A 57,671-nucleotide genomic window follows, 5' to 3' on the forward strand; every position below is an offset into this window, starting at 1 on the left:
CAAAGACTCAAAAGGACTCTCTATCCCTTACAACTTTTACAACGGAGCTTTAAAGACGGATGATCATACATCACCAGAAGCCGTAGATTCTAATGCGAAGCTGAAGAAGTTTGCAGATCATCTATCTGTACTTTCTCAGTCTGAAGATGTATCTGTGCATTTTGATATGGAGCGACTTTCTCAAGATCTAGAAAAAGGAATGTACTTTGATTCTAGTATTCCTCAAGGATACGGAGTGGGAAGTAGTGGCGCATTAGTAGCCGCAATCTATGATAAGTATGCGACCGAGAAAATCACGGTACTAGAAAACTTAACAAGAGAAAAATTATTAAAGCTTAAAACTATTTTTGGCGCGATGGAATCTTTTTTCCACGGCAAATCTTCTGGGCTTGATCCTTTAAATAGTTATTTGAGTTTACCTATCCTTATTAACAGTAAGGATCATATTGAGCCTGCGGGAATTCCATCACAAGAGCAACAAGGCAAAGGCGCGGTGTTTCTTTTAGATAGTGGGATTGTTGGAGAAACAGCACCTATGGTCAATATCTTCATGGAAAGTATGAAGCAAGAAGGATTTAGAAATATGCTTAAAGATCAGTTTGTAAAGCATACAGATGCGTGTGTAGACGATTTCTTAAAAGGCGATGTAAAATCATTGTTTGGCAACGTAAAGCAGCTTTCTAAAGTAGTGTTAAGCAACTTCAAACCTATGATTCCAAAAGCGTTTCATACTCTTTGGAAGCAAGGGATAGAAAGTAATGATTATTACCTTAAGCTTTGTGGTTCAGGTGGCGGCGGTTATATCTTAGGATTTACTGAAGATATTGATAAAGCAAAAAAGGCTTTAGTTGGACACAAACTAGAAGTAGTCTATAACTTTTAGATTTTCAATTACATTTTATGGGTACGCTTTCGCGAAAAAATAAACATCTAATTCTTAAGATGTTTAGCTTGTTCTCAGTCGTGAGGGGATACAATATACTCGTGATTTTATTGGCACAATATCTAACGGCTATTTTTATTATCGCACCCGACACCTCTCTTAGAGGTATTTTATTTGATGTTAGTTTGTTAATGTTGGTACTCGCTTCTGCAGCAACCATTGCAGGTGGATATATCATTAATAATTTCTATGACTCCGAAAAAGACCTCATCAATAGACCTCGAAAAACACAATTAGACAGGCTTGTAAGTCAAAACACAAAACTGTCATTTTACTTTATCCTCAACTTTCTAGCAGTCATTTTTGCGAGTTATGTGTCTTTTAGAGCCGTGGTCTTTTTTGCGGGGTATATATTTGGAATTTGGATTTATTCTCACAAGCTTAAAAAATACCCTTTTATAGGAAATTTGACAGCGGCACTTCTAGCGATTACTCCTTTCTTTGCGATCTTTCTATATTATAAAAACCTTGATACTGTCATCTTCGTACACGCGAGTTTTTTGTTTTTAGTCATTGCTATGCGAGAGCTTACCAAAGACTTAGAAAATCTAAAAGGAGATTTAGTACAAGGATATCATACCATCCCAGTTGTGTTTGGCGAACGCACTTCAAAATGGATGCTTACAGCACTTGCAGGTTTTACGATTATACCTATATATTATTTAATCAATCATTTTGAAATAGGATATATGTATGTGTACTTCTATGCGAGTGTAGTTGCCTTACTCTTTTTCTTAGGAGCTTTATGGAAATCGCAAGAAAAGCTTCATTATTTATTACTCCATAATATCTTAAAGTTTATTATTGTAGCAGGCGTATTTTGTATTGTTTTGATAGAGCCTAGTGAGTGGCTTCGGTTTGTGCCTTTTAGAATGTAATTCAGATCAACTCAAGAAGGCTTTTTTTCACTTAAATACTTCCAATAGCGTTTCGGAACGTGTTGTACGTGTAATCTCATATTTTTTCTTGAAGCAATGTTGGTACTATTAAAATAGTTTTGCCATAATTCTTCATATTGTAATTCTTCTTGAGTGAAGTATAAGGATGCTTGAGAAGTGGTGTTGATATCTGAAGATAGTTGTAATTCGATAGTTTCTACCGTATGGAGGTCATAGTAGATGCCATACTTCCGCTTGAGGTCATAAATCAGCCATTTTTGATCTGCGTATCGTTTTTTAAAATGGGTTGAATTTAGTGGTAATACATTAAAATCAGGAGCGATAGTTGCAAAGTAGATGCCATCCTTCGTTTCGCGAAAGCGCACAAAAGCATCCATCCGATGTTTTTCTCTCCCTACCATTTTGACCACTTTACTGATGCGTAACACATCAGAATCTGCATAATTTTTTATTGACAACCCTTCCTTAAAGCATTTTATGATGTATGATAACAATATGTCTTCAATCCCTTCTATTTCACTCAGGAACGCACGATGAATAGCGGTTGTCGTTTCGCTACCTCCTTTTTGTTTTAATCCTTTCCAAACCCGTTGTGCTTTTTCAGGATCAGTGATCACATCTTCTGAGGTATCAAAAAAAGATAAAGCGTTATGATGTTGAGGCACAATAGAAAGCGTGTTGGGCTTTTGCTCATAAAAGTCAAAAATACAGCTAAGAAATCCTTCAAAACTACTATCATATCTATAGATTGCCATCGCTTATAGGGTCGGTAAAGCATTGGAATCAAAAAGGTTGAGTTGCGAACTATATGCCTTCCTGAATTTACTAGCGCTCTCTTGCATAATCATACTTTTAAGTTGACCAGGTGTTCTGTCTTTTGTTTCAAAATCTTTAGAGTCACACGTAATAAAATACTTAGCTCTATTCATAGCAATACCAATATTTTTAAGATGTTCCCAGTTGAGATTTCGGTATCTTCTCGCATGTATGATTTTGTGTACAGACCGCATCCCTACACCAGGAATACGTGCTAGTGTATTACGATCTGCGGTATTGATGTTGACAGGAAATTTGTCGAGATTTCGGAGCGCCCAACCTAATTTTGGATCTACATCTGCATCAAGATTGGGATGTTCTTTAGTAAGTAATTCGCGCACATCAAACCCATAAAATCGAAGCAACCAATCGGCTTGATATAATCTATTCTCACGTAACATAGGGACTTCAGTACCAATAGAAGGCAAACGCTTATCGTAACTAATCGGGATATAACCAGAATAATACACCCGTTTCATTTGAAACTCTTTGTAAAAATAAGCACTGGTGTACATAATTTGCGCGTCAGTTTCTCCAGTAGCGCCAATAATCATTTGCGTGCTTTGACCTGCAGGCGCATAGATAGGTGTGCTTTTAATGATCTTCTTTTCGCTTTTGTACTGAATGATTTCATTTTTCACCTTACGCATAGGTTTTAAGAAATCTTCACGATTTTTATCAGGCGCCAAGAGTTTAAGCCCGGAAGCTGAGGGAATCTCAATATTGACGGAAAGTCTATCGGCATAGAGTCCTGCTTCTCGCATTAACTCATCACTCGCGCCTGGAATTGATTTAAGATGAATATAACCATTAAAATTTTCTTCCTCTCGCAGTTTTTTGGCGACAGCAATGAGTCGTTCCATGGTGTAATCGGCATTTTTAAAAATCCCACTGCTCAAGAAGAGCCCTTCAATATAATTTCTACGATAAAAATTAATAGTTAAATCCACTACTTCCTGCACTTTAAAAGCAGCTCTTTTAATGTCGTTACTTTTGCGCGTCACGCAATACGCACAGTCAAATATGCAATGATTGGTCAGTAATATTTTTAACAAAGAGACACATCGACCATCTTCTGTATAGCTATGACAAATGCCCATCCCGCTACTATCGCCCAATCCCTTGTTTTTATTGGCACGTTTGCTTCCGCTGGAGGAGCAGGAAACATCATATTTGGCAGCATCAGCAAGGATGTTGAGCTTTTCTTTGATTCGGTCGAAATTCATAAATAGGATTTAATCCAAAAATATGGAATATTTCTAATTATTAGAGGTGGATTGAAAAGTTTAACGTTTTTCGCGCAAGCGAACATTCCCTACACCGAGGATCAATTTTGTATTTTTAAACCAAATTCATATCAATGACGCTACCCGAAAATCATCTTAAGATTGCCATGGCACAGATTGCGCCCGTTTGGCTTAATAAAGAAGCAACACTCACAAAGATTAAACAAGCGATTACCGAAGCTGCTCAAGAAGGTGCGGAGTTGATTGTATTTGGCGAAGGACTATTGCCTGGATATCCCTATTGGTTAGCGCTGACAGGCGGTGCGGAGTGGAATAAAACGGTTGTCAAAGAATTGCACGCACATTACGCTCGTAATTGTGTTGATATTGATGCAGGAGATTTAGAGGAGGTGTGTACGCTTTCGCGAAAGCATAACATCGCCATTTATCTAGGGATTATTGAGCGTCCACAAGATAGAGGTGGTCATAGTTTGTATGCCTCTCTCGTGTACATCAATCAAGAGGGATCGATACAATCCGTACACCGAAAGCTACAACCTACCTACGATGAGCGATTGACATGGTCGCCTGGCGACGGACATGGATTGCAAGTACATTCCTTGAAACAGTTTACCATCGGCGGACTAAATTGTTGGGAAAACTGGATGCCTTTGCCTCGCGCTGCGTTGTACGGACAGGGCGAAAATTTACACGTTGCTGTTTGGCCAGGAAGTGATCATAACACCAAAGATATCACCCGATTTATTGCTAGAGAATCCCGTTCTTTTGTAATTTCAGTATCTAGTCGGATGAAGGTGTCAGATTTTCCAAAAGACACCCCACATTACGACGAGTTGGTAAAAAATGCTCCAGAATTATTATCAAATGGTGGCTCTTGCATCGCAGGACCTGATGGAGAATTTATTGTGCATCCAGATATTGAAACCGAAGGAAATATCTACCATACCATTGATTTTAATCGAGTGTATGAAGAACGACAAAATTTTGATGTGGTAGGGCATTATTCACGTCCAGATGTGACGCAATTGAGTGTGAATAGGGAACGGCAGCGTACGGTTAAGTTGAGTCCCTCATCCTAACCTTCTCCCAAAGAAAGAAGCAACTGTTATGGATAAAGTTCTTGAGGCTTGGATAGGTTCAAAATAGAGTAGTACTCTAAAATAGAGCAATACTCTATTTTGAAACTGAAAACAAACTCAAAGCAATAAATTGAGTTAAAATTAAAAGCTCCTCACCTCTCCGAGACCTCTGCTGAGCTTGCCGAAGTAGGAGGTAGCTATATCGAGGAAAGAGATATAGACGGAGGAGAGATTTTCGCTAAAATTATATACAAACTAGCTACGGTCTAAAAGTTAACGACTACCGACTAATGGCTAAAATTTTTGATTTTTCGTCTCAGCATCTGTAATCAGGAGCGGATATAATTCTCTGATTTGTTTTAATTGTGCTTTTACCTTTTCAACGTCTCCTTTATAACGTCCTTCTTGGACTTCTTGGTTAATGGTTGTAAAGGAATATCCAAATAAACGTTGTGACTCACGATTGCGTAAAGTGTTATAGGCTTTGGCTAACTCATTTTGTAGTGCTACGTAATTTTTATACGCAGATTTTCTGTGTGCATGAATAGCAATCACAGCTTTTTCTGGATGATCTGAAGATGCGGGGTTTCGATCTCCTTGACAATAACTACAATAAAGTTCGCTAGTGGTAGCGCCTCCGTTATCTATAAAGTCAAGTGCTATGGCTGAGATTTCTTGGATGGGCGTTACTTTTTCTTTGACAAAAAAGGCACCTTGCTCATTGATGATAATAGGTAAGATGTTTTTTTCTTTAATAGGTAGCGGTTCTGGATTTTTTTCTATTGGAAGAAATCTAGCAATTCCTTTATCCTTATCAATGGTGGTAGTCACTAAGAAAAAAATAAGCAGTAAAAAGGCAATATCTGCCATAGATCCTGCATTAACTTCGGGTGCTGTTCGTTTTGACATAACTGATGGTTTTAAAATTAATTATTTGAATAAAAATCTACATTTGGTTGGTAGCTATTTATTGTAAATAATAAGATGTGGCTAGTATGTCTGTATTAAACTCGTATACCGTGAGGTAAGTTTTTCCGTTTAATTTCTACATAGCATCAAGAGATATGCCATAGAATAGGATCGCAGGTTTTTATTTGTTTGTATTTCGTAGTTTAAACCTACCTTTGTACCCAAATATGAAGACCATGAGTAAAGATGCACCTAGAAGAGGGAAAGGAAAACCGAAACCAAAACCAAAGAGTAGAGCAGAGGTAGGAAAGAAAGACATGCGATCTAATGCAAAAAGTAAGCAGGAAAAAGATCCAAAGGTAAAAGCAAAACCAAATCCTCCAAGAAAGGATGATGGTACGATACGCTTAAATAAATACATCGCAAATTCAGGGATATGCTCGCGTCGAGAAGCAGATATGTATATTTCTATAGGAAATGTTACGGTGAATGGCAAGGTGGTCAATGAGATGGGTCATAAAGTACAGCTTGGAGATGATGTACGCTTTGATGGTCGTCGGATTAATCCAGAGGCAAAGGCGTATGTATTATTGAATAAACCTAAAGGATTTGCAACCACGACGAGTAATGAGAAAGGAAACACGGTAATGGATCTTGTTGCAAACGCAACATCATCTCATATTAAGCCTATAGGAAGACTAGGTCGTAATGCTACAGGATTACTTTTATTTACAAATGACGATGAGGTACATCAGCGTTTTACAAATTCAAAAGCTGGGGTTACCAAACTATATCATGTCGAGTTGTCTAAAAATATAAAGGCAGCAGATATGGAACGTATCAATGAAGGACTTACTATAGAAGGTAAAAATATAAGTATAGAAGAGATCAGCTTTGTAGATGGAGCTCCTAAAAAAGAAGTAGGAATCAAAATAAAGCATACAGGTAATAGTGTGATCCGTACTATTTTTGAACACTTAAATTATGAAGTAGTTCGAATAGATTGCGTTATGATTGCAGGTCTTACCAAAAAAGATTTACCTCGAGGTAACTGGCGTCACCTTACAAAGCAAGAAGTCATTAATCTAAAAATGGTTTAGAACCCATCTAAGTTTTTTAGAAAAAAGTATCTTGCGAGTATCTAACCGTATTTTATGTCGTATCGACTTACTATTGTAGTTCCCGTTTATAACGAAGAAGATAACCTTCAGCGTGTAGAGAAAGAATTTCTTACGTATTTTGAAATGGCTACGGTATCGTGCAAGGTATTATTTGTAAATGATGGTTCCAAAGACAATAGTCAAGAACTCATAGAAGAAATTTGTTCTCGAGACAACCGTTTTACATATATCTCTTTTGCAAAAAATGCAGGACTAAGTGCTGCGATCAAAGCAGGATTTGATTACACCGATACAGAACTTGTCGGATACATAGATGCCGATCTCCAGACTACGCCAGAAGATTTTAATAAATTATTGGGTGAGATGGATGACTGCGCCTTAGTGACTGGCGTACGAGCCGATCGTAAAGATAGTTTTGTAAAAAACATGTCTTCTAAAATCGCCAACGGCATTCGTCGTGCGTTTACCCACGATGGGATGGATGACACGGGATGCCCTCTCAAAATAATAAAGGCAGACTATGCAAAACGCATTCCTATGTTTAGAGGATTACATCGTTTTTTACCTGCGATGATTTTACTTCAAAACGGAAAAATAAAACAAGTGCCTGTGCGTCATTTTCCGCGTATTGCGGGAGAGGCAAAATTTGGTTTATGGAATCGGTTACTAGGACCTTTGATGGACTGTTTTGCCTATCTCTGGATGAAGAAAAAGTATATCAATTACATTGTAGAGAAAACAAGCCGTGGATAAGTTTTCCTTCCTTGCTATTATTGCCCAACTCCTTTTTGGAGGTAGGATGTATACGCAATGGATTCTTTCTGAAAAACAAAAAAAATCAGTTACGCCACTTTTCTTTTGGTGGTTGAGTCTTTCAGGTTCTTTTTTATTATTTATTTATGGGTATTTGCGACTTGACTTTCCACTAATGCTAGGACAGGTATTGACGTATTTTATCTACATACGTAATCTGCAAATACAAGATCAATGGTCTAAAATTCCTAAATGGAGTAGACTGTTATTTTTCTTAATCCCGATTTTCATTATTGTGTATGGATATAATAATGGGGATTATGATATCAAAAATTTATTCAATAATCCTGATATCGCACAGTGGTTATTGATCTTAGGAATTATTGCACAAGTTACCTTTACCTTGCGCTTTGTGTACCAATGGCTCTATGCTGAAAAAAAGAAAGAAGCCATCCTTCCTTTAGGTTTTTGGATTATTAGTCTTATAGGGGGTCTCATGACACTTACTTATTTTATCTTTAGACAAGATATTGTATTAATTATCTCCAATGTGATGGGTGCGATTATTTATACACGTAACATTATGTTATACAGAAAAAAACGTGATAACGCTAGTTAAAAAACGACCTATTCTTACCATCATCCTTTTGGTGGTGGTCTTACTATTACCATTTTTAGGGGTAATGGAAGTCACGATCATGGAAGCTCGTAATTTTATTACTGCCCGTGAAATGCTCACCGACGGTAATTGGATCCTCACGACCATGAATGGAGAAGCACGGTATCAAAAACCACCTTTGCCTACTTGGTTAACAGCGCTTTCGGCGATGGTGTTTGGGATTAAAAGTGTTTGGGGATTACGATTCCCTGCCGTACTCATGATTATGTTATTGGGAAGTATGTTGTATACGCTTTCGCGAAAGCTTACGCTAGATAAATCCCACAGTTTTTACAATGGTTTGATCGGGATCACTTCGCTATACGTTATTCTTATCATTTTTGAAGCCCCTTGGGATATGTATGCCCATACGTTTATGCTCGTAGGGATTTATGGGATTGTACAGGTTTTTAGAACAGCAGAAACTGATTGGAAATATATACTATTAGCTGTTTTAGGAATAAGTTGTTCCGTGCTCAGTAAAGGTCCTGTGTCTGTATATGCACTGCTCTTACCGTTTTTAATTTCGTATGGAATCATATTTCGGAAATCAAATACGACCAAAAAATGGATTCAGCTCTCAGGAATTCTGGTGTTGGGGCTTGTACTAGGATTTAGTTGGTATCTCTATGTCCGCTATGCGGATCCAGAGGCATTTGCAACCATTACGTCCAAAGAAACAGGAAATTGGACCAGTTATAATGTACGTCCTATTTACTATTACTGGAGTTTCTTTACTCAAAGTGGCTTGTGGACGATTCCTGCTTTTATAGGCTTATTGTACCCGTATTTAAAAACACGTGTTTCTAACCTGAAAGTATATCAGTTTACACTGTTATGGACGCTATTGGTGGTGGTATTACTTTCCGTAATTCCAGAGAAAAAATCTAGGTATCTAATGCCAGTGTTAATTCCGCTAGCGATGAATACAGGATTTTATATAGAGTATTTGGTACGGCGGTTTAAGGAGTTAAAAGATAAACGAGAAACCATTCCTGTGTATATTGCTTTTGGGGTGATAGGACTTGCTTTTATAGGCGCTGCAGCTTCTGCTATCTATCTTTTAGTCATAGAAACATCTATCGAAGTTCCTATGGTTAGTTATGTGTTTGCAGGGTTACTTACTGTGATAGGAATCTTATTACTCAAGAAATTATATCAGAAATCAATAGAGGGTGTTATAGTGTTGCTTATGGTTGGGCTTGTCGCTCTTGTTTTTGGATTAGGACCGTTACATATTAAAAATAAGGAAGTAAGTAAAGATCATTTTGGTTTTGATGGTTTTTTTAAAGAGGTAGGTATTGATAAAACAACACCTATCTATGCGTATAAAAATACATCACCAGAAATGGTCTGGGCTAGAGGTGAAAAGATTCTTGTTATTGAAGATTTAAGCGATTTAAAAGAAGGGGATATATTTTATATTATTGATTGTCAGGAATGTGAAGAAAGTATAGAAAATGATGAGCAGATGTCTAAATTTAAATATAACGAGCCTTATTTTATCAATTTGAACTATGAAGGATTAGAGTATAAAGATCGGAAGGCGGGGTATGTGTATAAGTTGACTAAACGAGAATAGCCTTCTCACTCTTCCTAAAAACCTCCCAAAGAAATACGCTCAAAACAATCAAGTATTCTACGGCAACCAATCCTAAGTTTTCTTTAAAACCATCTGGACCGTAGGCTGAGTAGCTTAATATAATCGTAAAACTCCATACCAATGGAAATCGGTACTTTGTAAACACACATAGAATAAGCGGAGTGGCAACATACCAAGGATGTACCGTGGTAGATAATAAAAAGTAAAACGAAATCCCCAGCAATATCGCCGTGATCGTCGCTTTCAACGTTTTGTTTTTCCGAAAGAACGCTAAGAGCAACAAGAATCCCACAACATAACGAGGTAATAGAGGCCCCACATCACCTATAATATTCCAACCTATAGTTTGATATCCATACCACCTGATGATGTAATAGATGCTTGCATTAAACTCAAAGGTTTTAAACCAAAGCGCAATAGACGCGCCGAAGTTTTCAGCGAAAGCACCATTGAGAAATGGAGCAAATGTGAGGGCTACTGTTCCTAAAACAACGAGATAATATAAGGCAGCGTTTTTCCATCCTTTCCATGAAAGAAATAGGTTTTGATTCGGAGGGTTATTTCGCGAAAGCAAAAATTGAAAAAGTAGCGGCAAGAATAATAAGGGTAACAATTTTATAGATATAGAAAGTGCCAATAGAACAGCGCTCCAAACCCATTTGCCTTGATGAAGCAAGTAGAGTGACCACACGACAAAAAAGAGCATCACCGATTCAAAATGAAGATTACCCGTCATCTCTATGATAATAAACGGGTTGAGCGCATACCAAAAAATAGCGTGGATAGGCATTCCCATTCTTTCGAGCAATTTTTTACCTAGGATAATTATTCCCATATCTGCCATCAGAATGAGAATTCTAAGTATCATTGTCGCATCTGAAATGCTATCATTAGAAAAGAATCCTGCAATAGCAAAACACAGTTGATTGATAGGTGGGTAGTTGGTATAATGACTCCCGTTGAGTGCTCCCATCCCTGCATAGAGTTGGTCTGCTTGTGCAATCACATCCATCGCGCCACTTTCTACATAACTTAAAGGCGTGGTTAAGTAGGGATTGAATCCTTCTAAAAGCAGTCTTCCATCCCATATAAAGCGGTAAAAATCCTGCGATAGATTGGGAATGGCAGGAATAAAAACGAGCCTGAATACAAATGCTATAAACGCGAGTAGCCAGAAGTCAGTTTTGCCTAATTGGACTATTTTATAGAAAAAGAAAAAAAGCGCTGTGTAAAGGGTCAGTAATTTTGTAAAATCAGATCGAACGAGATCATACGCAAATGCCCAGTAAAAAGCGAGCGAGAATAAAGCAAAAAGTAGGGGCAGTTTATGATATTTCCAAATCTGGGTGATCACACTTTGGAAGTTAATGATTTAAAGAAAACAAAGCCAAAACCTATAAAAAGCATCAAGTGAAATGGGAACAGCCCAAAATCACCACCTTGATCTCCTACAACAAAGGCGCTATACATTCCAAAAGCAAAATACAGCATCAAGATTCCTTCCAAGATCACGTGAAGAGAGATGTTTTTTTTGAGGTATTTGTTGCCTTTCCAACTATCTTTTAGTGTGTTGATATTAAATTTTGGAGTACGTACAAAATCACTTCGTTTTCCTATATGTCCCTCGATCACAGCAATAGAGTTATGTAATGAGAAGCCCATCGCAATACTGAAAAAGGTAAAAAACATCCCGATATAACGTATAAACTGTTTTAAGCCTCCGCCGTATATATTTTTAAACATAAACCAGTAACAAACAAAAAAGATCAAGGTGCTTGCAACAAAGAAACTCATGACAATAAAATACGTTTTAAGATGCGCATATTCGTTTTTAATGTAGAGCATCGGGATGCTGAGTAACCCTACAATAAGTACATTTAAAAACATGGTACTATTTAACAAATGCAAGATGCCATGAAACTTTGTTTTCGTAGACATATTCTTGCTCTTTAAAACTCGAGAAGCCATCTTCTGGAAGTTTTCTGCACCTCCTTTATTCCATCTAAATTGTTGTGAGCGAGCGGCACTAATCACTACCGGTAACTCAGCGGGAGTTTCTACATCTTCAAGATATTTGAATTTCCAGTTTTTAAGTTGGGCTCTATAACTTAAATCCAGATCCTCGGTGAGTGTGTCGCCTTCCCAATTACCTGCATCTAGAATACATTGCTTGCGCCATACACCTGCGGTACCATTAAAATTGATAAAATGACCTTTGCTATTTCTACCTACTTGCTCTAAGGTAAAATGCGCATCAAGAGCAAAAGCCTGTACCTTGGTCAGTAAAGAATAATCTCTGTTAATATGTCCCCATCGGGTTTGTACCACGCCAATATTGCGATCTATAAAATAGGGAACGGTGCGTTGCAACCAGTTAGGTTCCGGAAGAAAATCAGCATCAAAAATTGCTATAAACTCTCCTTTTGCATTTACAAGTCCTTCTTTAAGAGCACCTGCTTTAAATCCAGAACGATCGGTGCGTGTTACGTGCTTGATGTCAAGTCCTGTCTTTTGTAATCGTTCTATATGTTCTTTTGTGGTTTGCAAAGACTCATCAGTGCTATCATCTAGTACTTGAATCTCTAACTTATGAGCGGGATACTCAAGAAGTGCAATATTATCTAACAGGCGTTCCATGACGTACATTTCATTGTACACAGGAAGTTGTATAGTAATATAGGGTACTTGTGCAGGATCTGACAGGTCAAATTTTGGAGCATCATCCTTTTTATGTTGTGCACGCAAATAATTAAATAACAAATTAAGTTGCGATAGGCTATATGCAAAAATAACAAGCAATGAAATGGTGTAAATCGTGATGATTATGAATTCTATGACCATTATTTAAAACTATATTTAAATATCCAACTTAAAATTTTAATGCCTGCAAAGATAGCACCTTTTACAGTTCCAGATACTTTAGAAACCCCAATACGATTACGGTATTTTACAGGAATTTCTGTGTATTTCATTTTCTTTTTTAACACCTTCAGTTGCATTTCTACTGTCCAACCATAGGTTTTATCTTCCATTTCTAGTGCGAGTAAACTAGCGTACTTTATAGCTCTGAAAGGGCCTAAATCTGTAAATCGAGCATTAAAAAATAGACGCATTAACGAGGTTGCTAGCCAATTTCCAAATATTTGTGGAACGGTCATGGAACCGCTTTCGCGAAAGCGTTTATCTCTCGCCCCAATCACCAGATCACAATCATCTTCAATAATGGGTATTATAAGCAATGATAACTGCTCTGGATAATCACTATAATCACCATCTAAAAAAACAACAATATCAGTAGTGTCTGAAGCATTTGCTATATACTCCATTCCTTTTAAACAGGCATTTCCGTAGCCAGGTGTGTTTTCTCTTAATACAGTGGCGCCAGCATTTTTTGCAACCGTATCTGTTTGGTCGGTAGAGGCGTTACTTACCACAATCACCTCGTGTACGCTATCAGGAATATCTTTAATAACCAGACCTATAGAATCTTGCTCATTGTAAGCAGGAATAATAACTTTGATAATAGGATTCATAATAGGTAGCAGATCTAATATAGCTTTACATCAGGATTGTCATGTCTAAAACTGCGAATACTAGTCCACATTCCTTTATAAACATCTTGTATGTATTTCTCGACTCTAACCAATTTATTTTTTTGGTATACGAGGCTAAATCCGTTTTTCTTGTTGTTTTGGTATTGTGTTTTACGTTTTTCTTGGGTTGCAAGATCGTAAAAAATCCACCAATTCTCGGCGATTCCTTTGTTATAATGACCTTCTCTTTTTAAAGAACCATTTTTAGTATAGTAATACCAATATTTTGATTTTTGATTTCCTTTGTAATGCCCTTTGGAAGCCAGTTGTCCGTTTTCGTAATACTGATACCAGTAGTTGGCTTTTTCTCCAGAAATAATCCATCCTTCTGCTTTAAGTGTCCCATTGGGATGGTATTCCTTATTATACATTTTTACAGAACCCTTATCGGAAGGTGGCGTTAGGCATAAAAATAAAATAAGTAATTGTGAAAGCATAAATCTATATTAAAGTCGCTTAGACGAAAGTGAAGTGTATTGCTAACAGACAACACGCGTTTTTGTTAGCGAGTGGGTAAAAGAAAAGACAGATATATCCAAGAAAGTATATTTAAAATCGATGCTGATGCTTATTTTTACGTAAATCCAAAGCAATATGAGTTTAAGTTATTGGGAACATCAAACATGGCTATCTGCGATTGATTACACGATTGTAGGAAGTGGTATTGTAGGATTGAATGCTGCATTACGCTTACGCGAAAAATTTCCCAAGGCGCGTATTCTCATCCTAGAAAAAGGCATGTTACCACAAGGGGCTAGTACGAAAAATGCAGGATTTGCTTGCTTTGGAAGCCTCTCAGAAATTCTAGATGATTTGACATCTCATTCTGAAGAAGAGGTAGTGGCTCTTATAAAACAGCGTATCAATGGCTTGAAATTACTCAGAGAAACCTTAGGAGATGGTACATTGGATTATCAAGAATTAGGCGGGTATGAACTTTTTACAGATCAAGATGAAGCATTGTATGAACACTGTTTGCAGCACATAGAAAAAATAAATGCATTGTTACATCCCATTTTTGGAGCCCCAGTGTATAGTACCAAAGAAAATACGTTTGGCTTTCAGCAGATTCAAAAGAAATATATTTATAATGCGTTTGAAGGGCAAATAGATACTGGAAAAATGATAGATGGTTTATTGCAGCTTGCCCTCAGTAAAGGAATTAAAATTATGAATGGTGTGCGTGTGATTCGTTTTGAAGATCAAGAATCTCACGTAGAAGTGATTACCGATACATTTTCTTTACAAACCCATCAATTATTGATTGCCACTAATGGGTTTGCTTCTCAACTTGGTTTTCCAGAAGTAAAACCCGCAAGAGCACAAGTCTTGATCACAAAACCGATCCCTGATTTAAAAATTGAAGGAACGTTTCATTTGGATAAAGGATACTACTATTTTAGAAATATTAACAACCGAATTCTTTTTGGCGGCGGACGAAATCTAGACTTCAAAACCGAAGAAACTACAGATTTAGGACAAACCGAGATAGTTCAAAGAGAACTAGAACGATTATTAAAGGAGGTGATTTTACCCAACACTTTTTTTGAAATTGATAGACGATGGAGTGGCATTATGGGTGTTGGCTCTCAAAAGAAACCCATCCTAAAATCTATTTCTATCCGAATACATGCCGGCGTCCGCTTAGGAGGCATGGGAGTCGCTATTGGCAGTCAGGTGGGCAGGGATTTGGCAGATTTGGCAAACAGATGATTTTAGTTTGCTTTTATCCCATTACGGGAGTGGTTGTAATTTTAAAAAAGTAGCTTTTTGCACTTTTTTATAAATTACTTTCCGTCATAGTGTTATGGTCAGGTGGGTAAGGATTTAGCCGATTTAGTGAATGATTGATTGTTGTTTTTAAATAACCCATTATTGGGGGTAGTTATTCTTTTGTTTTTGTAATTTTTGGGACAAAAAGAAAAGAATTTTCTGTTACTTGGTTTCAAAGTCAGGTGGGGAAGGACTTGGCGGATTTGGTAGAAGGATGATTCGATAATTAAGAAATTTATTTGTGATAGATAAACAAAAATTAAAAATACATTTACTTGAGAGATGCGTTGTGCAACTTTCAACGCGCCGCGCCGCGGTAGATAACATACTCGCTAATGTAGCGATATCACTAAAGGAAGAGACCAAAAGTTCGGCTGGGGATAAACATGAAACGGGGAGAGCCATGCTTCAGTTAGAACGAGAAAATGCAGGAAAACAACTCGCCGAAATAGAAAAACTAGAGGCAATTCTTCAACGTATTTCTTCAGACATATCTCCAGACCCTGTTCATTTAGGGAGTGTTGTGATGACAAGTCAGGCAAATTATTTTATCAGCATCCCTGTTGGAGAGATCAAAACAGAAGCGGGAGTTTTTTATGCAATTGGCATAGGATCTCCCATTGGACAATTGTTATTGGGAAAACGGGAAGGAGATGAGGTACGCTTTCGCGAAAGCGTACTTAACATTACCAACATTTATTAAGGAATCTGTAAATACAAATCCGCATCATGTCCTCCTAAAAACATAGATGCGGATTTTCCAACAAACCAACCAAACTATTTTGTAACCTATTTTTCTATTTTAATTTGTATGCTTTCTATGATGAATCTACGTACTAATTGCTTGTTTACTTTTACCAAAGTTAGATGAGTCTTAAAGAAATTAAAACATACAATGAGCCAAGTATCCATTTGAATGAGTGAAGTGTTTTTTAGGGTCTTATTTGAAAATGAATAGACACTAAATTATGCGTATTTTATATTTTAAAGTATTTTCGTGTCAACTAACTAACGAAATAAATGACCATCAACACCTTTTTAATAGGTTTAGGAATCGCTGTGTTCTTGGGCTTCTTTATTCACTACTTCATTAAATTTATAAAACATAAATCTTTATACCCTTTTATGCCGTTTAAGTATAATTTTAGACGTCGTAGAGTCACCTTTGCAAAAACGCTCCAGTTATTATCGGATCGTAATGCAAAGACTATTATAGAAACAGGAACCTCTAGAAAGGGACTAACTGCAACACGAGGAGATGGCGCAGGTACATTTGTTTTTGGTAAATGGGCGATTCAGAACAATGCAAAACTGTCTTCTGTAGATATCAATGAAGATGCGGTAAAAGAGTGTAGAGTAGAGGTAAAAAATCAAAATCTTGAAGAGGTTGTTACTGTTATCCTAGATGATTCGTTACATTTTCTAGCTAATTACAAGGATAAAGTCGATTTTTTATACCTAGATAGTTACGACTATTCTAGAACAGACACTGCTATACAAGTCGCAAGTCAAGAACATCACTTAAAAGAATTTCAAGCCATTGAGTCTAGGCTGCATAAAGATAGCATTGTCCTTATTGATGATTGTGGATTGCCTGGTGGCGGGAAAGGAAAAACAGTAGTTTCTTACATGGAGCAGAAAGGCTGGAACGTCTTGATAGATGCCTATCAAATATTATTGGTTCATCAAGATAGTCTTTAAATCGATTTGTACACGGGTGTCAGGAAGCAGTTCTCTTGAGGATTGAAAGAAAATAACCGTGTCTTTATAGGTGCTTTCTACCAAATAATAACCGCCTCTAAAATAACTGTTTATCACAGTCACACAAATTCCTTGATCTACAACTGCTAATTGATGGGGATATATCAAAGTAGTCATTTTTTTGTCTGTAACTGTGTGATCAAACCAATATGCTGGAACTTCATTTACTTCTCCAAAAAGAGAGGCAATGTAATGTGTTTGCGGGTTTTTATAAAGGTTTATAGTCGTATCATTTGCAATCACTTTCCCTTCTTTAATGACAATGGTTTGATCCATGTAGGATAGGATGTCAGTACTATCGTGCGTAGCCACAATACAGGTAATATGTTGTTTTTTTAAATATGAAAAGAGTTTTCTGCGAAGTTTATTTTTTCTAAAATTATCGATATGAGAAAAAGGCTCGTCGAGTAATAAGATTTCGGGTTCGTTGGCAAGAGACTGTGCTAATGCGACTCGTTGTTTTTGACCTCCAGAGAGTGTTTTTACATGCGCTTTCGCGAAAGCGGTCATTTCCACAACCTCCAATAATTCTTGGGTGCGTTGCTCACTTTCTTCTGGATATAAACGAGACAGGAATTTTTTGATATTTTCTTCTACCGAAATATAAGGCATTAAATCAAAGTCCTGCGAGAGATACTTTATGAAAGACATCCCTGGAACGAGATGATCTTTTGGCCCTGTGATTGGAGTGTTATTCCAGAAAATAGTCCCTGCATCTGTATCATAAAGTCCATAAATGAGCTTAAGCAAAGTCGTTTTGCCACAGCCACTCTCCCCTATAATAGCGACGTGTTTTCCTTGATCAATCTCAATGTTGAGGTTTCTTAAGGAGAAACGATCAGAAATAGCATAAGATACATTTGAAATAGTAAGCATGTGATGACAAAGGTACTATTTGTACGATTAAAAAGAGGCGCAAATTTTAAGAATACCTACTGTTTTGGTTAAATAAAAGTAAAAAGATAGCAAGCTCTTTATAGACGCCTTATTTTTGTTAAAATTTCTATAATGATTCGTTTCATTTTATTTATAGCAATAGTCATTGCTCTTGATATTTACGCCTACCAAGCATTCCGATTTCTAGTCAGAGGACGAGTAGGAATTATATTGTATTTTCTTATTACAGCATTAGTTATAGGAGGGTTGTTTTGGCAATTTTCAACAGGTGACAGACGCCAGTGGTCTGCTACGACACAGTTTTTTATAGTGACTTTTATTATTATGATTGTCTCTAAGATTGTGCTCATAGCAGTTATGTTTGGAGAAGATGGTTTTCGTTCTTTAGAAGGATTGTATTATAAACTATCAGGTAAAAACACTTCGTATACATTACCATCACGGCGTAAATTTATAAGTCAGATTGCATTGGGGCTAGCTGCGATACCATTTGCCTCTATTCTTTATGGAGTGGTCAAAGGACGTTATAACTTTAAAGTATTAAAGTACACCTTGCATTTTGAAGATTTGCCAGATGCTTTTGATAGCTATCGTATTACTCAGATAAGTGATATTCATAGTGGGAGTTTTGACAATAAAGAGAAGGTAGCCTATGCAATTGATCTTATCAACGAACAAGCAAGTGATACCATTTTATTTACAGGGGATATGGTCAATAATGAGGCAAAAGAGATGGAGCCTTATATGGATATGTTCAGTAAACTAAGAGCGAGAGATGGTAAGTATTCTGTGCTGGGAAATCATGATTACGGGGATTATGTGTCTTGGGAAACCGAAGAACTCAAAGAAGCCAATCTAGATCGGCTTAAAGAAATACAAAAAGAAATAGGATTTGATTTAATTCTTAATGACAGTCGTTTCATAGAAAAAGAAGGACAACGTATTGCATTAGTGGGTGTCGAAAATTGGGGAGCTGGAGGATTTAAAAAAGCAGGAGATCTTAACAAGGCAATGACAGCTATTTCATCTGAAGATTTTAAGATCTTACTAAGCCATGACCCCTCGCATTGGGCAAATGAAGTAATTGAGCACAAAGACCATTTTCATTTGACGTTGAGTGGTCATACACATGGAATGCAATTTGGAATAGAGATTCCAGGGTGGATTAAATGGAGTCCTGTAAAATGGAGATACAAACATTGGGCAGGGATTTACAAAGAAAAGGGGCAATATATAAATGTAAATAGAGGCTTCGGGTATTTGGCATTTCCAGGAAGAGTTGGGATATGGCCAGAAATTACGGTAATAGAGCTTAAAAAAGGCTCAGCAACAGCATAGTGAAGATAAAATAGTATATTTGATAAGGATATTCCCCCATTCATTACGCATTAAATCGTAAAGGTTATGTCAAAATTTGGTGAATTAATAGACTTAAACGTTCCCGTTTTATTGGATTTTTATACCGAGTGGAATGAAGACTCTGTATCTATGCATCCAGTGCTCAGAGATGTGGCAGCCGCCATAGGAGACAAAGGAAAAGTAATCAAAATTGATGTCGATAAGAATAACAAGCTTGCAGAGGCTCTACGCATCAAATCATTACCTACACTTATTATCTATAAAAACGGCGAAATGAAATGGCGCCAGAGTGGAGAGCAGGATGCCAATACCTTAATAGGCATTATGCAGGAATATACTACCTAAATAAGGATAGTTACAATATCTTAAATAGAAACTCTTTTTCTAAAAAGTAATCGATCACTTTAGGTAACGCATACTTCATATTTTTTGAAGCTTTTACACTGTCGTGAAAAACGATTAAGTCACCACTTCTTGTATTTTTTATCACATTATTTAAACACTGTTCTGGTGTAACTGAAGCTTCCCAATCATACGCAACTGTACGATACATAATAATCTCATATCCTTTTTTGCGTAACCGTTTTGCCTGTTTTCTTTTTATCTTTCCATACGGAGGTCTAAAAAGCGGAAAATTTGGAATATCCCCTGATGTCTTTTTTAGAACATCGGTCATCGTTTTTTCAGCGAGTTCTGTGCTGGAGATATACGTTTTTGTAGGACATTCCCATCCTTTTAGGTGATGCTGTGTGTGGTTTCCTATACGATGTCCGTCACGTGTAATTTGCTCAAAAATATGTGGATGCTTTTGGACATTATCGCCAATACAAAAAAAGGTGGCTTTAATATGTTTTTCTTTAAGAATATCTAAAACCCATTCTGTTACTTCTGGAATGGGACCGTCATCAAAAGTAAGATAGATCACTTTTTCCTCAGAAGGTTTATCCCATACATACCAGTACGGGTGCATCCATTTTATAAACGAAGGCACCCGCACAGGAAGTGGGATAAAAAGACCCATATTATTTATTGTATAGTATCACTTTCTGTAGAATCTGTTGGAATAGGAATAGATTCGCTATTCAATAGGTTTTCACCATTTAATAAAGTTTCTATACTTTCAGTATCTTCTGCTTCATCGTCATCATAGAAGAAATCAAATCTGCGTAAGAAATTATTGAACTCCTTTGCTTTTTCTTCTACCATTTCTTCATCTTGATTTATGATGAGTAAATCAATAAGACTTCTATACTTCTCTATATTAGTAATAATAGATTCTGCATATTCATACTGTTGGTTTTCAGAAAGACCGCTAAAATACGTTAGTTGTTCTTGGTACTTTGTGGCCAATTGCTCCCAAAGATCTCGTGCTTTTTGAGTTTCTCCGATCTCATAATATCCGCTAACATAAGGTTCTAGTAAAGTGTAAAACTCAAAAATATCTACAGGCATTTTTTCCATCGCCAGATCCATAAGCTCTTTTGCTTTTTCTGGCTGATTCTCTATGATAAGTTGTTCTACAACACGAGCTATATTGCCTCTGTACGTAATGGCGTTAGAACGTGTCTCACGATCGTGATACATATCTGGATCACCACTATTACCCCAGTACCAATTTTTGATAATGTCATAGGACTTATCTGTATCTATACGTCCCATATCATACGGATTACGTGGGTCTACAGGCGTATTAATAGGAATCAATTTGAAACAAACTCCATCCAATTGTAAATAATCCTTCATCCACAAATAATCATCATCTCCAAAACTACCTCCTGTAAAATAAATAGGACGCTCCCAATTGTTAGAGGCGAGAATATCCATCATGAGAAGTCTGTTTTTATACAAAATATCTCCAGAGAGTTCAATATCAATATATGGCACGACTTGATCTGCGTCTTTTGCAGGGATGATATTATTTTTGAGAACTGTTTCTTTGTTTATAGGAATTCTTATTTTTTTACTAGGAAATGTATTTACAAGTTTTCCGTTTTTAAGTTGTTCTTGTGTTCTTGGATCATCACTTGCAATCCAATTTAACCAAGTAGCTATAGGCATGATATCATCATCTTCTTTAATTGGAGCATAAAAGATGGCGTCACGACTACCATAACGGTATTTTTCATGCGTAAGTGTGCTAGGCACAGGATCGCTTTGATACGCTTTACGTTTCATTTGATCCATATACCAGTCTGTATTAATAAGACTTGTGTTAACGACGCGTACATCTGTGCGATAGCCTTCAATTTCTTGGACGTACCAAAGCGCAAATGTATCGTTATCACCGATGGTAAATAAAATAGCATTTTCATCTACCGAGTCTAGATATTTTCGAGCCATAGCAAGGGCTGTTTTACGTCCAGAACGGTCATGGTCATCCCAGTTTTCTTTCGCTAGTAAAACAGGAGCTGCAAATAAGCAAATCACCAGAGCAACAGGGAGTGCTACTTTAGGTTTGATAAAATCTTTAAGCATATCAAATAATGCATACGCTCCAAAACCAATCCATATCGCAAAGACATAAAAAGAACCTACAAGGGCATAGTCACGCTCTCTTGGCTCAAAAGGACGTTCATTAAGGTATACTTTGAGTGCAAGACCTGTGAATAAGAAAAAAACAAGGAGCACGACAAAGTTTTTCCAATCTTTACTTACGTGAAATAATAACCCCAACAACCCTAATAATAAAGGTAGGAAGTAATAGGTGTTGCGAGCTTTGTTTTTTAAGACGTCTGAAGGTAAATTATCCTGAGGTGCTAAAACAAGACTATCTATCCAATCTACACCACTAATCCAGTTTCCGTTAAAGTCATCTCCTTGTCCTTGGATATCATTTTGACGCCCTGTAAAATTCCACATGAAGTAACGCCAATACATATACCCAAATTGATAGCTAAACATATAGGAGATATTATCAAAAAAAGATGGTTTTTCTACGTCAAGATAGTATTGCCCAATTTCACTTTTTAAGAAGGCATTGTATCCATCATAATCTACTTTTCCTTGTGCGTAATCTAGTTTAAACTGTGTGACAATTTCTTGTAGTTCTGGATTTCCAGCATAGTCTGCTTTGATACCAAATTTAAGAGGTCCCGTATATTGCATATAATTGGCATTGTGCTCAGGACTCCACATACGTGGTAAGAATGCTTTGTGAGCATCGTCAAGATTTTGTCCTGCATTACGCCATTCATTTACGACAATATACTTTCCTGATTTCTCATCTTTTTCATATTTTTTCTTTTCGTCTACATACGGATTGTCTGGATCTAGTCCTGAATAATCTGATGTAAATTGAGGTCCATAAAAAAGATGCGTTTCTGGATATTGCTCACGATTGTAATAAGCTAATAATTCACGCGCATTATTCGGATTGTTTTCATTAATGGTCGTTCCGGCATTTGCTCTTATAGGTAGCATTAACCAACTTGAAAACCCAATAAATATAAATAGGACACAAAGTAAAATAGTATTTAAAGCAGGTTTGTTATGCTTTCGCGAAAGCGTAAACCCATAGTAAAAAAGTCCTGCGAGTAATAGGGCTGCGATGACAGTACCACTATTAAAAGGAAGTCCTATCGTATTCACGAAGAATACTTCTAAGTGTCCGAAGATTGCTAATGTGTAAGGTAATAGGAATTTAAAAATAAATAAGAGTACAGCAACCACTACAACAAGGGCAACAATAAAATTTTTGGCTGTAACCTTTTCTGTATTTTTAAAATAATATAAAAGTCCGATGGCAGGAATAGTAAGCAATCCCATAAAGTGAATACCAAAAGATTGCCCTACAATAAAGGCGATAAGAATCAACCATCTGTTGCCACGTGGTTTGTGCATATCACGCTCCCACAGAAGTCCTAAATAAAAGAGAACAGAAAGAATAAAAGCAGCTGGGGCATATACTTCAGCCTCTACGGCATTAAACCAAAAACTATCTGTAAAACTAAAAGCAAGAGCACCAATGGCTGCACTTCCAAGAACAGCATATTGTTTTGTTGTTGTGATTATTTCGTCATTAATCTGTAATAGTTTACGGATTAATAATGTTATGGACCAAAACATAAAAAGGATGGTAAAGGCACTTGTCAAGCAAGAAAGGTAGTTTACAGCCAGTGCGATGTAGGTGCTATCTGGCGCAAAAATAGAAACAAACGCTCCTAAAATTTGATAAAGAGGAGCTCCAGGTGGATGTCCGATCTCTAATTTTGATGAAGTAGAGATGTATTCTCCAGCATCCCAAAAACTAGCTGTAGGCTCCACAGTGAGTGAATATACAAGTAATGCGATGGCAAAAACGCTCCATCCTATTATTTTATTCCACTTCTCAAAGTTGAATTCTGTCATGTTTTTATTTTTTGCAATGTCGCGAAGTTAAGAATATCAGGCAACTTCAGCGTTAATTTTTTCTAAACGTAAAGAAATATTATAATATTTTTAAAAATAAGTTTGCATACCCAAAAGTTTGGTTTAAATTTGCACCCGCTATTAAGATAGTGGCCCATGGTGTAACTGGCAACACGTCTGGTTTTGGTCCAGAAGAGTCTAGGTTCGAGCCCTAGTGGGCCAACTATAATTAAAAAATCCTAATCTGTATGATTAGGATTTTTTTGTTTTATACAAAAAGGGTGTCAGTTAAGTTATGGTATGCTTTCGCGAAAGCATACAAAGAAACACTTGTTTTTAAATCTTAAAAGTAATGACAGGACGTTGTGCATGATTGACAAGCCCTTCACTTAGGGAGCCATTTAAAAAATGAGCAAGACCACTCCTGCCGTGAGTTCCTATCCCGACAAGCCCTGACTCAATAGTGTCTGCAAAATGAAGAATCCCTTTTTCGACAGACTCATCATTATATATATTGAGTGTGTAATCTGTGCATTCAGGTTCTTTAGCCATAAAGGCTTTCATCTTTTCTTCTATCTCATGAGTTGTATGGAAATTGTTTGGGGTATTTATATACAGCATGTGTAGTTTTACCTGATTGTTTTTTGCAAATTCAAAAGCTTGTTTAAAGGAGGTGTGATTTTCTTCTTTAAAATTAGTAGCATATACAAACTTTTTGACAACAAAGTTTTCGTGACGTCTTTTAATAACAAGCACAGGCACCTTAGAGTTTCGGACTACTTTTTCTGTATTGGATCCAATAAGTAATTCTTGAAGGCCCGTAGCTCCATGTGACCCCATGACAACTAAATCAGTTTGATATTTTTCAGTATACTCCATGATACCCTCAAAAGCTCCATCAAACTCTGCGGTTTCATATACATTAATACCGTCTAAAAAAGGAGCATTCATCATATTTTCAAACTTCTGATGTGCTAATTTCATAAAAAATATAGCTTCAGGGAGATCGCTTTTTGAACCCCCAGTAGCTCCATCTACAAGCTGCATAGGAAGCTCGAGCATGTGTAATAGATTAATTTCACTACCATACTTTCTAGCAAGGTCGGCAGCAACGCGTAATGCATTTTCTGCTTGCTCTGAAAAATCTGTTGGAACGAGTATTTTTTTGATCATAGGGATGGGGTTTTAATGAGTAACTCTGCCAGAAATAGTAATAGTTTTCAATTTACAAAATAATATGCAGTTTGATAGGCTTTTATAAATGGATAATTTGTCTTACATTTGCACTATTGAAAGAAACGAGTATAGAGGGGACAGCGGTCCCCTCTTTTTATAGGCAAAGATGTTGAGAGAAAAAGTAACCCAACTTATTCAAGAAGCAATGGAAGAAAATCCATCTCTTTTCTTAATAAGTTTAGATATACAAGGTAATAACGAAATCAAAGTTACAATAGACGGTGATGAAGGTGTTACTGTTCAAGATTGTATCGCTGTAAGTAGAAAAGTAGAGCACAATCTAGATAGAGAAGAAGATTTTTCTTTGGAAGTGATGTCTGTAGGAGCTACAACACCTTTACAACAAATTAGGCAGTATAAAAAAAATATAGGACGTTCTCTTGAAATAAAAACAACAACAGGTTTAAAAATAGAAGGAATTCTTGAAGAGGCTACAGATGAAACTGTAACTTTAACTTGGAAAGCAAGAGAGCCAAAACCTGTTGGTAAAGGAAAAGTAACTGTTCAAAAAACAGAAGCGATCCCCTATGGAAATATAGTGGAAGCAAAAGTGATGATTAAATTTTAACAATATGTTGATATGGAGAATTTAGCGTTAATCGATTCTTTTTCGGAATTTAAGGACGATAAATTAATAGATCGTGTAACCCTTATGGCTATCTTAGAAGATGTCTTTAGGAGTACATTAAAAAGACGTTTTGGAAGTGATGATAATTTTGATATTATTATAAATCCTGATAAAGGAGATCTTGAAATCTGGCGTAACCGTGTTGTGGTAGCAGATGGAGAGGTAGAAGATGATAATGCAGAAATATCACTTACAAATGCTCGTAAAATCGAAGAAGATTTTGAAGTAGGTGAAGATGTATCTGAAGAAGTAAAGCTTATTGATTTAGGACGTCGTTCTATTTTGGCATTACGCCAGAACTTGATAAGTAAAATTCATGAACATGACAATACAAACATTTACAAGCAATTTAAAGAGCTTGAAGGTGAGTTGTATACGGCAGAGGTGCATCATATAAGACATAGAGCTATTATCTTGCTTGACGATGAAGGAAACGAAATTATCCTCCCTAAGGATCGTCAGATTCCATCAGACTTCTTTAGAAAAGGAGAAAATGTGAGAGGTGTTATTGAAAGCGTAGAGCTAAAAGGTAATAAGCCTTCAATTATTATGTCACGTACGTCACCTATATTTTTGGAGAAATTATTTGAATCAGAGATACCAGAAGTATTTGATGGTTTGATTACGATAAAAAAAGTAGTCCGAATTCCAGGTGAAAAAGCAAAAGTAGCCGTAGATTCGTATGACGATCGTATAGATCCTGTTGGAGCTTGTGTTGGAATGAAAGGATCTCGTATTCACGGGATTGTGAGAGAACTCGGTAATGAAAATATAGATGTGATTAATTACACAAGTAATATAAACCTCTATATAAGTCGTGCACTAAGTCCAGCAAGAATTACTAGTTTAAAGCTAGATGATGAGAATAAAACGGCTCAAGTATATCTTAAGCCAGAAGAAGTGAGTAAAGCAATTGGTCGTGGAGGACATAATATTCGTCTAGCAGGTCAATTGACAGGATATGAGATTGATGTATATCGTGAAGGTGTAGAAGAAGATGTAGAGCTTACAGAATTTTCTGATGAGATCGAGGGATGGATTATTGAGGCATTTGCAAAAATTGGATTTGATACTGCTAGAAGTATTTTAGAACAAGATGTAGATGATTTGGTAAGACGTACAGACTTAGAAGAAGAAACTGTTCTTGACGTGATGCGCATTCTCAAAGAAGAATTTGAAGAATAATAAAGCTTACCTCGCAACAACAATAATGAGGTAAGGAAAGAATAAATTAAAGTAGTTTATGGCAGCAGCAACAATGCGATTAAATAAGGTGTTAAGAGAACTCAATATTTCTCTAGATCGTGCCGTGGAGTATCTAAATTCTAAGGATATCGATATAGAGGCACGTCCGACTACAAAGATCTCACTTGAGGTTTATAATGTACTTTCGGATGAGTTTCAAACAGACGCTAATAAAAAAGTGGCTTCTAAGGAAGTTGCTGTAGAAAAACTTAAGGAAAAGGAGGCACTTCGTGTTGCTCGTGAAGTAGAGATTGAAGCAAAACAAGAAGCTAAGAAACCTGAAGTTGTAAAAGCGAAAGCAAACCTTAGTGGTCCGAAGCAAGTAGGAAAAATAGATCTTGATAAGCCTAAACAAGCACAACCAGAAGTTAAAAAAGAAGAGCCTAAAAAAGAGGAAGTTGTCGAAACTAAACCCAAAGAGTCTCCTATAGAAGCAGTAGAACCACTTAAAGTAGAATCTGCCCCTGTAGAGCCTACAAAAGAAAAAGTAGTAGAAAAATCTGTTGCTGAAAAAGATACTACTCCTGCCAAAAAAGAAATTACTTCTGCCAAAAAAGAAGCTATTAAGAAAGAAACTCCTAAAGCTCAAGTAGCTGATGATACTCCACCTAAATTAGGCGATGAGGTTCTTAAGACTGACTATAAAAAATTAGACGGTCCTAACTTTACGGGGCAAAAAATTGATCTTACTCAATTTAAAAAACCAGAAAAGAAAAAGAAAGAAAGCGCAGAAGATGCCAAGAAAAAACGTCGTAGGCGTATTGCAAAACCTGGAGGAAACACTGGTTCTGGAGGATCTAGACAGAGTCAAGGAAGTAATAATCGCAGTAGCGGTGGTAATCGTGGTGGTAATGCCAATAAACGAAAGCCAACTACAGCCAAAGTAGAGCCTACAGAAGAAGAAGTACAAAAACAAATTAGAGAGACACTTGAAAAACTTCAAGGAAAGTCCAATAAAGGTAAAGGTGCAAAATATCGAAGAGATAAAAGAGATCAACACCGTCAGAAATCAGAAGGAGAACTAGCCGCTCAAGAATTAGATAGCAAAATTCTTAAGGTAACAGAGTTTGTTACAGTAAGTGAAGTTGCCATTATGATGGATGTTCCAGTAACAAGTATTATATCTGCTTGTATGTCTTTAGGAATGATGGTAACGATGAATCAGCGCTTAGATGCTGAAACTCTTACTATTGTAGCGGAAGAGTTCGGGTATACTGTAGAGTTTGTAACTGCAGACCTTGAAGAAGCTATTTTAGAGGCAGCAGATGCTCCAGAAGATTTATTAGAAAGAGCTCCTATTGTAACCGTAATGGGTCACGTAGATCACGGTAAAACGTCATTGCTAGATTATGTGCGTAATGAAAATGTAATTGCAGGTGAGAGTGGAGGAATTACTCAGCACATAGGTGCCTATGGAGTGACCTTGAATAACGGTCAAAAAATAGCATTTTTAGATACACCAGGTCACGAAGCATTTACAGCGATGCGTGCTCGTGGTGCTCAAGTAACAGATATTGCAGTTATTGTTGTCGCAGCCGATGACGATATCATGCCACAAACCAAAGAAGCAATCGCACACGCACAAGCTGCAAGTGTACCTATTATCTTCGCTATAAATAAAGTAGATTTACCTACTTCAAATCCTGAAAAGATAAAAGAAGGATTGGCAGCTATGAACTTATTAGTAGAAGATTGGGGAGGAAAAATCCAATCCCAAGATATTTCAGCTAAGACAGGTCAAGGAGTCAAAGAATTACTTGAAAAAGTATTGTTAGAAGCGGAGCTATTAGAGCTTAAGGCAAATCCAGAGAAAAATGCTGTTGGTACCGTTGTAGAGGCATTCCTTGATAAAGGACGTGGATATATATCTACAGTACTTGTACAAGGAGGAACATTGCGTGTTGGAGATTATCTTCTTGCTGGGACATGTTCTGGTAAGGTGAAGGCAATGCACGATGAGCGCGGTAAGAAAATTAAAGCGGCTGGTCCGTCTACACCAGTATCTGTATTAGGTCTGGATGGAGCTCCACAAGCGGGAGATAAGTTTAATGTAATGGATGATGAGCGTGAAGCAAAAGATATTGCTTCTAAGCGTACACAATTACAACGTGAGCAAAACGTACGTACACAACGTCATATTACCTTAGACGAGATTGGACGACGTATTGCACTTGGAGACTTCAAAGAGCTTAATATTATCCTTAAAGGGGATGTAGATGGTTCTGTGGAGGCACTTACAGATAGTTTCCAAAAACTATCTACAGAAGAGATTGCAGTAAATATTATACATAAAGGAGTAGGAGCCATTACAGAAAGTGATGTGTTGTTAGCTTCGGCGTCAGATGCGATTATTATAGGATTTAATGTAAGACCAGCAGGAAATGCCAGACAAGTAGCAGATAAGGAAGAAATCGATATTCGTATGTATTCAATTATATACGATGCGATTAATGATCTTAAAGATGCAATGGAAGGAATGCTATCTCCAGAGATGCGTGAAGAAATCACAGGTACAGCAGAGATTCGAGAAACCTTTAAGATTTCTAAAGTGGGAACCATTGCAGGTTGTATGGTAACAAGCGGTAAAATCTTTAGAAACTCTAACATCCGTATCATACGCGACGCAGTCGTTGTCTATACAGGTGAACTTTCTACTTTAAAGCGTTTTAAAGACGATGTAAAAGAAGTAAGCAAAGGATATGATTGTGGTATGCAAATCAAAAACTACAATGATATCAGGATTGATGATGTTATAGAAGCTTACCAAGAAGTAGCAGTAAAGAAAAAACTCAAGTAAAAAGCATTCATTACTATCATAAAAAAAGACCATCTAACTTTTATATTAGATGGTCTTTTCATTTGGTATAACTTGTTGTTTTTAGCTTATGCTAGCGTTTGGAGTCTGGTTTGAAAATCAAGGCGTTGGGAAATTCTTTTTTAACGGTAATTAGTGCTCTGTCTGCCTCCAATCTATTTCTGTAATTACCTATCCACACTTTGTAATTGGGAGTTTCATATTCTATAGAAGATGACCAGGTACCTACTTTATTTCTAAATTTCCTAAGAGCGACTTCTGCTTGACTCAAATTCCCTGAATACACTTGTATTTTATATCTGTCTGCAAGTTTATTGTTCTTGGTGAGTTTTGATTTCAGCGTGAGTAATTTTGGAATTTTTTTATCCTGTGAAATTTGAACTGTTGCTGTTTGCGCTTTCGCGAAAGCGTAAAAAGTCAGAAAAACAAGGACAGTAAGTAGTTTAGTATTAGAGTGTATTCTCATCTTTAAAAAATAATTTATGGGACAAAGTTAAATGAATTAACGAAAAACAGAATCAATTGTTATTTAGAATTGTTATAAATTGTAAACTAGCGCTTTTTGCATTCTTTACAAATGACTTCTAAGTATTATTTTTGCATTCAGTTTGAAGCGCTCGGTTAACAGTTTATTAACGGCAGTTATATTCTAAGAATCGTGCCAAATTTTTGAAGCTAATTCAATACCAATTATGATACAGGTGAATCGCCGTAACTCATTTTCGAGAATTATCACATTATGTGCAGCATTTCTGCTCACTTTTTCTTCTTCCCTTTTTGCTCAAATAGACGCCTCTACTGGGGATGCAGATGCTGGGAAAGCATTGTTTAAAACAAATTGTGCTGCTTGTCATAAGTTATATAAGCCTATGACAGGACCCGCGCTTTATGGAGTTGTTGAAAAGTACGAACAAGATTTCGAGTGGTTAGGAAAATGGATCAGAAACTCGCAAGAACTTATAGCCACAGGAGATCCTAGAGCTGTAAAAGTCTACGAGGAGAATGGAAAGAAAGTCATGAACGCTTTTGAGGGGCTTTCAGATGCAGATATTAGTAATATTCTAGCGTATACACAGACTGAGGTTGTAGCGCCTCTGCCTCCACCTCCAGGAGAAATCGGAGAGACAGTGCCTGGCGGTGTTTCTAATGAAATTATTCTTGCGATTCTAGGATTTGTCTTGTTGTTACTCGTAGCAGTATTGTACATTGTAAATAATACTCTTAAAAGATTTGCGCAAGCACAAGGAATCGAGGTTCAAGAAGAAGAAACTCGCAAGCCACTTTGGAAAGCCTTTGTAGAAAATCAATTCTTAGTATTGGTTAGTGTGATATTCCTTCTTTTAGGAAGTGCTTACTTTGCTTATGGGTGGATGTCTCAAGTAGGTGTTGACCAAGGATACGCTCCTGTACAGCCTATTCATTACTCGCATAGAATTCACGCAGGAGAAAATGCGATAGATTGTAAGTATTGTCACTCTTCTGCAAGAGTGAGTAAACATTCTGGAATTCCTTCTCTTAATATCTGTATGAATTGTCACAAATCTATTGGTGAAGTGGCTGCAGAGACGCAAGCAGAGGGTGTTAATGAATATGGTGTAGACTACAATAAAGAAATTCAAAAACTATACGCAGCAGTAGGTTGGGATGAAGCAACACAAGCGTATACAGGAGAGACAAAGCCTGTAGAGTGGATTCGTATTCACAATCTACCAGACTTTGCCTATTTTAATCACTCACAACACGTAAGTGTTGCAGGTGTAGAGTGTCAGACATGTCACGGTCCTGTAGAGGAGATGGAGATTATGTACCAATATTCACCATTAACTATGGGATGGTGTATTAACTGTCACCGTGAAACCAATGTAAAGGTAGAAGGAAACGCGTATTATGAAAAAATACACGAACAGCTTTCTAAGAAATATGGAGTTGAGAATCTTACGGCAGCCCAAATGGGAGGTCTTGAGTGTGGTAAGTGTCATTATTAATAATACACTTTTTTAAATAAAGTATAATATCAAGGTCACTGAGCATAGCAAAGTGCAAATAGTATAAAATCAATTATATGTCATCAAACAAGAAATACTGGAAAAGTGTCGACGATCTTAACGGAAGTCCGTTCGTTGAAACACTAAGACAGAATGAGTTTGTAGAAGAAATTCCGACAGATGAGTTTTTAGGTGATAAAGAAACCTTAGAAGCTTCTCAAACAACACGTCGTGACTTCTTGAAGTATGTAGGTTTCTCTACAGCAGCAGCATCACTTGCTGCCTGTGAAGGACCTGTTATAAAATCCATTCCTTATGTAGTGCAGCCAGAGCAAATTATACCTGGTGTTGCAGATTATTATGCCTCTACGATTGCAGATGGGTTTGATTTTGCAAGTGTGCTTGTAAAAACTCGTGAGGGAAGGCCTATAAAGATTGAAAATAATAAACTTGCAAAAGCAGGGTATGGTGCAAATGCACGTGTACACGCTTCTGTGTTGTCTATGTATGATCAAAATCGTGCGCAAGGTCCAACAGCTTCTGGTGACGCAGTCTCTTGGAGTGATATTGATGCAGGCGTTATGTCACAATTAAACAGTGGTAAGAAAACTGTTTTGTTAACACAAACATTTGCAAGTCCTTCTACGGAAAAACTAATTGCTGAGTTTGTTGAAAAATATCCAAATGTTTCTCACGTTGCGTATGATTCAATAGGAGAGCAATTTGCGCTTGATGCTTTTGAAGTAAAGTATGGAATGCGTGTCCTAGCAGATTATGACTTCTCAAAAGCAGAAGTGATCGTGTCTGTAGGAGCAGATTTCTTAGGAGATTGGAATGGTGGAGGCTATGATGCTGGTTATGCTAAAGGACGTGTGCCTGTAAATGGCAAAATGTCTCGTCATATTCAGTTTGAGGCAAATATGTCTCTATCTGGAGCTAATGCAGATATGCGTATACCTGTAACGCCGTCTCAGCAAAAGGTGATATTAAGTGCTTTGGCTGGTGGCTCTACGGCAAATCTTCCTGAGAATGTGAAGAATGCGGTAAATACAGCAAAAAATGAATTAAAAGCAGCGGGAAGTAAAGGAGTTGTTGTCACAGGATTACAAGATGTGCCTTCACAAACAAAAGCTTTAGAGATCAATGCAAATAGTGAGGTGATTGATGTTGCGGCACCAAAAATGACACGTTCTGGTGATGTGCGCAAAGTAAATCAGCTTATTAAAGATATGAATGCTGGTCGTGTAGGAATGTTGGTAATGGCAGGAGTAAATCCTTCATATACACTTCCAAATGCAACTGAATTTGATGCGGGTCTTGCTAAAGTAGCGGTATCTGTAGCGTGTTCTATGCGTGCAGATGAGACAGCATCAATAGCAACGCATATAGCCCCAGTTCCTCATTATCTGGAAGCATGGGGTGATGTACAAATCAAATTAGGTGAGGTAAGTATTACGCAACCAACAATACGTCCTTTATTTGATACAAGACAATTCCAGGACAGCCTATTAAAGTGGATGGGAAGTGATCAATCCTATTATGATTACTTGAAAGCTACGATGATCAATGCGGGTATTTCTTTTAATAAAGCGGTACACGATGGGGTTGTGATGACTAATGCTTTCGCGAAAGCGGTTTCAACAAATACAAATACTTCTATAACAGAAGATGCAGGTCTTTCTAATGCTACACTTCAAGAAGGTGGCTACGAATTGACCTTATATACAAAAACATCTATGGGAGATGGTAATCAAGCAAGCAATCCTTGGTTACAAGAAATGCCAGATCCTATTACCAGAGCGACTTGGGATAATTACATTACCATGTCTGAAGCAGATGCTAAGAAAGAAGGACTGTGGTTAGATAGAAGCTCGTTTTTTACAGAGGCGCGTCATGATGCCAATGGAGGTTTGAATGGTACGCTTGTAAATATAACAGTAAATGGCGTTGTAGTTGAAAATGTACCAGTAATGGTACAACCAGGACAAGCAAACGGATCTATAGGTCTTGCGCTTGGATATGGAAGAACAACTTCAATACAAGAAGAAATGCAAACGGGAGTAAATGCATACCCGCTCATGCAAAACTTTAAAACTACACAAAATGTGAGTATTCAAAAAGTAGCAGGTGTTCATGAGTTTGCAGTGATACAATTACATAATACCTTAATGGGTCGTGGAGATATTCTTAGAGAAACTTCGCTGGAAATATTCAATACAAAAGATAAGAAGTATTGGAATCCTATACCTGAGGTAACAAAAAATCATATCGAGTACGAAGTAACTTCTCCTGAGGTTGATTTATGGGAAGAGTTTGATCGTTCTATTGGACATCATTTTAATCTTGCGATTGATTTGAATTCTTGTACGGGATGTGGGGCTTGTGTTATTGCTTGTCATGCAGAAAATAACGTTCCTGTAGTTGGAAAATCTGAAGTACGTCGTAGCCGTGATATGCATTGGTTACGTATTGATAGATACTATTCTTCTCAAGATTCCTTTGAGCTGGATGATACTAAGAAGAATGATTTTAATGGTCTTTCTGGAGATAATGGTTCTTTAGGTGGATTTGGTGAGATGGAAGATCCAGCGGCAAACCCTCAAGTGGCTTTCCAGCCAGTAATGTGTCAACACTGTAATCACGCTCCTTGTGAGACTGTTTGTCCAGTAGCGGCTACATCGCACAGTCGTCAAGGTCAAAACCACATGGCTTATAATCGTTGTGTAGGTACACGTTATTGTGCAAATAACTGCCCATATAAAGTACGTCGTTTTAACTGGTTCTTATATAATGGTAATGATGAGTTTGATTACCACATGAACAATGATTTGGGACGTATGGTCATTAATCCAGATGTGACAGTACGTTCTCGTGGAGTGATGGAAAAATGTTCTATGTGTATACAAATGACACAAAAAACAATTCTTGATGCAAAACGTGATGGTCGTCAGATTAAAGACGGAGAATTTGCTACAGCTTGTTCAAACGCGTGTACAAGTGGTGCATTAGCTTTTGGAGATGTAAATGATACATCTAGCGATATATATCATAAATCAAAAGACGATAGAATGTATCACTTATTGGAGAGTGTAGGAACAAAACCAAATGTGTTCTACCAAACGAAAGTAAGAAATACAAAAGAAGCTTAACAACAACTAATCTAAAGAACTAATTATATAGGATTATGGCGCATTACGAAGCACCTATACGAAGACCACTAGTTACCGGAGATAAGACCTATCACGATGTAACCCTAGACGTTGCAGCTCCTGTAGAGGGACGTGCTAATAAATCTTGGTGGATTGTCTTTTCTATTGCATTGGCTGCATTTCTGTGGGGAATAGGCTGTATTATTTATACCATTTCAAATGGTATTGGTAGTTGGGGTCTTAATAAAACTGTAGGATGGGCTTGGGATATTACCAACTTTGTATGGTGGGTAGGTATTGGTCACGCAGGGACACTAATTTCGGCGGTATTATTACTTTTCCGTCAGAAATGGCGTATGGCTATTAACCGTTCTGCGGAGGCAATGACCATTTTTTCTGTAGTACAAGCAGGATTATTCCCAATCATTCACATGGGACGTCCTTGGTTAGCATACTGGGTATTACCTATACCTAACCAATTTGGTTCTCTATGGGTTAACTTTAACTCACCGCTTCTTTGGGATGTATTTGCAATATCAACATATCTGTCGGTTTCTTTAGTATTCTGGTGGACGGGATTACTTCCTGATTTTGCGATGATACGTGATCGTGCGGTAAAGCCTTTCCAAAAGAAAATATATAGTTTATTATCTTTCGGTTGGTCAGGACGCGCAAAAGATTGGCAACGATTTGAAGAGGTTTCATTGGTTCTTGCAGGTCTTGCAACACCATTGGTACTTTCTGTACACACCATTGTATCCTTTGACTTTGCTACATCGGTAATTCCTGGATGGCATACTACTATTTTCCCTCCTTACTTTGTGGCAGGTGCGGTATTCTCAGGATTTGCGATGGTAAATACATTACTTATTGTAATGCGTAAAGTATCAAATTTAGAAAACTACATTACACTACAGCATATAGAATTGATGAACATAGTCATTATGATTACTGGTTCTATCGTAGGTGTGGCTTATATTACAGAGTTGTTTATGTCTTGGTATTCAGGCGTAGAGTACGAGCAGTATGCATTTTTAAATCGTGCGACAGGACCTTATGCTTGGGCATATTGGGCGATGATGACGTGTAATGTGTTCTCCCCACAGTTTATGTGGTTCCCTAAGCTAAGAAGAAGTATTATGTTCTCTTTTGTGATATCTATTGTAGTAAACATAGGAATGTGGTTTGAGCGTTTTGTAATTATTGTAACTTCATTACATCGTGATTACCTTCCATCTTCTTGGACAATGTTCTCTCCTACATTTGTGGATATAGGGATCTTTATAGGAACGATAGGTTTCTTCTTTGTATTATTTTTACTATATGCACGTACATTCCCGGTGATTGCACAAGCAGAAGTAAAAACAATTATGAAATCTTCTGGAGAGCGTTATAAGAAATTAAGAGAGTCTGGACAATCATTAGTAGGTACAGGAGCAGATCCGCGTACATCTGGTGGTCCAGTTAAAATAAATTTAGGTGAGCCTGTTGTCATAAAGGCAGTTCCAGTAGTAGAAACTACTCCTGCAGGAACTGTTGAGGATCTTGTAGGATCATTAGGAGTTTTTGATCCAAATACACAAACAGCAGATGATCTTAAAAAGATCAATGGTATCGGTCCAAAAATGGAAGAAAAGCTCAATGAGCTTGGAATATTCACTTTTGCTCAAGTAGCAAGAATGACGCAGAGAGATTATGACCTTTTAGATAGTATTACAGGTTCTTTCCCAGGACGTGCAGAGCGCGATGATTGGGCAGGACAGGCAGCAAAACTTAACAACAACTAGTATGAGTACGGGATCACACGTTATACACGCACTTTATACAGATGACGACGTTTTAATGAACGCCGTTAAGGAGACAAGAAAAAAACACTTACATATTAATGAAGTGTACACTCCGTTTCCTGTGCATGGACTTGATAAAGCAATGGGATTAGCTCCTACAAGATTAGCAATTACGGCATTTATGTATGGTTGTGTTGGTCTTACAGTAGCTATAGTAATGATGAATTTTATTATGATTGAAGATTGGCCTCAAGATATTGGAGGTAAGCCAAGCTTTAGTTATATTGAGAATATGCCAGCATTTGTTCCAATCATGTTTGAGCTTACCGTATTTTTTGCGGCGCATTTAATGGTTATTACTTTTTACATGCGTAGTAGGCTCTGGCCATTTAAGAAAGCTGAAAACCCTGATGTTCGTACAACAGATGATCATTTTCTTATGGAAATAGATGCCTCAGGACACGATCTTCAAGAACTTGCAAATTTTTTAGTAGGGACTGGAGCGACAGAAATTAATTTAGTAGCAAACGAAGAATAAGGATACGCAATGAAGAATATATTCAAAATAGCTATCGTACTTATTGCCATGATAAGTTTAGGTTCTTGTAAGAAAGATAGTAAACGTAACTATCAATACATGCCTAATATGTATGAATCGGTAGGATATGAAACGTATGGTAATTACGAGGTATTTGAAACAGTAACTGGAGGTTCATCTGCGATGAAACCAGCAACTGGATCAATAGCACGTGGTTGGATGCCTTATGAGATAGAAAATACAAATGAAGGGAAAGCTTTCGCGAAAGCAAACCTTAAAAATAAACTTCCTTTTACAGAAGAAACAGAAGCAAAAGGCAAAGAACTTTATGAGATTTATTGTGGTATTTGTCACGGGAAAAAAGGCGACGGTAACGGTAAACTTGTAGAGCGTGAAAAAATATTAGGTGTACCAGCCTATAATGATGCAGGAAGAGCAATAACTGAAGGAAGCGTTTATCACGTTATGTACTACGGTATTAATTCTATGGGATCTTATGCTTCTCAAATGACAGAAGAAGAACTGTGGATGGTAGATCATTACGTAATGCTGTTAAAAGCTCAACTAGATGGCGAAGAACCACCTGCTTATGATGTGGTTGAAATTGTAGTAGAAGTAGAAGAAGCACATAAAGAAGGTGATCATAGTAAAGAAGAGCAAGGAGCTGGTGAAGATCACAACGTCGAAGAAAATCACGGCGCAGAGCACTAAACAAACTAACTGAAAAAGCGATACTAAAAAGATATGTATACATTATCTAAAAACTTACGACTCACGGCTTTTATTTTTATGGCTGTTGGTGCAATATTGTTTACAGTAGACTATTTTAATTTACCAAAAACAACAGCCGATGTTGAAGCGCTAGAAGCAGCTCACGGCGGAGGGCACGGAGAAGCAACTACTGGAAGTCATGAATTAGTGACTTCTCATGATGCAACGAATGCTCATGAATCAGATCACGGAGAAGCTGGAGGTCACGAAATGTCTCAAGAAGAACATCTTGAACATACACTAGTTCAATACCAAAATAAACCTTGGTCTGCTATTTATATTGCAGCGTTCTTCTTCTTTATGATAGCACTTGCATGTTTGGCATTTTATGCGATACAATATGCCTCACAAGCAGGGTGGTCACCTTTGGTACTCCGAGTTATGGAAGGTATTACAGGATATTTACTTCTTGGAAGTATTATTATGTTTGTATTGTTAGCGTTCTCAGGATTTCATATAAATCACTTATTTCACTGGATGGATCCAGAATTAGTGAAAGTAGGAGGTGATCATTATGATAAACTCATTGCAGGGAAATCAGGATATTTGAACGTTCCTTTCTTCTTAGGAAGAGCAGCATTCTTTATCTTAGGATGGAATATTTATAGATACTTTGCTTTAAAGTTTAGTAAAAATCAAGACGAAGCAACTGATAATAAATGGCATAAGAAATCATTTAAAGCAGCTGCAGGATTTTTAGTATTCTTTATTTACACAGAATCTATTATGTCTTGGGACTGGATTATGTCATTAGACCCACATTGGTTTAGTACATTATTTGGATGGTATGTATTTGCAGGAATGATGGTATGTGCAATCACAACGATCGCTCTAGTTACTATATACCTTAAGTCTATTGGATATTTGGAAAAAGTGAATGACAGTCATATTCATGATTTGGCTAAGTTTATGTTCGCATTTAGTATTTTCTGGACATATCTTTGGTTCTCACAATTCATGCTTATATGGTATTCAAACATTCCAGAAGAAGTCACCTATTTCATTACAAGAATAGAGGATTATAACTTACCATTCTTTGCCATGGTTGCTATGAACTTTGTTTTCCCATTATTATTATTAATGAATAGCGATTACAAGCGTATTAACTGGTTTGTAGTAATGGCAGGTATTGTTATTTTACTTGGTCATTACGTAGATATATTCAACATGGTTATGCCAGCTACCGTAGGAAAGTCTTGGTCATTTGGTTTTGTTGAAATAGGAGCATTATTATTCTTCCTTGGACTGTTTATATTTATAGTATTTACATCACTTACAAAACGTCCATTAGAACCTAAGCGTAATCCGCTTATTGAAGAAAGTAAACATTTTCACTATTAGGAATTAGATAAAAGAAGTTAGAAAGCAATGACAGGTTTATTAGCACTCATCGTAGTAATTCTATTTGTAGTTACAATTTGGCAAATGTCAAAGATCTTTAAGTTGTCCCAACTTAAGGGAAATAGTGAAAACGGACAAATAGCAAATGATAAGGACAATCGTATCAACGGTAAGTTGATGATTATGTTCCTCATATTCTTATATTTTATAACTATCTATTGTTTCTGGAATTATAGTAAGTATTACTTGCCTGAGGCATCTTCAGAACATGGATCTAGTTATGACACACTAATGTTTATATCTCTTGCGCTTATTATGTTAGTGCAAGTCATTACACAAGCATTACTCCATTACTTTGCTTATAAGTATCAAGGAAAGAAAGGAAATCGTGCATTATTCTATGCAGACAATGATAAGTTAGAATTTATTTGGACTATTATTCCAGTAATCGTTCTTGCAGGTCTTATTATTTACGGTCTATTCACGTGGTCTGACATCATGAACTTTGAAGAAGAGGAAGATGCTATTGTTATTGAGCTGTACGCAAAACGATTTGCATGGGAAGCTCGTTATGCTGGAGCAGACAATACATTAGGGAATGCTAATGTACGTTTCATCGAAGGAGCAAATACTGTAGGGGTTGATTTAAGCGATCAAGATGCTATGGATGATGTAATCACTTCAGAATTACACTTACCAGTAGGACGTCAAGTGATCTTTAAATTAAGATCGCAAGATGTATTGCACTCTGCGTATATGCCTCACTTCCGTGCACAAATGAATGTGGTACCAGGAATGATCACACAATTTTCTTTTACCCCTTCTAAAACTACTGCAGAAATCCGCGAAACGGAATATATGAAAGACAAAATGCAGGTAATTAAGGAGATAAGAAGAGAAAAAAATAAAGAATCTATTGATGCTGGTAACGGTCCAATAGATGAATATGACGAATTCGATTATTACTTGCTATGTAATAAGATTTGTGGCGCCTCACACTATAATATGCAAATGAAAATTGTTGTAGAAACCCAAGAAGAGTATGATGCTTGGATGGCTCAACAAGAAACATTTGGAAAGAAAATAGCAGGCAAATAAAAAAAAGAAAAAGAAAAATTAACTAAAGTATTAAGATTATGTCAGCACAAGTAGCAGGGTTAGATCACGCACATGACGATCATGGACATCATCACCATAAAGAAACATTTGTAACAAAGTACATCTTTAGTACAGATCATAAAATGATCTCAAAACAGTACTTAATTACTGGTTTGATTATGGGTATTATTGGAATAGCAATGTCATTGTTATTCCGTTTACAATTAGCTTGGCCAGATCATCAATTTACAATTTATGAAGTATTATTAGGAGATTGGGGAAAAGATGGAGTAATGGATCCCAACATATATCTTGCTCTTATTACCATACACGGTACCATCATGGTATTTTTTGTACTAACAGCAGGTTTGAGTGGTACATTTAGTAACTTATTGATTCCATTACAGATTGGAGCTAGAGACATGGCATCTGGATTTTTAAATATGGTGTCTTTCTGGTTATTCTTCGTTTCTTCTGTAATTATGGTACTCTCTTTATTTGTAGAGTCTGGACCAGCAGCAGCAGGATGGACGATTTATCCTCCATTAAGTGCGCTTCCTAACAGCATTGCTGCATCAGGGATGGGAATGACACTTTGGTTAGTGTCTATGGCCATTTTTATTGCATCATCACTTTTAGGATCACTTAACTATGTAGTTACTGTATTGAACTTACGTACTAAAGGAATGACCATGACACGTCTTCCTCTTACTATATGGGCATTTTTTGTAACAGCTATTATTGGTATTGTTTCTTTCCCAGTACTACTGTCTGCAGCATTAATGTTGATCATGGATAGAAGTTTTGGAACGTCGTTCTTCCTTTCAGATATTTATATAGGAGGAGAAGTATTACATAATTCTGGAGGATCTCCCGTTTTATTTGAACACCTTTTCTGGTTCCTAGGACACCCTGAAGTATATATCGTACTATTACCAGCTTTAGGAATCACATCAGAGATTATAGCGACAAATTCCCGTAAACCTATCTTTGGATATCGAGCGATGGTTGCTTCCATTTTAGCGATTGCTTTCTTATCCACGATTGTATGGGGTCACCACATGTTTATCTCTGGAATGAATCCATTTTTAGGATCTGTATTTACATTCACAACCCTATTGATTGCAATTCCTTCGGCAGTAAAAGCATTTAATTACATAACAACACTCTGGAAAGGAAACCTTCAGTTTAATCCCGGAATGCTATTCTCTATCGGATTAGTATCTACTTTTATCTCTGGAGGATTAACAGGAATTATACTTGGAGACAGTACACTAGATATTAACGTACACGATACCTACTTTGTAGTAGCGCACTTCCACTTAGTAATGGGTATCTCTGCACTCTATGGATTATTTGCAGGGGTTTATCATTGGTTCCCTAAAATGTTTGAAGGAAGAATGATGAATAAAAACTTAGGATATGTTCACTTCTGGGTAACGGTAATTGGAGCATACGGAATTTTCTTCCCAATGCACTTTATCGGTATGGCGGGTCTTCCAAGACGTTACTATACAAATACAGCTTTCCCTTATTTTGATGATCTTACAGATGTAAATGTGGCAATTACCATATTTGCGTTTATCACTGGGGCAGCACAATTAGTGTTCTTGTATAACTTCATTCACTCTATGTTTTACGGAAAAATGGGACCTAAAAATCCTTGGAAATCCAATACATTAGAATGGACTGCAGAAGTAAAGCATATTCACGGAAACTGGGATGGTCCTATTCCAGAAGTACACAGATGGTCGTATGACTACAGTAAATTGAACAAGGATGAATCTGATTATGTGATTCCTGGTCAGGATTATGTACCTCAGCATTTACCACTTCAAGAAAATGAAGAGGAAATGCATCACTAAATAGTGAGTTAATAGATATTTTTAAAACCCATTCTCATCAGAATGGGTTTTTGTCTTTTAATAAACCTCAAGCAATTAGTGATATAAATGTAAAATAAGAAAAGACTTTTGTTAATTTATTTTATTTGAGTATATTTAAATTACTGCTAATCAAATATTTAATCATATATGAAAAATTTTATGATTCTTTCTGTCTTTATTGTTGCATTTTTAAGCTGCGACAAAGATGACAGTCAACTAAAAGTAGATTCTTCAAATCTTAAATTAGAAACCATAACATCAGTTAAAATTGGAAATGACATTGATAATAATGTAACTCTTGATTATTCTAATAGTGACATTTTAAGCACTTTCGCTATTTTTTCAATAAAAAATAAATTAGACTTACAGCCTCAATCTATGGAGGTAATAGATGTTGACTCACAAAAATATTTACGTATTTATAGTAAAGATGAGAAAGTGTCAACCATTGCGCTTATCAAAGATGAAAATGGACACTATAGAACAGGTGAAACCATCTGTACGTCTTCTCAGTGTTCTTCTTCGGGAGGATGTCTTCCTAACGGACAGTATTGTACTAAATGTATTCCAAATCCAAATTCGCCATTAAAAGGAGATTGTACTAGAACGACTTCGTCTGGAGGTGAGCCAAACACTTAAAAAACAAAAACTAACAAAAAAAACCATTCTCAACAGGATGGGTTTTTTGTTTTTAACTGTTATCAAAGCAAAGTTGTGGGATACTTTTTATGCTTTCGCGAAAGCGTACTCTCACAATCCTTATATTTGTGTACTACGTATTATTGAATCGTGCTATGAATGAAAACTTAGATCCAACTAGCGATAAATTCTCCCATGAAGACATGGATGTAGAACGTGCATTGCGTCCGCTATCCTTTGATGATTTTGCAGGTCAGGATCAGGTGTTAGAAAACCTTAAAATTTTTGTACAAGCTGCAAATTTAAGAGGAGAAGCCTTGGATCATACCCTTTTTCACGGTCCTCCAGGTTTAGGGAAGACGACATTAGCAAATATTCTTGCAAATGAGTTAGATGTTAATATTAAAATCACATCAGGTCCTGTACTAGACAAACCAGGTGATTTAGCAGGATTGTTGACCAATCTCGATGAAAGAGATGTCTTGTTTATCGATGAGATTCATCGTTTAAGTCCTATTGTCGAAGAGTATTTATACTCCGCGATGGAAGACTATCGCATCGATATTATGATTGAAACAGGACCCAATGCACGTTCTGTACAAATTGATTTAAGCCCGTTTACATTAGTGGGGGCAACTACGCGTTCAGGTTTACTAACAGCTCCTATGCGAGCTCGTTTTGGAATCTCTTCACGATTACAATATTACACCACAGAATTACTTACCACTATTGTACAGCGTAGTTCTCAAATTCTAGGCGTTCCTATATCTATGGAAGCTGCCATAGAGATTGCAGGTAGAAGTAGAGGAACCCCTCGTATAGCAAATGCACTGTTACGTCGTGTACGTGATTTTGCTCAAATAAAAGGGAACGGAAGTATTGATATAGCCATTGCAAAGTATAGTCTGGAAGCACTAAACGTAGATGCACACGGACTGGATGAAATGGACAATAAAATCCTAGCCACGATCATTGATAAATTTAAAGGAGGTCCTGTAGGTATTACTACATTAGCAACTGCGGTTTCAGAAAGTGCAGAAACTATAGAAGAAGTATATGAACCTTTCCTAATACAGCAAGGATTTATTATGCGTACTCCTAGAGGGAGAGAAGTGACAGAAGAAGCCTATCGTCATTTAGGAAGAACAAAAGGGCCTGTTCAAGGAGGCTTGTTTTAAACAGGATGTGGTTACAAAACCACAACAGTATTTTATAAAAATTCTTCAGTACGCACGATAACTAAAAAGATAATAACAACCACATTGTGAAAGAAAAAACAATCCCCACAGTTTCTTTTTTTAGCTTTCTTAAACATGCCAATAAAATTGTAAAGAATCCCTTGCCGTTTCATAACAAAAATTTTGAAGCAAAAGGAGATACCTTCCGATTAAGATTAGGGGCAAGAAATTCCGTTGTATTTTCTAGGAATCCTGAATTTGCGTTGTATGCATTGCAAAAAAATCAACGTAATTATACAAAGTCTCAAATTCAAACCAAAGACCTTTCTAAATACGTTGGAAAAGGATTACTTACTTCAGAAGGAGAACTTTGGAAAAAACAGCGACGTTTAATCCAGCCAGCATTTCATAAAAAGCAATTAGAACAATTGTTAGATACTGTTTTGGAGGCTATTCAGATAGAAATTCGTCATATTACACCCAATACCCCTATTGATATCTTTCCTATTTTAAATGATCTTGCTTTCCAGACGGTTGTAAAAGCATTATTTCGTACGGAAATAGATATAAAGGTGATCAAACGCCTTCAATACATTACCGAGGCTGCACAGCAAATGCTAGTTAAAGAACTTCGGCAGCCCTTTAAAGCCTTATATTTTAAATATGGAGGACCTATTAGAAAGCATATTGATCTTACGATAGAGGCGAGAGAGATACTTAAAGGATTAGTTCAACAACGTAGAGCGAGTGGCGATAGGCAGCATGATTTGTTAGATATGCTTTTGGATGCCCGTTATGAAGATGGTACTGCCATGGAAGAATCGCAATTGCTGGACGAGATATTAATTCTCTTTGTAGCTGGGCACGAGACGACTTCAAATGCGCTCACATTTACCTTACAACTTTTAGCGAAGCATCCAGACATTCAAGAAAAGGTGTATGAAGAGTGCGCTTTCGCGAAAGCGAACACAGACTCATTACTATCCTTTATTAAACATTGTGAATACACAAAGCAAGTCCTAGAAGAAGCTATGCGACTTTATCCGCCCGCCTATTTTATAGACCGAGTGAATATAGAAGAAGATGAATTTGATGGTATGACCATTCCTAAAGCATCTAATTTACTTTTTTCTGTCATCGAAATCCATAAACACATCGATTTTTGGGAAGATCCTGAAACATTTAATCCTGATCGTTTTGCAGATAATGCAGGGATGAAGCATAAGGCCTATTTTCCCTTTGGCGCAGGACCCAGAATGTGTATAGGGAATAATTTTGCGATGTATGAGATGGTACTAGCTGTCACAGAGATTATACAGCAGTATAAAATAAAGAAGAAAGAGACGCCTATAGAAATCAAACCTTTGATTACCTTAAAACCCCAAAATGCGATTTTAGAATGTATACCTCGCTAGTCACGTGATAGAAAACCGAGTAAAACATACCGCTTTTATTAAAGCCGAAGCAAAACGTTTGGGATTTATGTCTTGCGGTATTTCAAAAGCTGGTTTTTTGGAAGAAGAAGCACCACGCCTAGAACAATGGCTCAAAGCAAATATGCATGGCGAGATGCAGTACATGGAAAATCATTTTGACAAACGATTAGATCCAACTAAACTTGTAGAAGGTTCTAAAAGCGTGATCTCTCTATTATTAAATTACTATCCGAGTGAGACTCAGAATAAAGACTCCTATAAGATTTCTAAATATGCGTATGGTACCGATTATCATTTTGTCATAAAGGATAAGCTTAAAGAATTACTTTATAGTATCCAGACAGAAATAGGAGAGGTGCATGGTCGTGCCTTTGTAGATAGTGCGCCTGTGCTTGATAAGGCATGGGCAGTAAAAAGCGGATTAGGATGGATGGGAAAACACAGTAATGTGCTTTCTAAAAAAGCAGGCTCTTTTTATTTTATCGCAGAGCTGATCATAGATCTTGATTTAGAATATGATACTCCTGTGACTGATCACTGTGGGAGTTGCACTGCCTGTATTGATGCCTGTCCAACACAAGCTATTGTGGAGCCTTATAAGGTAGACGGCAGTAAGTGTATTAGTTATTTTACTATAGAATTAAAAGAAGCGATCCCTACGTCTGTAAAAGGATCCTTTGATGATTGGATGTTTGGTTGTGATGTCTGTCAAGATGTATGCCCATGGAATCGCTTTAGCACTTCACATAAAGAACCTTTATTCGATCCCAATCCCAAACTGCTTTCCTATACTAAGAAAGATTGGGAAGAGATTACTCAAGAAGTATTTTCTGAAATCTTCAAAAAGTCGGCGGTAAAGCGCACAAAGTATTCGGGGTTGCAACGTAATATCCAGTTTCTGAAAAAATAATATCTTTTTTTGATGAGTTTAGGTATCGTTTTTACGCAATCGTTTTCGTTGGGTATTTCTCAATATTAGTATAAAATTTCAGAAAAAATGCGGATATTACTACGATAAAAATGCACATTTTGTAATAAATAACATTCTTCCTTTCTTAAAATTAGCAGTATGTTTAAAAATATTAAAAAGCCACAACTTTCTTTCTGGCAAATATGGAATATGAACGTTGGTTTCTTCGGAATTCAATTTAGTTTTGGATTGCAACAAACTGCTGTAAATCCTATATTTTCATTTCTAGGTGCCGACCATGCAGAATTGCCTTTGCTTAATTTAGCAGGGCCTGTAACAGGACTTTTAATTCAACCTATTATTGGTGCGATAAGTGATAAAACTTGGTTGCCTAAATGGGGAGGAAGAAGAAAACCATTCTTTTTGATTGGTGCCATATTAGGAAGTTTATGCTTATTAGCATTTCCTTTTAGTCCTGGATTATGGTTTGCTGTTGGTTTGCTATGGGTGCTAGATGCCGCCAATAATACGGCTATGGAGCCTTACAGAGCTTTTGTAGGAGATAAATTAAATGACAATCAGCTGACGTTTGGATACCAAATGCAAAGTTTATTTGTAGGAGCAGGAATTACGATCGCTAACTTCTCACTTTTCTTATTTCAGGATTGGTTTAGTGTTCCTGCATTAGAAACAGCAAGCTTATGTACTACTACCACAGAAACTATATCTGCCATCCCAAAATGGGTGTATTATTCCTTTTTCTTAGGCGCCTTTGCTTCGGTAGCAACCATTGCTTGGTCTGTTTGGAAAACACCAGAAATACCTCCAAGTGATGAGGAGTTAGAAAAGATTAATGAATTTAATAAAGATAAACCCTCACCTTTAATTCAAATTTTTAGTGTTCTTATTGTGATTTTAATACTACCTATAGCTTTAGGATTAGCACTAGGATATTTGTTCCCATACTTGTTTAGTAATATCAATTTACTGGTTATTATCATGTTAGTGATTGCATTTATTTGGTTGTATTATTTGTACAAACTAATAAAAAAGAATCCAAAAAATAGTTCAATACAAAAGCTTGGCGATTTATTAAATCCATTTTTAGAATCTGCAGAAGCTATAGGAGATATGCCTAAAATGATGTGGAAATTAGCCGCAGTATACTTCTTTCAGTGGTATGCTTTGTTTGTGTATTGGCAGTTTATTACACCTATGATACGCACAAGTCTATACGGACAAACTCCTGAGGATACAACACGCTATAAAGGTATTATAGAAGCCTGTGAAGCAGGTAATACAATAAGCACTATTGATACATCTTTTGCTCAAAATTTTCAGCAAATATCAGAACAGGCACTTGCTCAGACAGGACTTATGAACGGTTCTTATAATTTGGTGACTATGCTTGTAGCATTAGCCTTAGTGCCTTTTGCTAAAAAATATGGCTCTCGCAATGTGTATGTTGTAAGCCTTGTGTTTGCAGGAATTGCAATGCTGAGTATGCCATTTATAAAAGATGAGTATGCTTTATTAGTTCCTATGATATTATTTGGAATAGGATGGGCAGCTATGATGGGAATTCCGTATGCCATGGTATCCAAGGTAATTCCAGAAGATCGTCGTGGCGTTTATATGGGAATTGTCAATATGATGATTGTAATCCCGATGCTGATACAAACAGTTACATTTGGTCCCATTATTGAAAACCTTTTAGGAGATAATGCGGTTAATGCCATTCTGTTTGGAGGTGTATTTTTTATGATAGCAGCAGTGTTAGCATTACGCCTTAAGCGATCCGTGTCACAAGCGGTAACAGAATTGTAATAACAAACTTCTTTATACATATAAGAATATGAAACATCTTGGAATTAAGTTATCACTGTTTCTTAATTACTTTGTCTTTGCTATTCTCTTAAATAGTGTGGGGATCGTTATTTTAAAATCAATAAATAATTATAATGTTGCCGAAAGTGCAGCTAGTGTTTTAGAAGCTTTTAAAGATTTACCCATTGCTATCGTTTCTTTTGCTGTCGCCTCTTTTTTGCCTAGAATAGGATACAAAAAAGCAATGTTAGCAGGTTTAGCTATGGTAACTGTTGGCTGTGTACTTATGTATTTTGGTAATTCTTTCGATACTGCAAAGTTATTGTTTGCTATTGTTGGAGCTGCTTTTGCTCTTATTAAAGTATCTGTATATTCTGTCATTGGTTTAGTAACAGATGACACTAAAGGTCATAATAGTTTAATGAGTTCAATAGAAGGTGTTTTTATGATAGGGATTGCACTGGCTTATTTCTTATTTCCAGCATTTAATACAGAAGGAGAGCCAGACGCTTGGTTAAATGTCTATTGGTTACTTGCCATATTATCTGCTATATCTTTTGTGATTTTATTATTTACAAAATTTGAAAACACAGAACAGATAATAGGAACAGATGCAGGAGAAGATTTTGCAGCAATGTTTAAGTTACTATTAAAAATGTTAACTATTGTTTTTGTAATCAGTGCGTTCCTTTTTGTGATGATAGAACAAGGGATTATGTCTTGGCTTCCTACATTCAATAATAAAGTATTAGGATTGTCAGAAAATATAGGGATTATGATGGCGAGTATTCTAGCGTTATCATTAGCAGCTGGGAGATTGTTAGCAGGAGTACTTACACAAAGAATATCTTGGATATATGTTCTCTTAGGGTGCACAATAATAGCAATGCTATCTGTAGTCTTTATTTTACCAAAAACGGTAGGAATCAATGTAGAAGAAGTAACTAAGTTTAGTGATATCCCTTTGATAGCTTTTGCATTTCCATTAGTAGGACTTTTTATAGCCCCTATTTATCCACTTTTAAATTCGGTGGTATTAAGTGCATTACCTAAACGCTTACATAGTCAGATGACAGGTCTTATTGTTATTTTTTCAGCATTAGGAGGTACCTTTGGAAGTAGAATTATAGGACATTTATTTGAAACACAAGGACCAGAAAACGCATTTTATTTTACGCTCATCCCAATGACTATGCTATTAGTATTTTATTTTATTTTAAAACGCTTAACAGAAAAGAATGCAGTTCAAGGGTAATATAGAGGATACGCTTCAACGGTTATTAGGACAAGAAGATACCGATGGCGATAAAAAAATCACGATAGAAGATAAAGGTCCTAAAGCATTTATAATAAATCTTTTTTCTGAGAACGCTGGCGTTTATACTGAGCAAAGTCGAAGTGCGAAAGCGTATACCATAAAAGGAACCTACCACCTCTCCAACTTCCTTCAAGAACTCGCACTAGAAAAAGCATTAGGAAAAACAGAAGCAAATATTCTATTATCCAATATAGAAGAAGCGCCTACAACGCGTATTTCTAGGATGATTAAAGACTACTTCTGGGATGATCTGACGCGCACATTAGATGCTAAAGGACTTCGTAAAAGTCTAGGCGATGATAAGGCAACAGATACCACACAACGCCTATATGTTCCCGCAACAGATCAACAAGGAATCGTCTATTATCAAAATCTACAACAACAGTTTCCTCAACTTGAAGTCTTGGTTCTTCCTAAGGAGATTACACCAGAGTATGTAAAATCAATTAATTCAAAACCTGGCGTATTAGCACTTGCATTACAGGATGAAAAAGGCATTCCCTTTGTCGTGCCTGGCGGTCGTTTCAATGAGATGTACGGATGGGATAGCTATTTTGAAGGTGTAGGACTACTTCTTGACAATCGAATTGATTTGGCGAAAGCCATGGTCGATAATTTCTGTTACCAGATCAAACATTATGGTAAAATCCTGAATGCAAATAGATCCTATTACCTCACACGCACACAACCTCCTTTTTTAAGTTCATTTATCCGAGAAGTATACGAAGCAGATCCTTCTATTGGAAAAGAGTGGTTAGCAAGTGTTCTCAAAGTAGCAATCCAAGAATATGAAACGGTCTGGATGCAAGCACCGCGTCTTACGGAAAATGGTTTAAATAGGTATTATGCACAAGGTATCGGCATTCCTCCAGAAACCGAAAATGGGCATTTTGAAGATGTATTATCCGCTTTCGCGAAAGCGCACTCAGAAACAACAGAAGAGTTTATACGAAAATACCAATCTGGCAAAATCAAAGAACCAAAACTAGACACCTATTTCACCCATGATCGAAGCTTGCGCGAAAGTGGTCACGATACCTCTTGGCGATTAGACGACGTATGCGCAGACCTAAATACCGTAGATGTCAACAGCCTCTTGTATAAGTATGAAACTGACTTTGCTTACATAATCAATACCTATTTTGATGGAGAGTTTGAAGGGTACACAGTTGCGTACTGGAATACACTAGCTTCTAAAAGGTCAGAACGTATGCATACCTTGATGTGGAATGAAGAGCGAGGGCAATATTTTGATTACAATATTCAAACAAAAGAGCAAACTTATTTTGAAAGCGCTTCCAATTACTTCCCGCTTTGGGCAGGGCTTGTAGTAGCAAAGGACGTCCAAAAAATCGTACATTCCCTAATGCAAGAGCTAAAGGAAAAAGGAGGGATTGCAGGAAGTTCTAGAAAGATGAATGCACAAGTTCCTAAAGACGCTGTGCAAAGACAATGGGATTATCCCAATGGATGGGCACCCCACCAAATGATGATTTGGCGCGGACTTAAAAACTATGATTTTGAAGCAGAAATGCAAGAACTTATCTACAGATGGTTATGGATGATTACCAGAAATGCTGTCGATTATAATGGAACCATTCCTGAAAAGTATGATGTGGTCGCATGTACACACAAAGTATACGCCGAGTATGGCAATGTAGGAACTGAGTTTGATTACATCACCACCAGTGGTTTTGGGTGGATGAATGCTTCTTATCAATATGGATTATCACTTTTAACACCTGATTTGAGAAAGAAACTAGATACATTAATTGATCCAGACACATTGTTTTAGTAGTTTTGACTAATAAGGGTAAGCAATAATAAACGATCGTATAAATACGTGGAAAATATAAAAAACATTGGTGTCTTTTGCGTAGGAGAAACACTCATCGATTTTATAGGGCATCAAGAAGAGGCTTCTATAGATGAGACAAAAGATTATCATCGGTATCTAGGAGGTTCTCCTACAAATGTAGCTATGAATATGGCGCGCTTAGGCGTAAACGTATGCTTGGCAAGTACCATAGGAAAGGATGGTTTTGGAATGTATATTTTAGATAAACTAAAAGAAAATAGAGTCACGACAACCTACGTGCGTCAAGATGCTATACAACCTACCTCTGTCATATTTGTCTCAAAAACAACAGGAACACCAGACTTTATACCGTTTCGGAAGGCAGATACCATGATTACCGAAAACCAGATTCCTACAGAAGCACTAGAGAAAACAAGTATCTTTCATACAACAGCTTTTGCATTAAGTAAAAGTCCGTCACGTAATACGATTTTAGCCAAAGCAAAAGAAGCATACGAATTAGGTGTCACACTGAGTATTGATATTAATTATTCTCCACGTATATGGCCAAATCGATTAAAGGCTATGGAGACCATCAAAACATATTGCCAGTATGACCCTCTAATAAAAATTAGTGAGGATGATATAGAGCGTCTTTTTGAACAACGTCTTTCCCATGAAGAAATCTTTACATTTTTTCATGATCATCTTAATGTAAGCACCGTGTGTTTAACATTGGGCAGTAAAGGAGTTACGCTTTCGCGAAAGCATAAAAAACCCATTACCCTTCCAGCTGAAAAAGTAGAATATATTATGGATGCTACAGGCGCAGGAGATGCCTTCTGGAGCGGTTTCCTATTTGCGCATTTGAAAGAGTTTCCTGTAGAAAGGTGCTTAAAAATCGCATTAACGCTAGCTGCTATTAAGCTACAGAATGTAGGGAGATTACCACAAAATATGGACGTCCTTTCAGAACTCTTGAGAATTACTTAGCCTCTTGTCTGTAATTAAGCATTTACGAGCCATCAGAATACCTTATTTTTACACGTCAATGACCAACCTATGAAGAAGTATAACAACAAACGTCGAGAAGCACTTATTTACCACGCTAAACCAATGCCAGGTAAAATAGCAGTGGTCCCTACAAAAAAATATGCCACCCAAAGAGATCTTGCATTAGCCTATTCTCCAGGAGTTGCAGAACCCTGTTTAGAAATTGCCAAAGATGTAGAAAATGTATATAAGTATACCGCAAAAGGAAATCTTGTAGCAGTTATCTCAAATGGAACGGCGGTATTAGGATTAGGAGATATAGGAGCAGAAGCCTCAAAACCTGTGATGGAAGGTAAGGGGCTTCTTTTTAAAATCTTTGCGGGAATAGATGTGTTTGATATTGAAGTAGGTACAAAAGATGTAGATGCGTTTGTAGAAACCGTAAAAAATATAGCCCCTACATTTGGAGGCATTAATTTAGAAGATATTGCTGCACCAGAAGCCTTTGAAATAGAACGAAGACTAAAAGAAGAGCTTAATATTCCTGTGATGCATGACGATCAGCATGGAACAGCGATTATATCTGCCGCGGCTTTACTCAATGCACTTGAGGTTGCAAAAAAGAAAATAGAAGACGTTCGTATTGTTGTCTCAGGCGCTGGTAGTGCCGCGATCTCTTGTATGAATCTGTATCAACAATTAGGGGTGCAATTATCCAATGTCGTCATGTTTGATAGTGGAGGCGTATTACATAAAGACCGTACAGATATAAGTCCTGAACAAGTAAAGTTTGTGACAGCTACATTTTATGAAAACCTAGCAGAAGCCATGAAAGATGCCGATGTGTTTTTAGGCTTATCTGTAGGTGATATTGTTACTGGAAAAATGGTACAATCTATGGCTAAAAACCCCATTGTTTTTGCCATGGCAAATCCAACGCCAGAGATAGATTATGACACGGCAATTGCGTCTCGCGATGATATTATTATGGCAACAGGACGCTCAGACCATCCTAATCAAGTGAACAATGTGTTAGGATTTCCTTTCATTTTTAGGGGAGCGTTAGACGTGCGTGCCACTACAATCAACGAAGAGATGAAAATGGCGGCAGTAAAGGCTTTGGCACAATTGGCTAAAGAGCCTGTTCCTGAACAGGTAAATATCGCTTATGGAGAAACACGATTTACATTTGGAAAAGATTATATCATTCCTAAACCATTTGATCCTAGATTAATTACGACCATCCCACCAGCCGTTGCACAAGCCGCGATGGATAGTGGTGTCGCTTTACGCCCAATTACCGATTGGCAACGTTACGAAGGAGAATTATTAGATAGGCTCGGATCTGATAATAAAATTGTACGATTACTATTAGAAAGAGCACGTCTGGATCCTAAACGTATTGTTTTTGCAGAGTCAGATCAGTTGGATGTTTTAAAAGCGGCTCAGATCGTGCATGATGATGGTATTGCAATCCCTGTGTTATTAGGAAATAGAGAAGTGATTCTGGAATTAAAAGAAGAACTTGATTTTGATGCAGATGTTGAGATTATCGATCCAAAATCTGACGAGCAACTAGAACAGGTAAATAAGTATGCAAATTTATATTGGCAGTCTCGTAAGCGTAAAGGAATCACACTTTTTGATGCTAAAAAGCTATTAAGACAACGCGATTATTTTGCAGCTATGATGGTGAGTCAAGGAGATGCTCACGGGATGCTTTCTGGCCATAGTAGAAGTTATCCTTCGGTAATAAAACCTCTATTAGAAGTTATAGGCCCCGCAAAAGGCGTGCAAAAAGTAGCCGCTTGTAACCTAATGATCACATCACGTGGTCCTTTGTTTTTGGCAGATACTTCTATAAATATAGAACCTACGTCAATAGAGCTTGCTAAGATCGCTCAGATGACAGCAACCACGGTAAAAATGTTTGGACTAGAGCCTGTTGTTGCGATGGTTAGTTATGCAAATTTTGGCTCTTCTAGCAATGAGAAAGCGAGAAAAGTAGGTGAGGCGGTAGCCTATCTACACAGGCATTATCCAGATCTTATTGTAGATGGAGAGGTGCAAGCAGATTTTGCACTCAATAAGGATATGCTAGAAAGTAAATTTCCGTTCTCAAAACTTGCAGGTAAAAAAGTAAATACGCTGGTGTTTTCAAACATAGATAGCGCAAATATCATGTATAAGATGGTTAAAGAGTTAGAAAAAGCAGACAATATTGGTCCTATTATGCTCGGAATGCGTAAACCTGTACATGTGCTACAATTAGGTGCTAGTGTAGATGAAATTGTGAGCATGGCAGCAATCGCTGTAATTGATGCTCAAAAGAAAGAAAAACAAGGAATGTAAATAGATTATTTTTAAATACGCTTTCGCGAAAGCGTACCCACAGAGAATCTATCAATAAATACCCCTTGGTAAAGATATTTTCTTACATTTACGGGCTTAACACCAGAAAAAAGATGATTACTCATATAAGGGGTAGGCTTATCGAAAAAAACCCAACCTATGTTGTCGTAGACTGCAATGGAGTGGGGTATTTTATAAATATATCTCTTCATACCTTTTCTGCACTCCCTAAAGAAGAAGCAATATCCATATACACACACCTCCAAGTAAAAGAAGATAGTCACACGCTATTCGGATTTATGGACGTGATGGAACGTGAGATTTTTAGATTGTTGATTTCTGTATCTGGAATTGGATCTAGTACCGCTAGAACGATGTTATCTTCACTACATCCTGATCAGATAAAACAAGCGATCGCATCTGGCGATGTAGTTACTATTCAAGGAATCAAAGGAATAGGAGTGAAAACAGCACAACGTGTTATTTTAGATTTAAAAGATAAAATCTTAAAAGTGTTTGATTTAGATGTCAATTCTGCTGTGCAAAGCAATACACAGAAAGAAGAAGCGTTATCAGCATTAGAAACATTAGGTTTTGCAAGGAAACAATCAGAAAGAGTTTGTATGCAAATCCTTAAGGAAAAGCCAGACGCGAGTGTAGAGACCATTATAAAGGAAGCATTAAAAAAACTATAAAGCCATTTTGGGGACAAAATTTTACTTAAAATTACATATACCTTTCGTCGTTGTCGTGAGTTTGCTCTTCTTAGGAACATCTTCATTACTAGCACAAGAGGATAACCAGCCAACAGCACAAGATTCTATCACTACATTTTCTTTTGGAAATTTATCTTTGCCCAATCCTGATAGTATTGTCTTAAAATACACCTATGATCCAGAAACAGATAGGTATGTGTATACAGAGCAATTAGGATCTTTCAATATCAATTATCCACTCATTTTAACTCCTGAAGAATATTTTCGTCGCCTTAGAAATGAGCAGATGAAACAATATTTTGATGAGAAAGTAGCTGCACTCGATGGTCGAACAGAAGATGGAAAAGATGCTCAAAAAAGTTTGATTCCTACATTGTATGTAAAGTCTGATCTCTTTGAAACCATTTTTGGAGGTAATGAAATAGAATTTACCCCACAAGGATCTGTAGAGATGGATTTAGGGATTCTATTTACAAAACAAGATAACCCTGCCTTTTCACCCCGTAATAGAAGTAACTTAACCTTTGATTTTGATCAACGTATTAGTTTGAGTTTATTAGGAAAAGTAGGAGAACGTTTACAGGTAACGGCAAATTATGACACAGAATCTACTTTTGATTTTCAAAATCAAATTAAATTAGAGTATACCCCTACCGAAGATGATATTATTCAAAAAATAGAAGTTGGTAATGTCACAATGCCTCTTAATAGTTCTCTGATACAAGGATCTCAAAGTTTATTTGGGGTAAAAACAGAATTACAATTTGGAAAAACAAGCATAACAGCTGTATTTGCAGAAAACAGATCACAACCTCAAACAGTAACATCAGAAGGTGGGGCAACCGTTCAGGATTTTGAAGTAGCAGCGCTAGATTATGATGAGAATAGACACTTTTTCTTAGCGCACTATTTTAGAGATAACTATGACGAATCTTTAAGAAATTATCCATTTATAAATAATAATATTCAAATTACACGTTTGGAAATTTGGATTACCAATAGGCAAAACCAAACGCAAGATGCTCGTAATATTGTTGCTATTCAAGATATTGGAGAAGCAGATCCTACCAATATAGGATTAGATTTTCCTCCTCCAGGATTTTTAAATAATCCAGCAAGCTCTTTTCCAGATAACAGAAATAATGATTTTAATCCTAGAGGAATTACAGATCCTAGTGTACAATCGGTACTCAATACTGCTATTAGAGATGTAGCGACTGTAGAACAAGGATTTGGAGGCGTTCAAGTAAGTGATGGTGTTGATTATGTGTTATTAGAAAATGCACGTAAACTTCAACCTAATCAATACACATTATACCCACAATTAGGATATATTTCTTTAAGTCAACGATTAAATAATGATGAGGTGCTTGGTGTTGCTTTCCAATATACAGTAGGAGGTCAAGTATTTCAAGTTGGAGAATTTGCAAATGATGGAATAGAAGCAACTAATGGAAGTCGTCCAGATGATGATGCTGATGGAATTCCTGATATTGCTGATGCAGATAGTCCAGTAGTGAGGCCCGATCAAGATAATGATGGTATCGCCGATAATGCTGATGCCGACGTAAATGGTGATGGTGTTCTTAACGGACAAGATGCCGATGGGAACGGAATTTTAGATTCAGTGATTCCCGCAGGGCAAGCAGGTAGTCCGCAAAACCTTGTAGTTAAAATGCTGAAAAGTAATTTAACAAATGTAGAAGAACCTGTCTGGGATTTGATGATGAAAAACATCTATCCCTTAGGTGCTTTTCAATTAGAGCAAGAAGGGTTTCGTATGAATATTGTGTATTCAGATCCTTCTCCTTTAAACTTTATAACCCCAGTTCCTGGCGCTACGTTACCTACCTTATTTAATGGACAGGTTGATTTTGTAGAAGGCGACAACACAGATTTAGGGCCTTTGGAATCTAATACACTATTACGATTATTTAATTTAGATCGATTAACTTCTTTTGGAGACCCGCAGGTAGGAGGAGATGGTTTCTTTGATTTTGTGCCAGGTACTACCGTGCATGTTCAAAACGGAAGTATTGTTTTTACTACAGTAGAGCCTTTTGGAGAACATCTGTTTGACTTGCTGAGTGTAGATGATGATATGGAAAATTATGAGGATGTCAACACATTTAATCCTCATCAAGCAGAGTATGTATATGAAACCTTATATAACTCAACCAAAACAATAGCTCGTGATAATGCTGAGAAAAATAAATTCCTTCTAAAAGGACGTTATAAATCCACACAAGAACAAGGAATCCCTTTAG

Annotated in this window: 46 protein-coding genes and 1 tRNA gene (1 of these 47 running past the window's edge); 35 read left to right on the top strand and 12 right to left on the bottom strand. The window is 36.9% G+C overall.

Annotation, left to right across the window (positions count from 1 at the left end; all coding sequences use genetic code 11):
• On the top strand, positions 1 to 883 hold an 883-nt coding region (locus Q0505_RS18315; protein ID WP_299216007.1), incomplete at its 5' end, for a mevalonate kinase.
• A gap of 17 nt (positions 884 to 900) precedes the next feature.
• The gene (locus Q0505_RS18320; RefSeq protein WP_299216010.1) at positions 901 to 1,821 is read left to right on the top strand and encodes a geranylgeranylglycerol-phosphate geranylgeranyltransferase; all 921 of its coding nucleotides are present in this window, start codon (positions 901 to 903) and stop codon (positions 1,819 to 1,821) included.
• 11 nt (positions 1,822 to 1,832) lie between these two features.
• Here the strand turns inward: Q0505_RS18320 and Q0505_RS18325 are convergent, their stop codons facing one another.
• The gene (locus tag Q0505_RS18325) at positions 1,833 to 2,597 is read right to left on the bottom strand and encodes a TIGR03915 family putative DNA repair protein (RefSeq protein WP_299216013.1); all 765 of its coding nucleotides are present in this window, start codon (positions 2,595 to 2,597) and stop codon (positions 1,833 to 1,835) included.
• 3 nt (positions 2,598 to 2,600) lie between these two features.
• Positions 2,601 to 3,884 (bottom strand): putative DNA modification/repair radical SAM protein, encoded by a 1,284-nt coding sequence (locus tag Q0505_RS18330; RefSeq protein WP_299216016.1) that lies wholly within the window; start codon positions 3,882 to 3,884, stop codon positions 2,601 to 2,603.
• Positions 3,885 to 4,018: 134 nt separating this feature from the next.
• On the opposite strand from Q0505_RS18330, the gene Q0505_RS18335 reads away from it, so the two are divergent.
• The gene (locus Q0505_RS18335) at positions 4,019 to 4,984 is read left to right on the top strand and encodes a carbon-nitrogen hydrolase family protein (protein WP_299216019.1); all 966 of its coding nucleotides are present in this window, start codon (positions 4,019 to 4,021) and stop codon (positions 4,982 to 4,984) included.
• A gap of 294 nt (positions 4,985 to 5,278) precedes the next feature.
• On the opposite strand, the gene Q0505_RS18340 is transcribed toward Q0505_RS18335, so the two are convergent.
• Positions 5,279 to 5,893: a biopolymer transporter ExbD gene (locus Q0505_RS18340; RefSeq protein ID WP_299216022.1), complete on the bottom strand. Its 615-nt coding sequence runs from the start codon at positions 5,891 to 5,893 to the stop codon at positions 5,279 to 5,281.
• Positions 5,894 to 6,129: 236 nt separating this feature from the next.
• Between Q0505_RS18340 and Q0505_RS18345 the strand changes: the two genes are divergently transcribed.
• The 4 genes from Q0505_RS18345 to Q0505_RS18360 are packed head-to-tail and all read left to right on the top strand — an operon-like array spanning position 6,130 to position 10,007.
• Positions 6,130 to 6,993, top strand: a complete 864-nt coding sequence (locus tag Q0505_RS18345; RefSeq protein WP_299216025.1) for a pseudouridine synthase — start codon at positions 6,130 to 6,132, stop codon at positions 6,991 to 6,993.
• 54 nt (positions 6,994 to 7,047) lie between these two features.
• Positions 7,048 to 7,767: a glycosyltransferase family 2 protein gene (locus tag Q0505_RS18350; RefSeq protein WP_299216027.1), complete on the top strand. Its 720-nt coding sequence runs from the start codon at positions 7,048 to 7,050 to the stop codon at positions 7,765 to 7,767.
• Complete coding sequence (locus tag Q0505_RS18355; RefSeq protein ID WP_299216031.1) at positions 7,760 to 8,386, top strand: lipid-A-disaccharide synthase N-terminal domain-containing protein; 627 nt, start codon at positions 7,760 to 7,762, stop codon at positions 8,384 to 8,386. Before Q0505_RS18350 ends, Q0505_RS18355 begins: the two co-directional genes overlap by 8 nt.
• On the top strand, positions 8,370 to 10,007 hold the full coding sequence (locus tag Q0505_RS18360) for a phospholipid carrier-dependent glycosyltransferase (RefSeq protein WP_299216034.1): 1,638 nt from the start codon (positions 8,370 to 8,372) through the stop codon (positions 10,005 to 10,007). The genes Q0505_RS18355 and Q0505_RS18360 overlap by 17 nt, the downstream gene beginning before the upstream one ends.
• On the opposite strand, the gene Q0505_RS18365 is transcribed toward Q0505_RS18360, so the two are convergent.
• Genes Q0505_RS18365 through Q0505_RS18380 form a run of 4 tightly spaced genes read right to left on the bottom strand, consistent with a single transcriptional unit; the run spans position 9,994 to position 14,058 of the window.
• On the bottom strand, positions 9,994 to 11,382 hold the full coding sequence (locus Q0505_RS18365; protein WP_299216037.1) for a glycosyltransferase 87 family protein: 1,389 nt from the start codon (positions 11,380 to 11,382) through the stop codon (positions 9,994 to 9,996). The two genes, Q0505_RS18360 and Q0505_RS18365, sit on opposite strands and share 14 nt — an antisense overlap.
• Positions 11,379 to 12,869: a glycosyltransferase gene (locus Q0505_RS18370; RefSeq protein WP_299216041.1), complete on the bottom strand. Its 1,491-nt coding sequence runs from the start codon at positions 12,867 to 12,869 to the stop codon at positions 11,379 to 11,381. Before Q0505_RS18370 ends, Q0505_RS18365 begins: the two co-directional genes overlap by 4 nt.
• Positions 12,869 to 13,561 carry a glycosyltransferase family 2 protein gene (locus Q0505_RS18375; protein ID WP_299216044.1) on the bottom strand — a complete coding sequence of 231 codons (693 nt, stop codon included), beginning with the start codon at positions 13,559 to 13,561 and terminating at the stop codon, positions 12,869 to 12,871. The genes Q0505_RS18370 and Q0505_RS18375 overlap by 1 nt, the downstream gene beginning before the upstream one ends.
• 14 nt (positions 13,562 to 13,575) lie before the next feature.
• On the bottom strand, positions 13,576 to 14,058 hold the full coding sequence (locus Q0505_RS18380; protein WP_299216047.1) for a hypothetical protein: 483 nt from the start codon (positions 14,056 to 14,058) through the stop codon (positions 13,576 to 13,578).
• A gap of 157 nt (positions 14,059 to 14,215) precedes the next feature.
• Between Q0505_RS18380 and Q0505_RS18385 the strand changes: the two genes are divergently transcribed.
• The 3 genes from Q0505_RS18385 to Q0505_RS18395 all read left to right on the top strand — a co-directional run bounded on the left by Q0505_RS18385 (position 14,216) and on the right by Q0505_RS18395 (position 17,095).
• Complete coding sequence (locus tag Q0505_RS18385) at positions 14,216 to 15,334, top strand: FAD-dependent oxidoreductase (protein ID WP_299216050.1); 1,119 nt, start codon at positions 14,216 to 14,218, stop codon at positions 15,332 to 15,334.
• A 349-nt stretch (positions 15,335 to 15,683) separates the two neighbouring features.
• Positions 15,684 to 16,097 carry a 3-oxoacyl-ACP synthase gene (locus tag Q0505_RS18390; protein WP_299216053.1) on the top strand — a complete coding sequence of 138 codons (414 nt, stop codon included), beginning with the start codon at positions 15,684 to 15,686 and terminating at the stop codon, positions 16,095 to 16,097.
• 317 nt (positions 16,098 to 16,414) lie between these two features.
• Positions 16,415 to 17,095, top strand: a complete 681-nt coding sequence (locus Q0505_RS18395) for a class I SAM-dependent methyltransferase (RefSeq protein WP_299216056.1) — start codon at positions 16,415 to 16,417, stop codon at positions 17,093 to 17,095.
• Here Q0505_RS18395 and Q0505_RS18400 read toward each other — a convergent pair.
• Positions 17,069 to 18,031 carry an ABC transporter ATP-binding protein gene (locus Q0505_RS18400; RefSeq protein ID WP_299216059.1) on the bottom strand — a complete coding sequence of 321 codons (963 nt, stop codon included), beginning with the start codon at positions 18,029 to 18,031 and terminating at the stop codon, positions 17,069 to 17,071. The two genes, Q0505_RS18395 and Q0505_RS18400, sit on opposite strands and share 27 nt — an antisense overlap.
• A 132-nt stretch (positions 18,032 to 18,163) precedes the next feature.
• Between Q0505_RS18400 and Q0505_RS18405 the strand changes: the two genes are divergently transcribed.
• Together Q0505_RS18405 and Q0505_RS18410 are read left to right on the top strand one after the other, a co-directional pair.
• The gene (locus Q0505_RS18405) at positions 18,164 to 19,390 is read left to right on the top strand and encodes a metallophosphoesterase (RefSeq protein ID WP_299216062.1); all 1,227 of its coding nucleotides are present in this window, start codon (positions 18,164 to 18,166) and stop codon (positions 19,388 to 19,390) included.
• 66 nt (positions 19,391 to 19,456) lie between these two features.
• Complete coding sequence (locus tag Q0505_RS18410; RefSeq protein WP_299216065.1) at positions 19,457 to 19,756, top strand: thioredoxin family protein; 300 nt, start codon at positions 19,457 to 19,459, stop codon at positions 19,754 to 19,756.
• 10 nt (positions 19,757 to 19,766) lie between these two features.
• Here the strand turns inward: Q0505_RS18410 and Q0505_RS18415 are convergent, their stop codons facing one another.
• Together Q0505_RS18415 and Q0505_RS18420 are read right to left on the bottom strand one after the other, a co-directional pair.
• On the bottom strand, positions 19,767 to 20,432 hold the full coding sequence (locus tag Q0505_RS18415; RefSeq protein WP_299216068.1) for a polysaccharide deacetylase family protein: 666 nt from the start codon (positions 20,430 to 20,432) through the stop codon (positions 19,767 to 19,769).
• 5 nt (positions 20,433 to 20,437) lie between these two features.
• On the bottom strand, positions 20,438 to 23,758 hold the full coding sequence (locus Q0505_RS18420; RefSeq protein ID WP_299216071.1) for a DUF2723 domain-containing protein: 3,321 nt from the start codon (positions 23,756 to 23,758) through the stop codon (positions 20,438 to 20,440).
• 150 nt (positions 23,759 to 23,908) lie between these two features.
• Here Q0505_RS18420 and Q0505_RS18425 point away from each other — a divergent pair.
• A tRNA-Gln gene (locus Q0505_RS18425) sits at positions 23,909 to 23,981 on the top strand.
• A 113-nt stretch (positions 23,982 to 24,094) separates the two neighbouring features.
• On the opposite strand, the gene Q0505_RS18430 is transcribed toward Q0505_RS18425, so the two are convergent.
• On the bottom strand, positions 24,095 to 24,931 hold the full coding sequence (locus tag Q0505_RS18430; RefSeq protein WP_366519445.1) for a universal stress protein: 837 nt from the start codon (positions 24,929 to 24,931) through the stop codon (positions 24,095 to 24,097).
• A gap of 169 nt (positions 24,932 to 25,100) precedes the next feature.
• Here Q0505_RS18430 and rimP point away from each other — a divergent pair, with 169 nt between their 5' ends.
• Genes rimP through infB form a run of 3 tightly spaced genes read left to right on the top strand, consistent with a single transcriptional unit; the run spans position 25,101 to position 29,664 of the window.
• The gene (gene rimP, locus Q0505_RS18435; protein WP_299216074.1) at positions 25,101 to 25,562 is read left to right on the top strand and encodes a ribosome assembly cofactor RimP; all 462 of its coding nucleotides are present in this window, start codon (positions 25,101 to 25,103) and stop codon (positions 25,560 to 25,562) included.
• A 12-nt stretch (positions 25,563 to 25,574) separates the two neighbouring features.
• Positions 25,575 to 26,807 carry a transcription termination factor NusA gene (gene nusA, locus Q0505_RS18440; protein ID WP_299216077.1) on the top strand — a complete coding sequence of 411 codons (1,233 nt, stop codon included), beginning with the start codon at positions 25,575 to 25,577 and terminating at the stop codon, positions 26,805 to 26,807.
• A 58-nt stretch (positions 26,808 to 26,865) separates the two neighbouring features.
• Positions 26,866 to 29,664, top strand: coding sequence for a translation initiation factor IF-2 (infB, locus tag Q0505_RS18445; RefSeq protein ID WP_299216080.1), 2,799 nt, complete (start codon positions 26,866 to 26,868; stop codon positions 29,662 to 29,664).
• A gap of 91 nt (positions 29,665 to 29,755) precedes the next feature.
• On the opposite strand, the gene Q0505_RS18450 is transcribed toward infB, so the two are convergent.
• Positions 29,756 to 30,148, bottom strand: coding sequence for an SPOR domain-containing protein (locus Q0505_RS18450; RefSeq protein ID WP_299216083.1), 393 nt, complete (start codon positions 30,146 to 30,148; stop codon positions 29,756 to 29,758).
• A 226-nt stretch (positions 30,149 to 30,374) separates the two neighbouring features.
• Between Q0505_RS18450 and Q0505_RS18455 the strand changes: the two genes are divergently transcribed.
• The 19 genes from Q0505_RS18455 to sprA all read left to right on the top strand — a co-directional run.
• A complete protein-coding gene (locus tag Q0505_RS18455; protein WP_299216086.1) occupies positions 30,375 to 31,667 on the top strand; it encodes a cytochrome c3 family protein in 1,293 nt (430 codons plus the stop codon).
• A gap of 77 nt (positions 31,668 to 31,744) precedes the next feature.
• Positions 31,745 to 34,816 (top strand): TAT-variant-translocated molybdopterin oxidoreductase, encoded by a 3,072-nt coding sequence (locus tag Q0505_RS18460; protein WP_299216090.1) that lies wholly within the window; start codon positions 31,745 to 31,747, stop codon positions 34,814 to 34,816.
• Between the two features lie 32 nt (positions 34,817 to 34,848).
• Positions 34,849 to 36,603 carry an NrfD/PsrC family molybdoenzyme membrane anchor subunit gene (gene nrfD / locus Q0505_RS18465; protein WP_299216237.1) on the top strand — a complete coding sequence of 585 codons (1,755 nt, stop codon included), beginning with the start codon at positions 34,849 to 34,851 and terminating at the stop codon, positions 36,601 to 36,603.
• A gap of 1 nt (position 36,604) precedes the next feature.
• Positions 36,605 to 37,141 carry a DUF3341 domain-containing protein gene (locus Q0505_RS18470; RefSeq protein WP_299216093.1) on the top strand — a complete coding sequence of 179 codons (537 nt, stop codon included), beginning with the start codon at positions 36,605 to 36,607 and terminating at the stop codon, positions 37,139 to 37,141.
• 9 nt (positions 37,142 to 37,150) lie between these two features.
• Positions 37,151 to 37,852 (top strand): cytochrome c, encoded by a 702-nt coding sequence (locus Q0505_RS18475; protein WP_299216096.1) that lies wholly within the window; start codon positions 37,151 to 37,153, stop codon positions 37,850 to 37,852.
• 33 nt (positions 37,853 to 37,885) lie between these two features.
• Positions 37,886 to 39,253 carry a quinol:cytochrome C oxidoreductase gene (locus tag Q0505_RS18480; RefSeq protein WP_299216099.1) on the top strand — a complete coding sequence of 456 codons (1,368 nt, stop codon included), beginning with the start codon at positions 37,886 to 37,888 and terminating at the stop codon, positions 39,251 to 39,253.
• A 27-nt stretch (positions 39,254 to 39,280) separates the two neighbouring features.
• On the top strand, positions 39,281 to 40,351 hold the full coding sequence (locus tag Q0505_RS18485) for a cytochrome c oxidase subunit II (protein ID WP_299216101.1): 1,071 nt from the start codon (positions 39,281 to 39,283) through the stop codon (positions 40,349 to 40,351).
• A 38-nt stretch (positions 40,352 to 40,389) separates the two neighbouring features.
• Positions 40,390 to 42,216 (top strand): cbb3-type cytochrome c oxidase subunit I, encoded by a 1,827-nt coding sequence (locus Q0505_RS18490; protein WP_299216104.1) that lies wholly within the window; start codon positions 40,390 to 40,392, stop codon positions 42,214 to 42,216.
• Between the two features lie 168 nt (positions 42,217 to 42,384).
• On the top strand, positions 42,385 to 42,876 hold the full coding sequence (locus Q0505_RS18495) for a hypothetical protein (RefSeq protein WP_299216107.1): 492 nt from the start codon (positions 42,385 to 42,387) through the stop codon (positions 42,874 to 42,876).
• 155 nt (positions 42,877 to 43,031) lie between these two features.
• Entirely contained in the window at positions 43,032 to 44,054 is a 1,023-nt protein-coding gene (gene ruvB, locus Q0505_RS18500) for a Holliday junction branch migration DNA helicase RuvB (RefSeq protein ID WP_299216110.1), read from the top strand.
• Between the two features lie 86 nt (positions 44,055 to 44,140).
• Positions 44,141 to 45,469 (top strand): cytochrome P450, encoded by a 1,329-nt coding sequence (locus Q0505_RS18505; protein WP_299216113.1) that lies wholly within the window; start codon positions 44,141 to 44,143, stop codon positions 45,467 to 45,469.
• Positions 45,470 to 45,476: 7 nt separating this feature from the next.
• Positions 45,477 to 46,400, top strand: coding sequence for a tRNA epoxyqueuosine(34) reductase QueG (queG, locus tag Q0505_RS18510; protein WP_299216239.1), 924 nt, complete (start codon positions 45,477 to 45,479; stop codon positions 46,398 to 46,400).
• Between the two features lie 159 nt (positions 46,401 to 46,559).
• Positions 46,560 to 48,227 (top strand): MFS transporter, encoded by a 1,668-nt coding sequence (locus tag Q0505_RS18515; RefSeq protein ID WP_299216116.1) that lies wholly within the window; start codon positions 46,560 to 46,562, stop codon positions 48,225 to 48,227.
• A 28-nt stretch (positions 48,228 to 48,255) separates the two neighbouring features.
• Positions 48,256 to 49,482: an MFS transporter gene (locus tag Q0505_RS18520; RefSeq protein WP_299216119.1), complete on the top strand. Its 1,227-nt coding sequence runs from the start codon at positions 48,256 to 48,258 to the stop codon at positions 49,480 to 49,482.
• Positions 49,466 to 51,340, top strand: coding sequence for an alpha,alpha-trehalase (locus Q0505_RS18525; protein ID WP_299216121.1), 1,875 nt, complete (start codon positions 49,466 to 49,468; stop codon positions 51,338 to 51,340). The genes Q0505_RS18520 and Q0505_RS18525 overlap by 17 nt, the downstream gene beginning before the upstream one ends.
• A 48-nt stretch (positions 51,341 to 51,388) precedes the next feature.
• Positions 51,389 to 52,336, top strand: coding sequence for a PfkB family carbohydrate kinase (locus tag Q0505_RS18530; protein ID WP_366519446.1), 948 nt, complete (start codon positions 51,389 to 51,391; stop codon positions 52,334 to 52,336).
• Positions 52,337 to 52,405: 69 nt separating this feature from the next.
• Positions 52,406 to 54,688 carry an NADP-dependent malic enzyme gene (locus Q0505_RS18535; RefSeq protein WP_299216124.1) on the top strand — a complete coding sequence of 761 codons (2,283 nt, stop codon included), beginning with the start codon at positions 52,406 to 52,408 and terminating at the stop codon, positions 54,686 to 54,688.
• A 113-nt stretch (positions 54,689 to 54,801) separates the two neighbouring features.
• Complete coding sequence (gene ruvA, locus Q0505_RS18540) at positions 54,802 to 55,383, top strand: Holliday junction branch migration protein RuvA (RefSeq protein WP_299216127.1); 582 nt, start codon at positions 54,802 to 54,804, stop codon at positions 55,381 to 55,383.
• 7 nt (positions 55,384 to 55,390) lie between these two features.
• A protein-coding gene (gene sprA, locus Q0505_RS18545; RefSeq protein ID WP_299216130.1) for a cell surface protein SprA crosses the window boundary here: on the top strand, positions 55,391 to 57,671 show its 5' portion. Its footprint extends 5,204 nt past the window's final position; the window shows 2,281 of its 7,485 coding nt (coding positions 1-2,281); its start codon is at positions 55,391 to 55,393; its stop codon lies off the right edge, out of view.

Source organism: uncultured Dokdonia sp. (genome assembly GCF_937910895.1).
Lineage (GTDB): Bacteria > Bacteroidota > Bacteroidia > Flavobacteriales > Flavobacteriaceae > Dokdonia.

Bases quoted from the DNA above. Each gene is read 5' to 3' on its own strand.
- Q0505_RS18320 (WP_299216010.1), top strand. From the start codon at position 901: ATGGGTACGCTTTCGCGAAAAAATAAACATCTAATTCTTAAGATGTTT.
- Q0505_RS18325 (WP_299216013.1), bottom strand. From the start codon at position 2,597: ATGGCAATCTATAGATATGATAGTAGTTTTGAAGGATTTCTTAGCTGT.
- Q0505_RS18330 (WP_299216016.1), bottom strand. From the start codon at position 3,884: ATGAATTTCGACCGAATCAAAGAAAAGCTCAACATCCTTGCTGATGCT.
- Q0505_RS18335 (WP_299216019.1), top strand. From the start codon at position 4,019: ATGACGCTACCCGAAAATCATCTTAAGATTGCCATGGCACAGATTGCG.
- Q0505_RS18340 (WP_299216022.1), bottom strand. From the start codon at position 5,893: ATGTCAAAACGAACAGCACCCGAAGTTAATGCAGGATCTATGGCAGAT.
- Q0505_RS18345 (WP_299216025.1), top strand. From the start codon at position 6,130: ATGAGTAAAGATGCACCTAGAAGAGGGAAAGGAAAACCGAAACCAAAA.
- Q0505_RS18350 (WP_299216027.1), top strand. From the start codon at position 7,048: ATGTCGTATCGACTTACTATTGTAGTTCCCGTTTATAACGAAGAAGAT.
- Q0505_RS18370 (WP_299216041.1), bottom strand. From the start codon at position 12,869: ATGGTCATAGAATTCATAATCATCACGATTTACACCATTTCATTGCTT.
- Q0505_RS18375 (WP_299216044.1), bottom strand. From the start codon at position 13,561: ATGAATCCTATTATCAAAGTTATTATTCCTGCTTACAATGAGCAAGAT.
- Q0505_RS18380 (WP_299216047.1), bottom strand. From the start codon at position 14,058: ATGCTTTCACAATTACTTATTTTATTTTTATGCCTAACGCCACCTTCC.
- Q0505_RS18385 (WP_299216050.1), top strand. From the start codon at position 14,216: ATGAGTTTAAGTTATTGGGAACATCAAACATGGCTATCTGCGATTGAT.
- Q0505_RS18395 (WP_299216056.1), top strand. From the start codon at position 16,415: ATGACCATCAACACCTTTTTAATAGGTTTAGGAATCGCTGTGTTCTTG.
- Q0505_RS18400 (WP_299216059.1), bottom strand. From the start codon at position 18,031: ATGCTTACTATTTCAAATGTATCTTATGCTATTTCTGATCGTTTCTCC.
- Q0505_RS18405 (WP_299216062.1), top strand. From the start codon at position 18,164: ATGATTCGTTTCATTTTATTTATAGCAATAGTCATTGCTCTTGATATT.
- Q0505_RS18410 (WP_299216065.1), top strand. From the start codon at position 19,457: ATGTCAAAATTTGGTGAATTAATAGACTTAAACGTTCCCGTTTTATTG.
- Q0505_RS18415 (WP_299216068.1), bottom strand. From the start codon at position 20,432: ATGGGTCTTTTTATCCCACTTCCTGTGCGGGTGCCTTCGTTTATAAAA.
- Q0505_RS18420 (WP_299216071.1), bottom strand. From the start codon at position 23,758: ATGACAGAATTCAACTTTGAGAAGTGGAATAAAATAATAGGATGGAGC.
- Q0505_RS18430 (WP_366519445.1), bottom strand. From the start codon at position 24,931: ATGATCAAAAAAATACTCGTTCCAACAGATTTTTCAGAGCAAGCAGAA.
- rimP (WP_299216074.1), top strand. From the start codon at position 25,101: ATGTTGAGAGAAAAAGTAACCCAACTTATTCAAGAAGCAATGGAAGAA.
- nusA (WP_299216077.1), top strand. From the start codon at position 25,575: ATGGAGAATTTAGCGTTAATCGATTCTTTTTCGGAATTTAAGGACGAT.
- infB (WP_299216080.1), top strand. From the start codon at position 26,866: ATGGCAGCAGCAACAATGCGATTAAATAAGGTGTTAAGAGAACTCAAT.
- Q0505_RS18450 (WP_299216083.1), bottom strand. From the start codon at position 30,148: ATGAGAATACACTCTAATACTAAACTACTTACTGTCCTTGTTTTTCTG.
- Q0505_RS18455 (WP_299216086.1), top strand. From the start codon at position 30,375: ATGATACAGGTGAATCGCCGTAACTCATTTTCGAGAATTATCACATTA.
- Q0505_RS18460 (WP_299216090.1), top strand. From the start codon at position 31,745: ATGTCATCAAACAAGAAATACTGGAAAAGTGTCGACGATCTTAACGGA.
- Q0505_RS18470 (WP_299216093.1), top strand. From the start codon at position 36,605: ATGAGTACGGGATCACACGTTATACACGCACTTTATACAGATGACGAC.
- Q0505_RS18475 (WP_299216096.1), top strand. From the start codon at position 37,151: ATGAAGAATATATTCAAAATAGCTATCGTACTTATTGCCATGATAAGT.
- Q0505_RS18480 (WP_299216099.1), top strand. From the start codon at position 37,886: ATGTATACATTATCTAAAAACTTACGACTCACGGCTTTTATTTTTATG.
- Q0505_RS18485 (WP_299216101.1), top strand. From the start codon at position 39,281: ATGACAGGTTTATTAGCACTCATCGTAGTAATTCTATTTGTAGTTACA.
- Q0505_RS18490 (WP_299216104.1), top strand. From the start codon at position 40,390: ATGTCAGCACAAGTAGCAGGGTTAGATCACGCACATGACGATCATGGA.
- Q0505_RS18495 (WP_299216107.1), top strand. From the start codon at position 42,385: ATGAAAAATTTTATGATTCTTTCTGTCTTTATTGTTGCATTTTTAAGC.
- ruvB (WP_299216110.1), top strand. From the start codon at position 43,032: ATGAATGAAAACTTAGATCCAACTAGCGATAAATTCTCCCATGAAGAC.
- Q0505_RS18515 (WP_299216116.1), top strand. From the start codon at position 46,560: ATGTTTAAAAATATTAAAAAGCCACAACTTTCTTTCTGGCAAATATGG.
- Q0505_RS18520 (WP_299216119.1), top strand. From the start codon at position 48,256: ATGAAACATCTTGGAATTAAGTTATCACTGTTTCTTAATTACTTTGTC.
- Q0505_RS18525 (WP_299216121.1), top strand. From the start codon at position 49,466: ATGCAGTTCAAGGGTAATATAGAGGATACGCTTCAACGGTTATTAGGA.
- Q0505_RS18535 (WP_299216124.1), top strand. From the start codon at position 52,406: ATGAAGAAGTATAACAACAAACGTCGAGAAGCACTTATTTACCACGCT.
- ruvA (WP_299216127.1), top strand. From the start codon at position 54,802: ATGATTACTCATATAAGGGGTAGGCTTATCGAAAAAAACCCAACCTAT.